Source organism: Flavobacterium sp. TMP13, from assembly GCF_050847115.1.
GTDB lineage: Bacteria > Bacteroidota > Bacteroidia > Flavobacteriales > Flavobacteriaceae > Flavobacterium.
Window position 1 is genome coordinate 692,057 of record NZ_CP193656.1, and the last position, 57,671, is coordinate 749,727.

53 protein-coding genes, 2 tRNA genes, 2 rRNA genes, 1 pseudogene and 1 riboswitch (2 of these 59 running past the window's edge) are annotated in these 57,671 nt (G+C 35.3%); of the genes and pseudogenes, 36 read left to right on the forward strand and 22 right to left on the reverse strand.

All coding sequences use genetic code 11. From position 1 onward, the window contains the following. Positions 1 to 772 carry the 5' portion of a metallophosphoesterase gene (locus tag ACRASX_RS03005; protein ID WP_432222372.1) on the reverse strand. Its footprint begins 464 nt before the window's first position, so 772 of the gene's 1,236 nt are visible here — the first part of the coding sequence; it begins with the start codon at positions 770 to 772; its stop codon lies off the left edge, out of view. A 363-nt stretch (positions 773 to 1,135) separates the two neighbouring features. On the opposite strand from ACRASX_RS03005, the gene polA reads away from it, so the two are divergent. Further along, positions 1,136 to 3,973 carry a DNA polymerase I gene (gene polA / locus ACRASX_RS03010; RefSeq protein WP_432222373.1) on the forward strand — a complete coding sequence of 946 codons (2,838 nt, stop codon included), beginning with the start codon at positions 1,136 to 1,138 and terminating at the stop codon, positions 3,971 to 3,973. A 76-nt stretch (positions 3,974 to 4,049) separates the two neighbouring features. Here polA and ACRASX_RS03015 read toward each other — a convergent pair whose 3' ends face one another. Further along, on the reverse strand, positions 4,050 to 5,084 hold the full coding sequence (locus ACRASX_RS03015) for a LacI family DNA-binding transcriptional regulator (RefSeq protein ID WP_066310954.1): 1,035 nt from the start codon (positions 5,082 to 5,084) through the stop codon (positions 4,050 to 4,052). Between the two features lie 347 nt (positions 5,085 to 5,431). Between ACRASX_RS03015 and rplM the strand changes: the two genes are divergently transcribed. The 14 genes from rplM (at position 5,432) to ACRASX_RS03085 (ending at position 17,002) form a co-directional block, all read left to right on the forward strand. Beyond that, positions 5,432 to 5,887 carry a 50S ribosomal protein L13 gene (rplM, locus tag ACRASX_RS03020; protein WP_066310957.1) on the forward strand — a complete coding sequence of 152 codons (456 nt, stop codon included), beginning with the start codon at positions 5,432 to 5,434 and terminating at the stop codon, positions 5,885 to 5,887. Then, positions 5,887 to 6,273, forward strand: coding sequence for a 30S ribosomal protein S9 (gene rpsI, locus ACRASX_RS03025; protein WP_066310960.1), 387 nt, complete (start codon positions 5,887 to 5,889; stop codon positions 6,271 to 6,273). Before rplM ends, rpsI begins: the two co-directional genes overlap by 1 nt. 247 nt (positions 6,274 to 6,520) lie before the next feature. Next, positions 6,521 to 7,324, forward strand: a complete 804-nt coding sequence (rpsB, locus tag ACRASX_RS03030) for a 30S ribosomal protein S2 (RefSeq protein ID WP_066310963.1) — start codon at positions 6,521 to 6,523, stop codon at positions 7,322 to 7,324. A 114-nt stretch (positions 7,325 to 7,438) separates the two neighbouring features. After that, entirely contained in the window at positions 7,439 to 8,263 is an 825-nt protein-coding gene (gene tsf, locus ACRASX_RS03035; protein WP_066310967.1) for a translation elongation factor Ts, read from the forward strand. A 155-nt stretch (positions 8,264 to 8,418) separates the two neighbouring features. After that, complete coding sequence (locus tag ACRASX_RS03040) at positions 8,419 to 9,072, forward strand: queuosine precursor transporter (protein WP_432222374.1); 654 nt, start codon at positions 8,419 to 8,421, stop codon at positions 9,070 to 9,072. A gap of 61 nt (positions 9,073 to 9,133) precedes the next feature. Then, positions 9,134 to 9,691: a DNA-3-methyladenine glycosylase I gene (locus ACRASX_RS03045; RefSeq protein ID WP_432222375.1), complete on the forward strand. Its 558-nt coding sequence runs from the start codon at positions 9,134 to 9,136 to the stop codon at positions 9,689 to 9,691. A gap of 93 nt (positions 9,692 to 9,784) precedes the next feature. Beyond that, a riboswitch (TPP riboswitch) is annotated at positions 9,785 to 9,881 on the forward strand. Positions 9,882 to 9,945: 64 nt separating this feature from the next. Further along, on the forward strand, positions 9,946 to 10,152 hold the full coding sequence (thiS, locus tag ACRASX_RS03050) for a sulfur carrier protein ThiS (RefSeq protein ID WP_432222376.1): 207 nt from the start codon (positions 9,946 to 9,948) through the stop codon (positions 10,150 to 10,152). Between the two features lie 108 nt (positions 10,153 to 10,260). Continuing rightward, positions 10,261 to 12,084 (forward strand): phosphomethylpyrimidine synthase ThiC, encoded by a 1,824-nt coding sequence (gene thiC / locus ACRASX_RS03055; protein ID WP_432222377.1) that lies wholly within the window; start codon positions 10,261 to 10,263, stop codon positions 12,082 to 12,084. A 77-nt stretch (positions 12,085 to 12,161) separates the two neighbouring features. Then, positions 12,162 to 12,779 (forward strand): thiamine phosphate synthase, encoded by a 618-nt coding sequence (locus ACRASX_RS03060; RefSeq protein ID WP_066310980.1) that lies wholly within the window; start codon positions 12,162 to 12,164, stop codon positions 12,777 to 12,779. Next, positions 12,746 to 13,498: a hydroxymethylpyrimidine/phosphomethylpyrimidine kinase gene (locus tag ACRASX_RS03065; protein WP_432222378.1), complete on the forward strand. Its 753-nt coding sequence runs from the start codon at positions 12,746 to 12,748 to the stop codon at positions 13,496 to 13,498. The genes ACRASX_RS03060 and ACRASX_RS03065 overlap by 34 nt, the downstream gene beginning before the upstream one ends. Continuing rightward, a complete protein-coding gene (locus ACRASX_RS03070) occupies positions 13,491 to 14,129 on the forward strand; it encodes a thiamine phosphate synthase (RefSeq protein ID WP_432222379.1) in 639 nt (212 codons plus the stop codon). The genes ACRASX_RS03065 and ACRASX_RS03070 overlap by 8 nt, the downstream gene beginning before the upstream one ends. Continuing rightward, positions 14,116 to 14,886: a thiazole synthase gene (locus tag ACRASX_RS03075; protein WP_432222380.1), complete on the forward strand. Its 771-nt coding sequence runs from the start codon at positions 14,116 to 14,118 to the stop codon at positions 14,884 to 14,886. Before ACRASX_RS03070 ends, ACRASX_RS03075 begins: the two co-directional genes overlap by 14 nt. Before the next feature lie 64 nt (positions 14,887 to 14,950). Next, a complete protein-coding gene (gene thiH, locus ACRASX_RS03080; RefSeq protein ID WP_432222381.1) occupies positions 14,951 to 16,069 on the forward strand; it encodes a 2-iminoacetate synthase ThiH in 1,119 nt (372 codons plus the stop codon). Between the two features lie 222 nt (positions 16,070 to 16,291). Then, the gene (locus ACRASX_RS03085; RefSeq protein ID WP_432222382.1) at positions 16,292 to 17,002 is read left to right on the forward strand and encodes a HesA/MoeB/ThiF family protein; all 711 of its coding nucleotides are present in this window, start codon (positions 16,292 to 16,294) and stop codon (positions 17,000 to 17,002) included. Positions 17,003 to 17,209: 207 nt separating this feature from the next. Here ACRASX_RS03085 and aat read toward each other — a convergent pair whose 3' ends face one another. After that, positions 17,210 to 17,851 (reverse strand): leucyl/phenylalanyl-tRNA--protein transferase, encoded by a 642-nt coding sequence (gene aat / locus ACRASX_RS03090; protein WP_066310991.1) that lies wholly within the window; start codon positions 17,849 to 17,851, stop codon positions 17,210 to 17,212. An 87-nt stretch (positions 17,852 to 17,938) separates the two neighbouring features. Between aat and ACRASX_RS03095 the strand changes: the two genes are divergently transcribed. Then, positions 17,939 to 18,664, forward strand: coding sequence for a phosphatase PAP2 family protein (locus ACRASX_RS03095; protein ID WP_432222383.1), 726 nt, complete (start codon positions 17,939 to 17,941; stop codon positions 18,662 to 18,664). 52 nt (positions 18,665 to 18,716) lie between these two features. On the opposite strand, the gene ACRASX_RS03100 is transcribed toward ACRASX_RS03095, so the two are convergent. Continuing rightward, positions 18,717 to 19,091, reverse strand: a complete 375-nt coding sequence (locus ACRASX_RS03100) for a DUF3127 domain-containing protein (protein ID WP_432222384.1) — start codon at positions 19,089 to 19,091, stop codon at positions 18,717 to 18,719. Between the two features lie 26 nt (positions 19,092 to 19,117). After that, on the reverse strand, positions 19,118 to 19,993 hold the full coding sequence (locus tag ACRASX_RS03105; protein WP_066310997.1) for a flavin reductase family protein: 876 nt from the start codon (positions 19,991 to 19,993) through the stop codon (positions 19,118 to 19,120). 160 nt (positions 19,994 to 20,153) lie between these two features. Between ACRASX_RS03105 and ACRASX_RS03110 the strand changes: the two genes are divergently transcribed. Next, positions 20,154 to 21,299: a sensor histidine kinase gene (locus tag ACRASX_RS03110; protein WP_066311001.1), complete on the forward strand. Its 1,146-nt coding sequence runs from the start codon at positions 20,154 to 20,156 to the stop codon at positions 21,297 to 21,299. A 60-nt stretch (positions 21,300 to 21,359) separates the two neighbouring features. Here the strand turns inward: ACRASX_RS03110 and ACRASX_RS03115 are convergent, their stop codons facing one another. After that, positions 21,360 to 21,749, reverse strand: a complete 390-nt coding sequence (locus tag ACRASX_RS03115; protein ID WP_432222385.1) for an HIT family protein — start codon at positions 21,747 to 21,749, stop codon at positions 21,360 to 21,362. A 65-nt stretch (positions 21,750 to 21,814) separates the two neighbouring features. Next, positions 21,815 to 22,291: a transcription elongation factor GreA gene (gene greA, locus ACRASX_RS03120; RefSeq protein WP_066311009.1), complete on the reverse strand. Its 477-nt coding sequence runs from the start codon at positions 22,289 to 22,291 to the stop codon at positions 21,815 to 21,817. Between the two features lie 152 nt (positions 22,292 to 22,443). Here greA and ACRASX_RS03125 point away from each other — a divergent pair, with 152 nt between their 5' ends. Further along, positions 22,444 to 22,857 (forward strand): hypothetical protein, encoded by a 414-nt coding sequence (locus tag ACRASX_RS03125; protein ID WP_066311011.1) that lies wholly within the window; start codon positions 22,444 to 22,446, stop codon positions 22,855 to 22,857. 62 nt (positions 22,858 to 22,919) lie between these two features. Here the strand turns inward: ACRASX_RS03125 and ACRASX_RS03130 are convergent, their stop codons facing one another. The 5 genes from ACRASX_RS03130 to ACRASX_RS03150 form a co-directional block, all read right to left on the reverse strand. Beyond that, entirely contained in the window at positions 22,920 to 25,067 is a 2,148-nt protein-coding gene (locus ACRASX_RS03130) for a TonB-dependent receptor (RefSeq protein ID WP_432222386.1), read from the reverse strand. A 371-nt stretch (positions 25,068 to 25,438) separates the two neighbouring features. Next, entirely contained in the window at positions 25,439 to 25,843 is a 405-nt protein-coding gene (gene arfB / locus ACRASX_RS03135; RefSeq protein ID WP_066311016.1) for an alternative ribosome rescue aminoacyl-tRNA hydrolase ArfB, read from the reverse strand. Next, positions 25,843 to 27,954: a DUF4301 family protein gene (locus ACRASX_RS03140; RefSeq protein WP_432222387.1), complete on the reverse strand. Its 2,112-nt coding sequence runs from the start codon at positions 27,952 to 27,954 to the stop codon at positions 25,843 to 25,845. The genes arfB and ACRASX_RS03140 overlap by 1 nt, the downstream gene beginning before the upstream one ends. Continuing rightward, a complete protein-coding gene (gene pnuC / locus ACRASX_RS03145; RefSeq protein ID WP_432222388.1) occupies positions 27,915 to 28,538 on the reverse strand; it encodes a nicotinamide riboside transporter PnuC in 624 nt (207 codons plus the stop codon). The genes ACRASX_RS03140 and pnuC overlap by 40 nt, the downstream gene beginning before the upstream one ends. A gap of 9 nt (positions 28,539 to 28,547) precedes the next feature. Further along, positions 28,548 to 29,291: a geranylgeranylglyceryl/heptaprenylglyceryl phosphate synthase gene (locus ACRASX_RS03150; RefSeq protein ID WP_432222389.1), complete on the reverse strand. Its 744-nt coding sequence runs from the start codon at positions 29,289 to 29,291 to the stop codon at positions 28,548 to 28,550. A 153-nt stretch (positions 29,292 to 29,444) separates the two neighbouring features. Here ACRASX_RS03150 and ACRASX_RS03155 point away from each other — a divergent pair, with 153 nt between their 5' ends. From ACRASX_RS03155 to ACRASX_RS03165, 3 genes are all read left to right on the forward strand, one after another. After that, positions 29,445 to 30,041, forward strand: a complete 597-nt coding sequence (locus ACRASX_RS03155; protein WP_066311031.1) for a Crp/Fnr family transcriptional regulator — start codon at positions 29,445 to 29,447, stop codon at positions 30,039 to 30,041. Positions 30,042 to 30,116: 75 nt separating this feature from the next. Beyond that, positions 30,117 to 30,398: a hypothetical protein gene (locus ACRASX_RS03160; RefSeq protein ID WP_066311037.1), complete on the forward strand. Its 282-nt coding sequence runs from the start codon at positions 30,117 to 30,119 to the stop codon at positions 30,396 to 30,398. A gap of 7 nt (positions 30,399 to 30,405) precedes the next feature. Then, positions 30,406 to 30,801, forward strand: coding sequence for a group III truncated hemoglobin (locus ACRASX_RS03165; RefSeq protein ID WP_066311040.1), 396 nt, complete (start codon positions 30,406 to 30,408; stop codon positions 30,799 to 30,801). 50 nt (positions 30,802 to 30,851) lie between these two features. Here the strand turns inward: ACRASX_RS03165 and ACRASX_RS03170 are convergent, their stop codons facing one another. Further along, positions 30,852 to 31,484, reverse strand: coding sequence for a 4'-phosphopantetheinyl transferase family protein (locus tag ACRASX_RS03170; protein WP_432222390.1), 633 nt, complete (start codon positions 31,482 to 31,484; stop codon positions 30,852 to 30,854). Positions 31,485 to 31,752: 268 nt separating this feature from the next. On the opposite strand from ACRASX_RS03170, the gene ahcY reads away from it, so the two are divergent. The 8 genes and pseudogenes from ahcY (at position 31,753) to ACRASX_RS03210 (ending at position 39,584) form a co-directional block, all read left to right on the forward strand. Beyond that, the gene (gene ahcY, locus ACRASX_RS03175) at positions 31,753 to 33,069 is read left to right on the forward strand and encodes an adenosylhomocysteinase (RefSeq protein ID WP_066311045.1); all 1,317 of its coding nucleotides are present in this window, start codon (positions 31,753 to 31,755) and stop codon (positions 33,067 to 33,069) included. Positions 33,070 to 33,306: 237 nt separating this feature from the next. Beyond that, entirely contained in the window at positions 33,307 to 33,684 is a 378-nt protein-coding gene (locus ACRASX_RS03180) for a hypothetical protein (RefSeq protein ID WP_432222391.1), read from the forward strand. 294 nt (positions 33,685 to 33,978) lie between these two features. After that, positions 33,979 to 34,149 (forward strand): annotated as a pseudogene (locus ACRASX_RS03185) (hypothetical protein); the annotation flags it as partial. 242 nt (positions 34,150 to 34,391) lie between these two features. Then, positions 34,392 to 34,898 (forward strand): Crp/Fnr family transcriptional regulator, encoded by a 507-nt coding sequence (locus ACRASX_RS03190; RefSeq protein WP_432222392.1) that lies wholly within the window; start codon positions 34,392 to 34,394, stop codon positions 34,896 to 34,898. A 57-nt stretch (positions 34,899 to 34,955) separates the two neighbouring features. After that, positions 34,956 to 35,498: a DinB family protein gene (locus tag ACRASX_RS03195; protein WP_432222393.1), complete on the forward strand. Its 543-nt coding sequence runs from the start codon at positions 34,956 to 34,958 to the stop codon at positions 35,496 to 35,498. Positions 35,499 to 35,580: 82 nt separating this feature from the next. Beyond that, positions 35,581 to 36,123 carry a hypothetical protein gene (locus ACRASX_RS03200; protein WP_432222394.1) on the forward strand — a complete coding sequence of 181 codons (543 nt, stop codon included), beginning with the start codon at positions 35,581 to 35,583 and terminating at the stop codon, positions 36,121 to 36,123. Between the two features lie 237 nt (positions 36,124 to 36,360). Then, complete coding sequence (locus ACRASX_RS03205) at positions 36,361 to 36,693, forward strand: DMT family transporter (protein ID WP_432222395.1); 333 nt, start codon at positions 36,361 to 36,363, stop codon at positions 36,691 to 36,693. 113 nt (positions 36,694 to 36,806) lie between these two features. Continuing rightward, positions 36,807 to 39,584, forward strand: a complete 2,778-nt coding sequence (locus tag ACRASX_RS03210; protein ID WP_432222396.1) for an outer membrane beta-barrel protein — start codon at positions 36,807 to 36,809, stop codon at positions 39,582 to 39,584. Positions 39,585 to 39,778: 194 nt separating this feature from the next. Here ACRASX_RS03210 and ACRASX_RS03215 read toward each other — a convergent pair whose 3' ends face one another. Together ACRASX_RS03215 and ACRASX_RS03220 are read right to left on the reverse strand one after the other, a co-directional pair. Next, entirely contained in the window at positions 39,779 to 40,618 is an 840-nt protein-coding gene (locus ACRASX_RS03215) for a glycoside hydrolase family 3 C-terminal domain-containing protein (protein WP_231739651.1), read from the reverse strand. A 35-nt stretch (positions 40,619 to 40,653) separates the two neighbouring features. Continuing rightward, positions 40,654 to 40,815: a hypothetical protein gene (locus ACRASX_RS03220; RefSeq protein ID WP_432222397.1), complete on the reverse strand. Its 162-nt coding sequence runs from the start codon at positions 40,813 to 40,815 to the stop codon at positions 40,654 to 40,656. A gap of 59 nt (positions 40,816 to 40,874) precedes the next feature. Here ACRASX_RS03220 and ACRASX_RS03225 point away from each other — a divergent pair, with 59 nt between their 5' ends. After that, positions 40,875 to 41,555, forward strand: coding sequence for a helix-turn-helix transcriptional regulator (locus ACRASX_RS03225; RefSeq protein ID WP_432222398.1), 681 nt, complete (start codon positions 40,875 to 40,877; stop codon positions 41,553 to 41,555). Between the two features lie 90 nt (positions 41,556 to 41,645). Here ACRASX_RS03225 and ACRASX_RS03230 read toward each other — a convergent pair whose 3' ends face one another. Continuing rightward, entirely contained in the window at positions 41,646 to 42,929 is a 1,284-nt protein-coding gene (locus ACRASX_RS03230) for a UDP-N-acetylmuramoyl-tripeptide--D-alanyl-D-alanine ligase (RefSeq protein WP_432222399.1), read from the reverse strand. 57 nt (positions 42,930 to 42,986) lie between these two features. Continuing rightward, entirely contained in the window at positions 42,987 to 44,678 is a 1,692-nt protein-coding gene (gldJ, locus tag ACRASX_RS03235; RefSeq protein WP_066311067.1) for a gliding motility lipoprotein GldJ, read from the reverse strand. A 213-nt stretch (positions 44,679 to 44,891) separates the two neighbouring features. On the opposite strand from gldJ, the gene porU reads away from it, so the two are divergent. The 5 genes from porU (at position 44,892) to ACRASX_RS03260 (ending at position 53,301) form a co-directional block, all read left to right on the forward strand. Continuing rightward, positions 44,892 to 48,734 carry a type IX secretion system sortase PorU gene (gene porU, locus ACRASX_RS03240; RefSeq protein ID WP_432222400.1) on the forward strand — a complete coding sequence of 1,281 codons (3,843 nt, stop codon included), beginning with the start codon at positions 44,892 to 44,894 and terminating at the stop codon, positions 48,732 to 48,734. 38 nt (positions 48,735 to 48,772) lie between these two features. Next, a complete protein-coding gene (gene porV / locus ACRASX_RS03245; RefSeq protein ID WP_432222401.1) occupies positions 48,773 to 49,942 on the forward strand; it encodes a type IX secretion system outer membrane channel protein PorV in 1,170 nt (389 codons plus the stop codon). A 73-nt stretch (positions 49,943 to 50,015) separates the two neighbouring features. Beyond that, complete coding sequence (locus tag ACRASX_RS03250) at positions 50,016 to 50,498, forward strand: cytidine deaminase (protein ID WP_066311072.1); 483 nt, start codon at positions 50,016 to 50,018, stop codon at positions 50,496 to 50,498. A 145-nt stretch (positions 50,499 to 50,643) separates the two neighbouring features. Then, positions 50,644 to 51,642 carry a pyruvate dehydrogenase (acetyl-transferring) E1 component subunit alpha gene (gene pdhA / locus ACRASX_RS03255; RefSeq protein WP_066311075.1) on the forward strand — a complete coding sequence of 333 codons (999 nt, stop codon included), beginning with the start codon at positions 50,644 to 50,646 and terminating at the stop codon, positions 51,640 to 51,642. Between the two features lie 6 nt (positions 51,643 to 51,648). Continuing rightward, positions 51,649 to 53,301, forward strand: a complete 1,653-nt coding sequence (locus ACRASX_RS03260; RefSeq protein WP_432222402.1) for a 2-oxo acid dehydrogenase subunit E2 — start codon at positions 51,649 to 51,651, stop codon at positions 53,299 to 53,301. Between the two features lie 61 nt (positions 53,302 to 53,362). Here the strand turns inward: ACRASX_RS03260 and ACRASX_RS03265 are convergent, their stop codons facing one another. Continuing rightward, positions 53,363 to 54,601: a glycosyltransferase gene (locus ACRASX_RS03265; protein WP_432222403.1), complete on the reverse strand. Its 1,239-nt coding sequence runs from the start codon at positions 54,599 to 54,601 to the stop codon at positions 53,363 to 53,365. A gap of 110 nt (positions 54,602 to 54,711) precedes the next feature. Between ACRASX_RS03265 and ACRASX_RS03270 the strand changes: the two genes are divergently transcribed. Further along, complete coding sequence (locus ACRASX_RS03270; protein ID WP_066311081.1) at positions 54,712 to 55,293, forward strand: tRNA-(ms[2]io[6]A)-hydroxylase; 582 nt, start codon at positions 54,712 to 54,714, stop codon at positions 55,291 to 55,293. A gap of 599 nt (positions 55,294 to 55,892) precedes the next feature. On the opposite strand, the gene ACRASX_RS03275 is transcribed toward ACRASX_RS03270, so the two are convergent. The 4 genes from ACRASX_RS03275 to ACRASX_RS03290 form a co-directional block, all read right to left on the reverse strand. Further along, positions 55,893 to 55,978, reverse strand: a tRNA-Leu gene (locus ACRASX_RS03275). Positions 55,979 to 55,986: 8 nt separating this feature from the next. Further along, positions 55,987 to 56,059 (reverse strand) — tRNA-Phe (locus ACRASX_RS03280). A gap of 64 nt (positions 56,060 to 56,123) precedes the next feature. Further along, positions 56,124 to 56,233: ribosomal RNA gene (gene rrf, locus ACRASX_RS03285) — 5S ribosomal RNA — on the reverse strand. Positions 56,234 to 56,385: 152 nt separating this feature from the next. Continuing rightward, positions 56,386 to 57,671, reverse strand: a 23S ribosomal RNA gene (locus tag ACRASX_RS03290) (it continues 1,600 nt past the right edge of the window).

Below are 57,671 nucleotides of genomic sequence, written 5' to 3' on the forward strand. Positions count from 1 at the left end.
TTTTAATCCCTTCAAAATTTTCGTTTTTTAGGGTTTGAGTGGGCCACGTAACATATTCCCCGTAATCATGATTTCCTAAAACGGCAAACTTTCCGTATTTGTAGTCTTTTATTCGATTGAATGTTTCCAACCAAGGATGCATTTCAGTAGCATGCGTATTTACAATATCACCAGTAAACAAAATCATGTCGGTATCTTGCTCATTAATCAAGTCAATGGCATAGTTTATTTTTTCAGCATTATCAAAGCTTCCGCTGTGCACATCTGAAATCTGTGTAATCTTAAATCCATCAAAAGCGTCAGGCAAATCAGGAAAAAAGACGGTTTGCTTAACTACTTTAAAATTATATTTTCCCTCAAAGATTCCGTAAATTAAAGATAAAAAAGGCACCGCCGCCAATCCTAAAGCCACCTGACTTATAAATTTACGTCTATTCGGCATCATTTCGTTTCGTGGAGCATTGTACATAAAATAGTTCACAACACTTGCTCCTAGTCTAAAAATGTCTTCTCCTAAAAGAATTATAGTCACTATAATTTTAGGCACATATACCAATAACATCATCGCCATAACAAACATGGTATGCCTGGTTTGTCCTTCAGAACGATCAAATTGTGTGAAAGAATAAACGAGATAGGCAAACAAAAATATACTAACAAAAATATAACTTAAAAGTAGCCATCTGGGCTTGATGAGTGTTTTGAAAGCTTGGTACGCATACGCTTCAATCAATAAAAAAATAACTGCAATAAATATAAAACGGAATCCCATTTAAAAAAATTTTCAACAAAGTAACAAATAATGCTAGTGGATTGGCTTTTTATTATATAAAATTTAACGCCGCAAAAAAAATAAAGGTATTCCAATATAACTCTTATAACTCTGCACCTCGTAAACCAATAAAATTGGTGTACTAGCCATTTACTAAAACTGCTAAACAACAGTACAATCTATAAATTTATATTACTTAAATGAAGATAGTATGAAGAAACGCTGCTCAATTAGATCTCCTATTCACGTGATCATTTTACTAAAGTAACAACAGCCTTGTTTATCCGTTCTTCAATTAATTCTGGTGTTCCAATTCTTTTTTAAAGGGCAATTGCTTATTTTTACCAGCTAATACAATTTTTTATGTCAACTCAAAAACGTCTTTTTCTTCTCGATGCGTATGCCTTAATTTTTAGAGGTTATTATGCTTTTATAAAAAACCCTCGAATCAACTCGAAAGGAATGGACACTTCGGCAATTATGGGCTTTATGAACTCTCTTTTGGATGTCATTCGAAGAGAAAAACCCGATCATTTGGCCGTAGCTTTTGACAAAGGTGGAAGTGAATTGCGTAGCGAACTTTATCCTGAATATAAAGCGCACCGAGACGAAACTCCTGAAGCAATAAAAATTGCAATTCCGTACATACAAGATTTATTGCGCGCCATGCACATTCCGATTATTGAATTGGCGGGTTGCGAAGCCGATGATCTAATTGGAACCATCGCCAAACAAGCCGAAAAACAGAATTACAAAGTTTTTATGGTGACTCCGGACAAGGACTTTGCACAATTAGTTTCCGAAAATATTTTCATGTATAAACCTGCACGAATGGGAAATGGAATTGAGATTTGGGGAGTACCTGAAGTTTTGGCAAAATTTGAAATTGAAAGACCTGAGCAAGTCATTGACTTTTTGGGAATGATGGGTGACTCTGCTGATAATATTCCGGGATTACCAGGTGTTGGCGAAAAAACGGCCAAAAAATTCTTAGCGCAATACGGTTCGATGGAGAATCTTCTAGATAACACACACGAATTGAAAGGTGCCATAAAAACCAAAATTGAAGCCAACAAAGAACTCGGACTACTATCTAAAAGATTAGCAACTATTTTGTTAGATTGCGACGTCACTTTTCATGAAGAAGATTACGAATTGTCTCGTCCTGATATCGAAAAAACGGCAGCGCTTTTCAGTGAATTAGAATTTAGACGAATGGCCGAACAGTTTGATAATTTATTTAATTCTGATGGAAATCCTGCAACCAATACGGTTACTGACGGTAAAATAAACAAAAAATCAGGAGCGAATATTGAAGAGCAATTTGACTTGTTTGGAAGTGGCGCAACAGGCGATACGGCCGAAGATGTAATGGCTTCTTTTTATTCGAATTTAGAAAACACACCCCACTCTTATCAAATCATTCAGGGTGATTTGGGTTTGAAATTATTATTGCAAAATTTACAAAATCAAACACAAGTTTGTTTTGATACCGAAACCACTGGTCTAGATGCTTTGCATGCCGAGTTGGTCGGAATTGCTTTTTCTTATGAAAAAGGAAAAGGGTTTTACGTTCCATTTCCAGAAAGCCAAGAAGAAACAACCGCATTATTACAGAAATTTATTCCGTTTTTCGAGAATGAAACTATTGAAAAAGTAGGCCAGAACTTAAAATACGATTTAAAAATTTTATCAAATTACGGCATTCAAGTCAAAGGCAGGTTGTTTGACACGATGCTTGCGCATTATCTCATCAATCCAGATATGCGTCATAATATGGACATTTTATCTGAAACTTATCTGAAATATGCTCCGAAACCAATTGCAGATTTAATTGGTAAAAAAGGAAAGAATCAGAAATCAATGCGCGATATTCCGCTAGAAGAAGCCAAAGAATATGCCGTTGAAGACGCAGACATTACTATGCAATTGGCACAATTATTTTCTGCTGAATTGGATGCCACTGAAACTCAGAAATTATTTACTGAAATCGAAATTCCGCTTTTGCGTGTTTTGGCAGCCATGGAAACCGAAGGCATCAACTTAGACGTTGACTTCTTAAAAAACATGTCGGTTGACATGCAAAAAGAAATTGACACCTTCGAACAGAAAATTTATGAAACAGCTGGAGAGCAGTTCAATTTGGCGTCACCTAAACAATTGGGTGATATTTTATTTGACAAGTTAAAAATTGGCGGAGCGAAGCAAAAGAAAACCAAAACTGGTCAATATGCTACTGGTGAAGAAGTGTTATCGTATCTGGTAAACGAGCACGAAATTGTAAAAGATATTTTAGAATGGCGCCAGTTAGTTAAACTACAAAGTACGTATGTTAATGCGCTGCCTTTGCAAGTTGATTCGGTTACCAAAAGAGTACATACGGAATACATGCAAGCTGTTGCTGCAACCGGACGTTTGAGTTCTAACAATCCCAATTTACAGAATATCCCAATTCGCACCGAACGAGGCCGACAAATAAGAAAGGCTTTTGTAGCTCGCGACGAAAACTACACTTTGATTTCTGCCGATTATTCGCAAATCGAATTGCGCATAATTGCAGCTTTGAGTGGCGAAGAAAACATGATCCAAGCATTTAAAGACGGAGAAGACATTCACAAATCTACAGCTGCCAAAGTTTTTGATGTTCCTTTGAATGAAGTTACGCGCGAACAGCGTAGTCATGCTAAAACAGTAAACTTCGGAATTATATATGGCGTTTCTGCTTTTGGATTGAGCAGCCAGACCAATTTATCTAGAAGTGAAAGTGCGGCTTTGATTGAGGCCTACTACAAAACTTATCCAAGATTGAAGTCTTACATACAAGAACAAATTGAATTGGCTCGAGAAAACGGCTACGTACAAACTATTCTGGGTAGACGCCGCTATTTAAAAGATATTAATTCGCCTAATGCAGTAGTACGAGGTGCAGCCGAAAGAAATGCGGTCAATGCGCCAATACAAGGAAGTGCTGCCGATGTGATTAAAATTGCAATGATTAACATCTACAAAAAATTAACCGAAGAAAACTGGAAATCAAAAATGCTATTGCAAGTGCATGATGAACTTGTTTTTGACGTGCATAATGATGAACTAGAAAAAATTCAGCCAATGATCAAGCACGAAATGGAAAACGCTTTTATGATGGTCGTTCCGCTGGATGTAGAATTGGGTGTTGGTAAAAACTGGTTGGAAGCACATTAAAATATACATTACAACTCTTAAAAAAAAATCCATTTGTTTTTGAACAAATGGATTTTTTTTTGCTTTAAATTTTTTTCTACTTTTTCTTTTTAGCAGTAGATTCTCTTTCTTTCAATACTGTTTTAATAACTATCGTTTCGTAAGGAGATTCGACTCCTTCTGGTTCTTCAAGCCTATCAATTAAAAGTTTAGCGGCTACTTCTCCAATTTCTGGTCCGTGCTGACTCACAGTTGTCAAACTTGGTGTCAAACGGCGAGACGCTAAAATACCGTCAGCAAAGCCAATAATAGCCAAATCTTCAGGAATGCGAAAACGTCTTTTTAATCCTGTCTTTAATGCAATAACCGAGTCGTTTTCATCCAATGCAAAAACGGCGTCTATTAAATTGTTATCAAAAACGGAATCCACTTTACTTTTTAGTTCCTCTTCTGATTCTGTTCTAAGAATTATTTTTTTATTGATCGGAAAGTTATTCTCCTCTAAGGCTTTCAAATACCCTTCGGCCCGTAATTTTCCAACACTTAAATTATCTACAGAAGAAAGCAACGCAATATTTTTACACCCTAAATTAATTAAATATTGTGTCGAGTTGTAAGCAGAGTCAAAATCATCGACTACTACTTTATCACACTCAACTCCTTCAGCAATTCGATCGAACATGACAATTGGCGTTCCATCATTAATTATTTCAGTAAAATGCTTGTATTCTTGTTTAGATTGTGCCTCTTCAGAAACCGATAAAATAAAACCATCAATCGTTCCATTACTTAGCATATCTAAGGTATGAATCTCTTTTTCTAATGATTCATTGGAAATGCACGTAATAACATTGTATCCTTTTTCTTCGGCCACTTTTTCGATACCACTAAAAACCTTGGCAAAAAAGGAATTCAAAATATTAGGTAAAATAACACCGATCGTTTTGGTCTTTCTGTTTTTAAGATTTAAACCAATAACGTTGGGCTTGTAATTTTTGAGTTTGGCATACTCTTTTATTTTAATTTTTGTTTGTTCGCTAATTTCAGGACTATCGTTGAGTGCTTTTGAAACAGTCGATACAGAAACGTTTAGTTCTTTTGCAATTTGCTTTAAAGTTGCTTTAGCTTTCATAAATGGTATTTATTGTTTTAATTCATGCCAAAAAAAATTGTCAAAATTTTCGAAATAATTCACTAAAAACTGAGTCTAAATTTTATTCTATTTGTCGCATGCCTTTAAGATGAAAAAAGTGTAATATACAATAATTTTCACTTACAAATGTAGTATAAATATTGAAACGTATATTTGTCTGAATTTGAAAAATAGAATATAGTGACTTAAAACACTAAAAACCTAATTGATAATCAACTGATAACCAACAAAAAAAATATATAACTTAAGGTATTTGTATTTAAAATAATTAATTGTACTTTTGCATCCCCTTTATTGGGGATGGAATGTTTAATTAAAATAATATTATGGACGCATTAAGCTACAAGACAGTTTCAGCAAACAAAGCCACAATCACAAAAGAGTGGATTGTTGTAGATGCTGATGGTCATAACTTAGGTCGTCTTGCTTCAAAGGTTGCAATGATCTTAAGAGGTAAGTACAAGCCAAGTTACACACCGCACGTGGACTGTGGAGATAACGTAATTGTTATCAACTCAGAAAAAATTAACCTTACAGGTAAAAAAATGGATGACAAAATTTACATGCGTCATACAGGTTACCCAGGAGGACAAAGAACTTTAACTGCTAAAGTATTGCAATCTAAAAACCCTGCATCTTTAGTAGAAAAAGCGGTAAAAGGAATGTTACCTAAAAACAAATTAGGTGCTGAACTTTTCAGAAATTTAAATGTTGTTGTAGGTTCAGAGCACAAACAAGGGGCTCAAAAACCGAGAACAGTTAACCTTAACGATCTTAAGTAATGGGAGTTATTCACAAAATCGGTAGAAGAAAAACCGCTGTTGCACGTGTTTATGTTTCGGAAGGAACAGGACAAATCACTGTAAACAAAAAAGAATTCGCAACTTACTTTCCAACTGCAACTTTACAGTACAAAGTTTTACAACCAATGTCTATGACAGAAAATGTAAACAACTTTGATGTAAAAGTTAATGTTTACGGAGGTGGTTCAACTGGTCAAGCAGAAGCAGTAAGAATGGCATTGGCACGCGTTATGTGTGAAGTAAATGCTGAGAACAGAGCTATCTTGAAACCAGAAGGTTTATTGACAAGAGATCCAAGAATGGTTGAACGTAAGAAATTCGGTCAGAAGAAAGCTCGTAAGAGATTTCAATTCTCTAAACGTTAATATTACCTGTCTTGTACAACATGTACGAGACAGCATCAATTTATTATTGAATTTAAAAAACACAGTTGTTGTTGCTCTCCTATCGAGGTAGGAAATAGTTTAGCATCTAAATGAAACTGGGATTGAAAGATTAGAAAATTGAATAGTTATAAGATTTCGTTCTGAAATTTTTAAATACTTGAATTTTTTAACTCAAGAACTCCATAACGGGACATTGCTAATCAACAGAACGTAAACTAGTACAAAAATGGCAAACAAAATAGAAGTTAAAGACTTACTAGAAGCAGGTGTTCACTTCGGACACATGACTAGAAAATGGGATCCAAACATGGCTCCTTACATTTATATGGAGCGTAATGGTATTCACATTATCAATCTATACAAAACAGTAGCAAAAATTGAAGAAGCTAATGAAGCTTTGAAAAAAATCGCTGCATCAGGTAGAAAAATATTATTTGTTGCTACCAAAAAACAAGCAAAAGACATCGTTGCTGAAAAAGCAAAAGCTGCAAACATGCCGTACATCACTGAAAGATGGCCTGGTGGAATGTTAACAAACTTTGTTACCATTCGTAAAGCAGTTAAGAAAATGGCTACTATTGATAAAATGAAGAAAGATGGTACTTTCATGACTTTATCAAAAAAAGAGCGTTTGCAAGTTGATCGTCTTCGTGCTAAATTAGAAAAAAACTTAGGTTCAATTGCTGATATGTCTAGACTACCTGCAGCATTGTTCGTAGTAGATATTAAAGCAGAACACATCGCTATAAAAGAAGCTCAAAAATTAAACATTCCAGTTTTTGCAATGGTTGATACTAACTCTGATCCACGTGAAGTAGAGTTTGTAATTCCATCAAATGATGATGCTTCTAAATCAATCGACAAAATTTTAACTTTAGTAACAGCTGCGATCGTTGACGGTCTTTCTGACAGAACTTCTGATAAAGAAACTGAAACTGTAGCTACTGAAAACGCTGCTCCAGCAACTCCAGCTGCTCCGGCAGTAGAAGCTGCTCCAGCTGTTGAGGCTGCTCCAGAAACTAAAGAATAAATCAAACAATTTAAAGATTGGAAGATTTAAAAATTAAAAGAATATTGATTGTCAAATTAGTAAACTTTAAATTTTTAAATTTTTCGATCTTTTAATCTTTAAACTAAAAACATTATGGCAACAATTACTGCTGCAGACGTAAATAAATTAAGAACAATCACTGGTGCAGGAATGATGGACTGCAAAAAAGCATTGGTTGAAGCAGAAGGAGATTTTGATTTAGCAATCGAAAACTTACGTAAAAAAGGACAAAAAGTAGCTGCAAACCGTTCAGATAGAGAATCTACTGAAGGAGCTGCTATCGCTGTTGTTAATGCTGAGAAAACTGCTGGTGTAGTGATCACATTAAACTGTGAGACTGACTTCGTTGGTATGAACGAAAGCTTCGTGAAAATGGCTACTGAAATGGCTAATTTAGCGTTGAACTTTAATACTAAAGAAGAATTTTTAGCTTCAGATTTCAACGGAATCACTGTTGCTGATAAATTAATCGAGCAAACAGGTGTTATTGGTGAAAAATTAGAAATTAGAACTTTTGAGAAATTAGAAGGTGCTTTTGTTGGATCTTACATTCACTCAGGAAACAAAATTGCTACAATAGTTGCTTTATCTGCAAAAGTTGATGGTGCTGAAGAAGCTGCTAGAAACGTTGCAATGCAAGCTGCTGCTATGAACCCAATCGCTTTAGATGCTGATGGTGTTGATGCTGCAATTGTAGAAAAAGAAATTGAAATCGCAAAAGAACAATTGCGTGCTGAAGGAAAACCAGAAGCGATGTTGGAAAACATTTCTAAAGGTAAAATTCAACGTTTTTACAAAGACAACACTTTAGTAAACCAAGATTATATTAAAGATGGTTCAGTAAGCGTTGCTGCTTACGTAAAATCTGTAGATGCTAACCTAACAGTTACAGGTTTCAAAAGAGCTGCTTTAGGATAGTCTATTGCGGTTGAATTTTCAAATTTTACTTATATAAAATCTCATTTGGCCTTAAAACCAAATGAGATTTTTTTTATACAATTAACTTTTGTTGAAGCAGTACTTTTTTAATGGAATCAAATAAATCATTATTTTTGAAATTCTAAAATGAAGTAATGTTTAAAACTAAAAAGGAGCTTGTTTTTGTAATACTTGCTGGTATTTTTATAACCAATGCTGTAGTTGCGGAATTGATTGGTGGCAAACTAATTCAGATCGGACCTTTTGTAATGAGCATCGGAATCTTACCCTGGCCAATTGTGTTTTTAACTACCGATTTAATCAATGAGTATTTTGGTGAAAAGGGAGTTAAAAAACTTTCATTCATCACCGCAGCGCTTATCATCTACGCATTTATACTACTATTTATGGCGATCATCATTCCAGCCGCCAAAGGAATTAGTCCTGTTAACGACGATCAATTTCAGGCTGTGTTTGGTCAAAGTATGTGGATAATCGTCGGCAGTATTATTGCATTTATGATCTCACAACTCATCGATGTATGGGTATTTTGGTTTTTTAAAAACAGGACAGGAAATAAAAAAATATGGCTCAGAACTACGGGATCTACCGTAATTTCGCAGCTTTTTGATTCTTTTATTGTACTTGGAATTGCATTTTGGTTGCCCGGAAAAATAGACTTTGATACCTTTATTTCTTCTGCAACTGTTGGTTACATTTTCAAATTATCGCTTGCTATTATACTGACTCCCTTAATTTATTTGGGACATCATTTAATTAAAAAGTATTTAGAAAACGACACCCATTAGCTTAATTTTAAAAGCACGAAAAGATAGAATAATCTAGATTTTTATATCTTTAAAATAAAAAATGGAAAAAGTGCGCTGCGGCTGGTGTTTGTCTAGTGATCTTTATAAAAAGTACCACGACGAAGAATGGGGAACTCCAGTTTACGATGAAGAAACACTATTCGAATTTCTAATTCTTGAAACTTTTCAAGCTGGTTTAAGCTGGATTACTATACTCAATAAAAGAGAAAACTTCAGAGTCGCTTTTGATCATTTCGACTATCAAAAAATTGCTTTATATGAGGATTCTAAAATTGAAGAACTACTACAAGATGCAGGAATTATTCGAAACAAATTAAAAATTTATTCGGCGGTGACTAATGCACAAGCCTTTATTAAAATTCAAGAAGAATTGGGTAGTTTCTCCAACTACATCTGGCAATTCACGAATGCAAAAACAGTTGACAACCGACCAAAAACCTTAAAAGAGGTTCCTGCGACTACGCTACTTTCAGATGCAATTAGCAAAGATTTAAAAAAACGTGGTTTTAAATTTGTCGGCTCAACAGTCGTTTACGCTTACCTCCAAGCAACTGGAATAATCAACGATCACATCCTAGATTGTTGGACCAGAAGGTAGTCTTCTATTACACTTTTTAATGTTCAAGAAACAACAGCAATTATAAAAACTTAAAATTTATAGCTTATACTTCATAATTTTTGATACATTTGCGTTTCACTTTAGGGGTGTCTGCAATTTGCAGGCTGAGATTTTACCCTCTGAACCTGATCTAGTTCATACTAGCGTAGGGAAAAGTAAGATGACTTCTTGTCGCACAATTGTGCGTTCTTGTAGCCATTCCTAAAGTATAATTGACTCTAAATTATAACGGAATGGAACTAAAAATAAACAATCAAATCAAACAATTTCAAGCAGATGTTCTAAGCATCCAAGCCTTGCTTGATATTGAAATTCCTCAAAAACAAAATGGCATCGCCGTTGCGATTAACAATACTGTAATTCCAAAATCCAAGTGGAATTCTCATTTCCTCCATAAAACAGATACTGTCATTATTATTTCAGCCACGCAAGGCGGATGATATAAATTGAAAAGATTTAAAGATGGAAGGATTTAAAAATCAGAAACTAAACCTCTTCCTTCGTGTAATCTTTCAATAATTTAATTTTTCAATCTTTGAATAAAAATTATGAACAACGAAGAAAAAATCTCCAGAACTCCTTTTCCGAACTCCACGAAAGTATACATTGATGGTGAAATTCATCCGATAAAAGTGGCGATGCGTGAAATTCATTTAGCTGATACTAAACTTTCTAGAGGAGGAATAGAAAAAAACCCACCATTAACTGTTTACGATACTTCAGGTTCTTACACCGATCCTAACATCACAATTGACATTCGAAAAGGATTGCCTCGCATTCGCGAACAATGGATTTTAGATCGAAACGATGTCGAGGAATTAAACGAAATCTCTTCCGAATACGGAAAAACTCGCTTAGAGGATGCCAAATTAAATCATCTTCGTTTTGAATATTTGCATAAACCCATGCGTGCCAAAAAAGGGGCTAATGTCTCTCAATTGTATTATGCCAAGCAAGGAATTATTACACCTGAAATGGAATACATTGCCATTCGTGAAAACCAACGTATCGAACAAATAGCAAATCAAACCCAAGCGATGCAATGCCAACATGCTGGTTATAGCTTTGGAGCAAATACGCCAAAATCAAAGATTACTCCCGAATTTGTTCGTAGTGAAGTGGCACGAGGAAGAGCAATTATACCAAATAACATCAACCATCCCGAAAGCGAACCGATGATTGTGGGTCGTAATTTTCTAGTCAAAATAAATGCAAATATCGGCAACAGCGCCGTCACTTCAAGCATCGAAGAAGAAGTTGAAAAAGCAGTTTGGGCGTGCCGCTGGGGAGCAGACACGATTATGGATTTATCCACAGGAAAGAATATTCACGAAACCAGAGAATGGATTATTCGTAATTCTCCCGTACCCATTGGAACAGTTCCCATTTATCAAGCGTTGGAAAAAGTAAACGGCATAGCCGAAGATCTAACTTGGGAAGTGTTTCGCGATACTTTGATCGAACAAGCAGAGCAAGGTGTTTCGTATTTCACTATTCATGCTGGAGTTTTATTGCGTTACATTCATTTAACCGCCAATCGCGTTACTGGAATTGTTTCTCGTGGTGGCTCAATTATGGCAAAATGGTGTTTATTTCATCATAAAGAAAACTTCTTATACACGCATTTTGAAGAGATTTGCGAAATCATGAAACAATACGATGTAGCGTTTTCTCTTGGAGATGGGTTGCGTCCAGGTTCCATCGCCGATGCCAATGATGCCGCACAATTTGCCGAATTAGAAACGTTGGGCCAACTTACAAAAATTGCTTGGAAACACGATGTTCAGGTATTTATTGAAGGTCCAGGCCACGTACCGATGCACATGATAAAAGAAAACATGGAGAAACAATTAGAACATTGTGATGAAGCGCCATTTTATACTCTCGGACCACTAACTACAGATATTGCTCCCGGTTACGACCACATTACATCGGCAATAGGAGCCGCAATGATTGGCTGGTATGGTTGCGCAATGTTGTGTTACGTAACTCCAAAAGAGCATTTGGGTTTACCCAATAAAAAAGACGTAAAAGACGGCGTGATTACTTACAAAATTGCTGCGCATGCTGCCGATTTGGCCAAAGGGCATCCAGGAGCGCAATACCGCGACAATGCTTTGAGTAAAGCGCGTTTTGAATTCCGTTGGGAAGATCAATTCAATTTGTCACTAGATCCAGATACTGCCAGAGAATTTCACGATGAAACTTTACCGGCCGAAGGCGCCAAAGTTGCCCATTTTTGCTCGATGTGTGGTCCAAAATTCTGTTCTATGAAAATTTCACAAGAGATCCGAGACGTGGCTGCCGCAGAAAAAGGAATGCAAGAAAAATCAGAAGAATTTATAGAAAAAGGGAAAGAGATTTATGTCTAATTAAAAATATTCACGAATCGACCAATTAAAGGATTTGCTTATTAATCAACTTTTGAATCTTTGAATCTAAATAAAAAATGATAGTACTTACCAATCCAACTTCAGTTGCCAAAGAAATTGACATTATTCATGAATTGTTTGATGAAGGTTTGGCGATTTTACACATTCGTAAAAACGAAATTTCTAAAAAATTAATGAAGGATTTTATAAATAGTATTGATCCAAAACATCATGATAAGTTGGTTTTGTGCAGTCATTACATTTTAGCAGATTCTTTTAATATCAAAGGCCTACATCTCAACTCGCAAAAAAGGTTTGATATACAAGGAACACTGGAGCAATCGGCAATCTCGTATTACAAATCGAAAGGGTTAAGCATCTCGACTTCGGTACATTCTATCGAAGAATTTAATACGCTAGAATCGCATTTCGATTATGCTTTTCTTGCTCCAGTTTTTCCAAGTATTTCCAAAGAGAATCATTATTCAAAAATAAATCTTTTAGAAGCTATTCAAAAAAGAACCAATTATAATACTAATCTAGTCGGTTTGGGTGGAATAAATTCTGACACCATCGAAGAGACTCTAGCGAATGGTTTTGATGATTTTGCGCTACTAGGAACTATCTGGACTGCTAAAAACCCAATAAAAAATTTCAAATTATGCCAACAAATCGTCCATTCGTACTCACTGTAGCAGGATTAGATCCTTCGGGAGGTGCCGGCATTTTAGCCGACTGTAAAACATTCGAACAACATCAGGTTTTGGGCTTGGCAGTGGTCACGGCAAACACCATTCAGACTGAAAATAAATTTATTCAAATGCAATGGATCGACCTAGATTTTGTATTGGAATCGATTACGGCCTTATTTAAAAATTATCCAATAGCAGTGGTTAAAATCGGAATTGTTCCATCGCTACTTTTTTTAGATGCAGTAGTATCGACTATTAAAAAAGTCGCGCCGACAACTAAAATTGTTTGGGATCCTGTTTTAAAATCATCTTCTAAATACAATTTTTTGACTTTAGAAGACAGGAGTGAATTGAACTCAATCTTGACAAAAATTGATTTAATAACACCCAATTACGATGAGATACTGCAATTATTCCCGAGTTTTATCAGCGATAAATTATGGTTAAAGAACGAACTTCCAACCACGATTTTATTAAAAGGTGGACATAATTGTGCAGCGTTGGGTACTGATTATTTATTTGTAAAAAACAACATTATCGAATTACCTCCAAACGATGCTGAACACCAACCCAAACATGGTTCTGGCTGCGTACTTTCATCTGCAATTGCGGCAAATCTCGCGTTAGGAAAAAACATGAAAGATGCTTGCATTGACGCCAAACTGTACATCGAAAATTACTTAAGTTCCACCTCCTCTTTAATTGGCTACCATTATGTTTAATAAATTACAATACATTTCGCAAGGAGAAAATTGCGAAAAACAACTGCAAAATATTCGACTAGCTTTAGATAGTGGTTGCGAATGGATTCAACTGCGCTTTAAAAATCAAACGGACACTGACAGCTTTAAAATAGCTAAAGCCGTGAAAATCTTATGTGAAGAACACGAAGCCAAGCTAATTATTAATGACAATGTTGCACTTGCAAAGCAAATTGATGCAGACGGCGTTCATCTGGGTTTAGCCGACATGAGAATTAAAGATGCACGTTTTATTTTAGGTGAATATAAAATTATTGGTGGCACTGCAAATACTATTGAAGATATCAAAAGCCATATTCAAAATGGTTGTGATTATATAGGTTTAGGTCCTTTTAAATTTACCAAAACTAAAGAAAAATTAGCTCCGGTTTTAGGATTAAATGGCTATCATAATATTATTCAGGATATGAAGAATCAAGTTCTTAAAATTCCGATTTACGCCATTGGCGGAATTACATTGGATGATGTGGACGTTTTAATCCAAACCGGAATTCACGGTATTGCCGTCTCAGGTCTGATTACACAAAGTCAAAAACCAAAGGAACTTATTACTCAACTTAACGAAAAATTATACGACAATGTCATTATTTAATATAGGAGATAAAAGTTTCGAATCGCGCTTGTTTTTGGGTACTGGAAAATTTGGCTCGAACCACGAAATGGAAGAGGCGATTTTGGCTTCGAAAAGTGAGTTGGTAACGGTTGCATTAAAGCGAATAGATTTAGAAACAGAAACCGATGCCATTTTAGTACACTTACAACATCCTAAAATCAATTTATTGCCCAATACTTCTGGTGCGCGAGATGCCAAGGAAGCCATTTTTGCCGCACAATTAGCGAGAGAAGCTTTAGAAACAAACTGGATTAAATTGGAAATTCATCCTGATCCAAAATATTTAATGCCTGATCCTATAGAAACGTTAAAAGCAACCGAGGCACTAGCAAAACTAGGCTTCATCGTTTTGCCCTACATTCACGCCGATCCCGTTTTGTGCAAGCATTTAGAAAATGTAGGAACCGCAGCGGTAATGCCATTAGGCTCACCAATTGGTAGCAACAAAGGATTAAAAACGATTGATTTTTTAGAAATTATTATTGAACAGAGTCGCGTTCCTGTAATTATTGATGCCGGAATTGGCGCTCCGTCTGACGCCGCAAAGGCAATGGAAATTGGCGCTGATGCCGTTTTGGTAAATACAGCAATTGCTATAGCGGGAAATCCGAAGTTGATGGCGGAAGCATTTAAAGAAGCGGTTATTGCGGGGAGAAAAGCTTTTGAGGCTAAAGTCGGAAATCAATACAATCATGCGGTTGCTTCGAGCCCATTGACTTCATTTTTATATGAATAATTTATTTCCTCCAGCTAAAGCAGAAGGCAATTGAACACCGAAACTCATTCAATAAAATAAAAAAATGAACACCTTCCAATCCACTTTTTCTCAGTACAACTGGAACGACATACAAAACAAAATACATCAAACTTCTGCACACGAAGTCGAACACGCCTTAGCCAAAACTAAGCGCAATCTGGATGATTTTATTGCTTTGATATCGCCTGCAGCGCAACCTTATTTGGAGCAAATGGCGCAAGAATGCCACGAGTTGACTAAAAAACGCTTTGGGAAAACCATTCAAATGTATGCACCTTTGTATTTGAGTAACGAATGCCAAAACATTTGCACCTATTGCGGTTTCAGCTTAGACAATAAAATTAAACGCAAAACTTTACTAGATTCGGAAATTAAGCAAGAAGTAGCTGTTTTAAAAAGACTAGGCTTTGATCATGTTTTATTAGTTACCGGAGAAGCGAATTATACTGTAAATATTAATTATTTTTTGAATGCGATAGCACTGATAAAAAAAGATTTCTCGATAATTTCGGTCGAAGTGCAACCACTTTCGCAACAAGAATACGAGCGTTTGCATCAAGCTGGCGTGTATTCGGTCTTGGTATATCAAGAAACCTATCATCAAGAAGTGTATAAAAAATACCATACGAAAGGTAAAAAGTCAAATTTCGATTTTCGATTGGAAACTCCTGATCGAATAGGAAAAGCAGGAATTCATAAAATTGGTTTAGGTGTTTTATTAGGGTTAGAAGATTGGCGCACCGACAGTTTTTTTAATGCTTTGCATTTGGATTATTTGCAAAAAACCTATTGGCAAACCAAATATTCAGTCTCTTTTCCGAGATTGCGTCCGGCAGAAGGTATGATTGAACCCAATTTTATTATGGACGATAAAGATTTAACGCAACTCATTTGCGCCTATCGATTGTGGAACGAAGATTTAGAAATTTCGATTTCCACACGCGAGGATGAAAAATTCAGAGATAATATAATTGCGATTGGCACTACAAGCATGAGCGCTGGATCTAAAACCAATCCCGGTGGTTATGCCGTGGATAAGCAATCGCTCGAACAATTTGAAATTAGTGATGAGCGTTCTGTTACTGAAATTGCTGAAATGATCGCAGCAAAAGGTTATGAACCGGTCTGGAAAGATTGGGGAAGTTTTAGTCCGAAGTTTTAAAGCATTTAAAAAAAATTTACAAATTAAAAACTACACCTATAATTTATTCTAAGTGATTTCTACTGTTTAAAATAGGCTCGCTTTTCACTAATTACTAATCACTTTTCACTAATTACTTCTCACTAATTACTTCTCACTAATTACTTTTCACTAATTACTTCTCACTAATTACTTCTCACTAATTACTTTTCACTAATTACTTCTCACTAATCACTTCCAAAAATGAGCATTATCCAAGATTTTTTAAGATACAGCCGGCAGATGAACTTACCGGAAATTGGTGATTTGGGTCAAGAAAAACTAAAAAACGCTAAAGCTCTCGTTATTGGTGCTGGGGGTTTGGGATGCCCAATTTTGCAATATATTGCTACGGCTGGCGTTGGAATAATTGGCATTATAGATTTTGACACCATCGAAATTCACAACTTGCATAGACAGATTTTATATACCGAAGATCAAGTGGGTTTATCTAAAGTTACAACTGCAAAAGCTGTTCTTGAAAAACTAAATCCGCTCATTACGATTACTGCAATTGAGAAAAAATTAATGATTGAAAATGCTACGCAAATTATTGCTGATTACGATATTGTAGTAGACGGTTCGGATAATTTTGCTACCCGATATTTAGTAAATGATACTTGCGTGCTTTTAGGGAAAACATTGATTTACGGAAGTATTTTGGGATTTGAAGGCCAATTGGCGGTTTTTAATCACAATGGAAGTAAAAATTTACGTCATGTTTTTCCCGAACCTCCGAATCCGAAAGAGGTGCCAAGTTGCAATTTGAATGGTGTTTTAGGTACTTTGCCAGGGATGATTGGTATGATGATGGCGCACGAAACCTTAAAAATCATTCTGGGATTGCCAACTTTAAGAAATGAATTGATTTTATTTTCGACTTTGAATTGGAGCTTTACCAAATTGAACTTTTAGTCAAATTTCAAAAAAACAGGCCAATTAAAATGTAGTACAAAAATTATTGAGATCAGCTCCTTTTTGCCCCAGATGAAAGTAGAAAGCCCGGACTGAGAAAGCCTATTTTTTCTTGACAGAAAAGAGCGACCGACAGGAAGCTCCTTTTATGGCTTTATAAAAAAAGGTTTTTGAGGGAGGACTTGTTACAAACAGCTGGATTAGGCCCTACTTATTTTGATTCAATAAGGTTATAAATGCTTCGCGGGAGATTTCTTGACAACCCAAACTTTCTAAATGCGGATTGTAGACTTGGCAATCTAACAACTGATAATTTTCTTTTTTGAGGTGGTTGACCAAGGCTATAAAGGCCACTTTTGATGCATTGGAAACTTTAGAAAACATGCTTTCGCCGCAGAAAATGGTTCCCAAATCGATACCATATAAACCGCCCACCAAAACCTCATCTTGCCAAACCTCAACCGATTTTGCTAATCCCATTTCGTGCAGTTTGCAATAGGAATCGACCATTTCATTGGAAATCCAAGTGCCGTTTTGCCCGTCTCTAGTGATGTTTTTACAATTCGAAATTACGTCTCTAAAGTTTTGATTGAACGTCACTTTGAACAAATTTCGATTCAAGATATTGCGCATGCTTTTGGACACGATTAAATCATCTAAAAACAGTACCATTCTTGGATCTGGCGACCACCATAAAATGGATTCTCCTGGATTAAACCACGGAAAAATGCCGCTTTTGTAAGCCAATTTCAAGCGTTCTGGACTTAAATCGCCGCCAACGGCGATAATTCCTTGCTCATCGGCTTCGTTTACATCAGGAAAAAAAAGGTTTGGAGATAAATAGTGCATTTGTTTCTTAAAAAATTGCAATCATAGGTTTACATTTGACAAATCTAATTCTTTTCTAAACAAAATAAAGAACGTTTATTCTACCTAATGAAAAAAACACTGCTCCTTTTTTTGAGTTTTTATACCATTCTTGGCTTCGGACAAGAATCAGATAGTTTGAAAGTGAGATCCGATTTTAATTATAAATCGCTAATCGCACCTACTGCACTAATTGGTGCAGGAACACTACTCTTACATTCTGATTTAAATAGTCGTCTGCAAACAGATGTCACTTCTTTTTTCGGGAACGATTTTCATGAACCTATGGATAATATTTTTCCGTTAGTACCCATTGCCCAAATTTATGCCGGAAAGTATCTTGGGTTTCAACCAAAAAATAATTTTAGACAGCAAACCATCAATTTAGCTGTTGCCAATACCGCCACTTTGATACTTATTACTGCCTTAAAACATTCGGTAAAAGAAGAACGCCCTGACGCATCTGACGAATTAAGTTTCCCTTCGGGTCACGCAGCTATTGCGTTTACCAATGCTACATTGCTTTTTTACGAATACAAAGAATCGAATATTTGGTATGCCAGTAGCGGCTTTTTATTTGCCGCTGCGACTGGAGTTTTTAGAGTTGCCAACGATCGTCATTTTACTTCGGACGTTTTGACTGGCTCAGGAATTGGATTGGTATCGGGAATTTTAGTTTCTCATTTTAATCCTTTTCAATCTTTACAATTTGGAAAGAATAAAAAATCAACTGCTTTGGTTTTTCCACAAATTGGCTCACAAATTGGATTCGGAATGCTTGTCAATTTAGAATAAAAAAAGCCTCGAATTTCATCAAGGCTTTTGTAAACTATTCGTTTTTAATGGCTTAGAACGGCAAATCGTCTGGCTCTTCTTCATTTAAGTTGGTTGCTGGAGCAAAAGCATCTGCTGCAGGCATTGGAGGCGCTTGACCTGGTGCTGGTGCAGCTGCTACTCTTTCGATTCTCCATCCTTGAATGCTGTTGAAGTATTTGGTTTCGCCTTGTGGACTCACCCATTCTCTACCTCTAATATTAATAGAAACTTTTACAGGCTCACCAATGTTGTAGCTGCTCAATAAATCACATTTATCTTGTGTAAATTCGACTAAAATATGTTGAGGGTATTGCTCATCTGTAGTTACAACAAGTTCTCTTTTTTTGAATGACGCACTAACTTGTTGTTCTGGATTAACAACTTTAATTTTTCCTGTAACTTCCATCTTCGTTATATTTAATTGTTATTTTTTTAATTTTTTGCTAAAAGCACCTTCCAAGCAGAGACCACGTCTCCGTTGTCTAAATATTTCTTCGCTTCTCGATGCTTTTTTTCGACATCATCAGCACTTAAAACACCCTTTACGGCGAAGTTTTCTTTCACAAATATACTAACTTCTTCTTTTGTAGGCAAGGCTTCTACGTTTCCTAATTTTCCTAAATCGTTCCCGTCAAAAACACCACTTTCTGTAACAAACTTTGGGATGGAGTCTACTCCTATTCCTAATGTAGTCAAAGGTTTAGGCACTTCAAAAAGTCCTTGATTGGATCGTGAATACCAGTTGGCTCCCATACGGGAAACCAAGTCTATTTTATGCTGATCAATAGCTCCACTTTCATCTAAAATACTTTCATGAATATGAATCTTAACCACTTCACACAGAATCAAATTACCCGCTCCCCCTTCAGATCCTAACGAAATAATTTGCGTCACTTTACACTCAAATTGCACTGGCGACTCGGCCACTCGCAAAGGTTTTATATTTTCTGAAGCAACGGGCGTAAAACCTGCTTTTAAAAACTCATTTACTCCCTCTGCGTATTCCGTACTTGACAGCGATGTTTGATGCACCATATCATAATTTACGACATTGATAACCACTTCTTTGGTCGCTTCGCAATTCAATAAAGTATGTTTGACCGAATTGTCTCGAACACGGCGCGCTGGCGAAAAAATTAATACGGGCGGATTTGCACTGAAAACATTAAAAAAGCTAAAAGGCGACAAATTCGGCTTTCCTTCGGCATCAACTGTACTTGCAAATGCAATAGGTCTAGGCCCAATTGCGCTCTGCAAATAGCCTTGCACTACGGCTGTTGTGGTCTCTTTTGGATCTATTGTTAGCATTGCTGGTTTTAATGTATTAGGGTAAAATCGCTTAATGACAAAAGTACATAAATCGTTCTAGCTGCAAAAGACATCATTGACTTTTAAAATTTAAATCTTTCGAAACCTTAAAATATTAGTCGTATTAATTTCGTTATATTTATACCTCAATTTGTTATCTATGCATTTTTCTGAAAGACGAAATACAACTCGGTGGATTCTCATTTCTGTTTCTTTTTTGATCATTACCCTAATTCTTTGGAACACCTACAATTTTTTTCAAATTTTTAAAAATGAAGAGCGTTTAAAAATGAATCTCTGGGCAAGTGCGCAAAAAGCATTGCTAAATGCCAATGAAAATACCGATGTTGACTTGCCGTTGCAGATTTTCAGCAACAATACTTCGGTACCCGTTTTGCTAGTTATGTACGATAAAGTTATTAGCTCGGTCAATGTACCACAGGAAATCTTGCAGGACGAAAAGAAGTCAAAATCATATCTGAAAAATTTAAGGAGTGAAAATGAACCCATTACAATTGAATATGCGCCAGGTAAATTTCAAAAATTATATTACGGTAATTCTGAACTACTAAACAAACTAAAATATTATCCAATTGCTTTACTATTGATTATCTTTTTGTGTGCTGCCTTAATTTATAACTTTTACAAAAGCACCAGAATGGCTACTCAAAACAAACTTTGGGCAGGTATGGCAAAAGAAACGGCCCATCAAATTGGCACGCCACTTTCGTCCTTAATTGGTTGGGTTGAAATATTAAAAACCGAAGAAATTGACCAAAATATTACAGTTGAAATTGAAAAAGATGTAGATCGTTTGCAAACCATTACTGATCGATTTTCGAAAATTGGCTCCACTCCCGTTTTGGAAATTAAAGATATTGTGGCTGAAACTGAAGCTACGTATACGTATTTAAAAACTAGATTTTCGTCTCAAGTAGTTTTTTCGATCGAAACGCCTGCTCATCCCATTTTTGTAAATATCAATCCGACGTTGTACAGTTGGACTATCGAAAATCTAGTTAAGAATGCGATTGATGCTATGAAAGGAAAGGGGAATTTAAAAGTCAAAATTAAAACGGACGGTTCTATAGTGAAAATAAATATTTCAGACACTGGCGCTGGAATTCCTAAAAGGCAATTTCGTACTATTTTTGAACCTGGTTTTACCACCAAAAAGAGAGGTTGGGGTTTGGGCCTTTCTTTGACTAAGAGAATTGTGGTTGAATACCATAATGGAACTATAAAGGTTTTACGTTCTGAAATAGGAAAGGGAACCACGATACAACTGACTTACAAAACCGTTTAAAACGAACATAAAAAAAACCACAAATTGCTTTGTGGTTTTTTTATTTATTATCTTTCTGTGTTACAAGTTCGCCTGAATATCTTTGGCTACTTGCTCCATTTCTTCTTTTGTCAGCGATATTTTTTTTTCAAAACGCATATCATCCATTACGTTTAACGGAATTAAATGTACGTGCGCATGTGGCACTTCTAGCCCTACAACGGCCATTCCTACTCGATTGCAAGGGATCGTTTTTTCGATTGCAGCTGCTACTTTTTTAGAAAATGCCATTAAGCCCAAATATAACTCATCTGGAAGATCAAAAAGCTTGTCTACTTCTTGTTTTGGAATGCAAAGCGTGTGTCCTTTTACGTTTGGATTCACATCTAAAAATGCTAAGAAATCAGCATCTTCTGCAATTTTATAACACGGAATTTCGCCGTTTACAATTTTAGTGAATATCGTACTCATCGTTTACTCGTTTACGTGGCCAATCTATTAATCAGTTGCACTACTTATTTTTTCAACTTAAAAAATTACTCTCTCGAGATTTCTAAGATCTCAAATTTCAAAACACCACTAGGTACTGTAATTTCAGCAACTTCGCCTACTTTTTTACCTAATAATCCTTTTCCAATAGGAGAAGTAACTGATATTCTACCCGTTTTTAAATCGGCTTCGCTTTCAGCAACTAATATGTATTTCATCTCCATTCCGTTGGTTTGATTTTTAATCTTAACATGAGATAAAATTAAAACTTTTGATAAATCTAAGTGTGTTTCATCAATCAACCTTGCGTTAGAATGAACTTCTTCTAATTTTGCAATTCTCATTTCAAGCATTCCTTGCGCTTCCTTTGCCGCATCATATTCGGCATTTTCAGACAAATCCCCTTTATCTCTCGCTTCGGCAATATCTGCAGACGCTTTCGGACGCATTACACTTTTCAAATGATCCAACTCTTCTTTCAATTTTTTTAATCCTTCTGCGGTATAATAAGATACTTGACTCATAATTTCATCATTTATATAAATACAAAAAATCCCATCGAGACGGGATCTATTATTACAAATATACTATTATTTTTTATAGTACATAATTAAATGTTAATCATATAGCGATACGTCTCAAATAAATTATTTTTGTTTTTCTAACCCGTACAAAAATGAAAAAAATAGTCCTTATTTCGCTTTTTTCCATGCTTCTATTTTCGTGTAGCGAAAATGAAATTAAAAACAATAATCCGTTTTTACCCAATTACAGTTTTGCGACAGAAATCAACATGAATCTTCCAGCATACTCTGCATTATTGTTTCCAAGTAACGGAGTATTTTATAACGGTGTAGGAATAAAAGGATTACTTATTTTTAATACTGGAAGTGGTTACAATGCATTTGATGCGGCTTGTCCCAATGAAATTCCGAGTGCTTGTGTCCCGATGACCATTAAAGGAATCAATGCTGTTTGTTCTTGCGATGAAGTTGCATATAGTTTGTTTACTGGTTTAGGAAGTAAACAATATCCGCTGAAACAATATCGAGTAGAACAAATGGGAAATGTTTTAAGAGTGTATAATTGATATAAAAAAGGCTGAAAATTTATCGTTTTCAGCCTTTTTTATATAGAACTTACTGCGTGATCTTACAACTTCAAAGTCAATCCTAATAGAAAATTAATTCCCGCTTGCGGATAATACGAAGGATAAATATCCCACATGGCACCGTTCGAAACGTATTTTTTATCTAAAATATTATTTACTAAACCAGTAACCACGATAGATTTAAAAACTGATTTCGTTTTAATCTCATAAGAAGCATTCAAATCATTAACAAAATAATCAGTTAGTTTAGCTGCTGGCAATTCGATATTGTTCATAAATTGCTCGCTCACAAATTTTTGAAGCAAAGCAATATGCAATCCTGGAATTGGTTTATAAACAAGAGCGTTTCCGACTATAACAGCGGGAGAATATGCGATATCTGTGGTTCCGTAATTTTGACCATCTACCGATAAATCTATATTTTTATTACTACTCAAAGTAACGTTAGGACGAATTAAAAACTGCTCTGAAATAGAAATTGTAGCATCAACTTCTAGACCTAAACGGTAACTGTTGTCGCTATTGGAACGAATTGGGTTTCCAACATCATCTAATCTTCCGGTCAAGATTAATTGGTCTTTGTACGCCATATAATAAAGGTTCGAACTTACCTGTACTTTCTCTGAATTAAATCTCCATCCCAATTCAAAATCATTTAATTTTTCTGGCTTCGGAGATCTTCCTTCGTAATCGGTTCGGTTGGGTTCACGATTGGCTCTAGCGTAAGAAAAGTAAAAGGTGTTTTTGTCGTTCAGTTCAAAATTCAAACCTGCTTTTGGATTGAAAAAATTAAACGTATCATCGACCAAACCGGTATCCCAACTGTCGGCTTGATACCCCACGCGGCGGTATTGCAAATCGCCATACAAACTCCATTGTTCGGTTAATTGATAATTGGCTTTTGCAAAAATATTACCATCGGTTTTGGTTGCAAAATCTTCGTAATAGCGATCGCCTAATTCTGACTGCGAGGCATAACGTGCCCAAATTACTTTTCCAAAATGAGCGCCTTCATATTTATTTAAACCTCCTCCTAAAATTACATCTAAATTTTCATCTCTGTATTTTAACGAAAAAGTTGTTCCGTAAAAGTCATTTTCTAACCATTTCTGACGTACTAAATCGGTGGTTGTAACCAAGTCAACAGCAGTCAAATTGTAATCGGCCATGTCGGCATCTTCTTTATAATTTTCGTAATAGCCTTTTCCTTTAGTATAATGCAACGCAAAGTTAGAACTCCATTTACTCGTCCAGCTTTCACTCCAATGCAATTGGTAATGATCTTGTTGGTAGTTGTCGGTTTCATTCTCGTAAAAACGAGTAGTCCCGTTTTCATCTGTGTACTTTCCAGCCGAATTGTATTTTCTATTTTCTTTCAACGTTTCACCGTCAATTCCGTTCCAAGCTTGGTCGGTTTTCTCGGTTCCTCCAAAAGCTAGTGCTTTTATCAAAGTAGTTTTGCCCAAATACGTTCCTTGCAAAAAGTATGATTTTAAATCGGTAGCAGAGCGGTCGATATAGCCATCGGATTGTAAAGCTGACAATCGCCCTGCCAGTTCAAAATGATCGTTTAATAAACCTGTACTGAACTTTACCGTATGTTTACGCGTATTGAAACTTCCGAAAGAATTTGAAATTTCCCCATTGGCTTTACTAGCATAACTATCTGTCAACATGTTTAAACTGGCACCAAAAGCACCAGAACCGTTTGTTGATGTTCCTACGCCACGTTGCAATTGTAAACTTTCGACAGACGAAGCAAAATCAGGCATATTAACCCAAAAAGTACCTTGACTCTCTCCGTCATTGTACGGGATTCCATTTATGGTTACATTGACACGAGTTGCATCGCTGCCACGAACACGAATTCCAGAATAACCTATTCCGTTTCCTGCATCAGAAGTTGTGACCACAGAAGGTAAATAATTCATAAGTAATGGAATGTCTTGCGCTAAGTTTCTATAGCTCAATTCTTTTTTACCTAAATTACTAAAAGAAACGGGAGTTTTGGTGGTTGCACGAACAGCAGAAACCAATACCTCATCGAGAGAATTGACTTGAGTAGAATCTTTAACTTGTGCAAAAGAATTAAAAGAGAAGAAAATAGAAACGAGAAGAACCGAGAAGGTCTGTTTTGAACCTTTGCAACTTTGCAACTTTGCAACTTTGCGACTTGAAAAATTTTCCATCCGTAAAATAATTACGAATAAAAGGGGGAATTATTCTTTTTGTTTAAATTAATAAATGATTGTTCCGCTGACAAATAGGTAGTTTTCACTACAAAATCTGTCATATTTCCCTTAGCAACATTACTTGCTCAGGTTCGTTGGGTATGATCTCAGCTCGTTATTTAGAGCACCCCTTTGAGACGGTGCAAAGGTAGGTTTAAAAACTACATGAATCAATTGCAAAAATAAAAATTCAATGCATTTTATTTGAATGCGAAAATTCATCCAGCCTACAGTATAAATTGAAGAAGAACGTGTAAACAGAAATTTACACTAACTAATTGGTGCTAATTTTGTATTACAATATTATTCCTATAACTCGTTTAAAAACATTAATCTAAATCTGGTTTTTTTCGATTCTTTTTTACTTCTGAAATAATCTTTTTATTTTTTATTCGTTTTCGGATAACCGACTTTGGAATCTTAGTTTCTTTACGAATTTTAGGAATTATTAGTCCGTTTGTAATTAAAGTAATAAAACGCTTAATTACAATTTCTTTATTTTTGAATTGACTTCGATCTTCATCACAAGTAAGAATTAGAATATTTTCAGAAGTCAATCGGTTTGCTACTTTTGTTTCTAAAAGTAATTTCTCTTCTGAAGTTAATGCGCTCGAAGCATTCAAGTCAAAAGTCAAAACTACTTTTGAAGATACTTTGTTCACATTTTGCCCACCAGCACCACTGCTGCGGACGGCTTTAAACTGCAATTCTGATATGATTTTATGCACTTCCATTATTGCGGCTGATGTGTTGCTTTTAATAAATCGTTTACGGTTTTTACCGGATTAAAAGTAATTAGTGGAACCGCTACAAAAACAGTCAACCAATCGGCCATCGCACCGTTCCAAAGGCCGGGCAATTCATAACTTTTAACACCCTTTCCATTCACACTTTTACGAACTACAAATCCCGTATTGACATCGACAAATTGTGCTAAATCAAACTTTTTACCTTTGTAATTCTTGATTCCGCAAACCAAATCAACAGGATTAAAATGAGTGGACTTTTTGACAATTCCGACCTGCTCTTCGTTTGATAAATCTACTTGAGACGTTTCTATAATTTGCAACGCTATTTTTCCATTGCTATTTTCCACCCAAAAAGGACCGCCTCCAGGTTCTCCTTCATTTTTAACCATTCCGCACACTCGAATCGGACGATTAAGTATTTTTTGTAATTCTTGAATCTGCTCTTTTATCGAAGTGTTTTCAAGACTGATGTTCTCATTTAGATTCTCTTTTAAAAACTTTGTAATTTCGTTGATTTCTGGCGTAGCAATCTCAGTACCATCTTCAAGTAAAGCAAGATATTCAAATACTTTTTCTTGTAATTTTATCAGTATTCCTGCCAGTGCCTTTTTGTATAAAGCAGTAGTTTCTAAATGATTTTGAATGATATTATCAATGTTTTTCACAAAAACAATATCGGCATCCAAGTTATTCATATTTTCAATTAGTGCTCCATGGCCACCTGGTCTAAACACTAATTCGTTTTTCTCGTTTTTAAATGGATTGTTTTGTAAATCAAGGGTTAGTGCGTCTGTTTTTCGATCTTGATACGAGTAGGAAACAGCAATAGTACAATTTGTTTTTTGTACTACCTTGGCTCGCAATTCACGTACTGCTTCTTCAAAAAGTGACTGGTGATTTGCAGACACCGTAAAGTGCAATTCTGATTGATCGTTAGCGTTTGCATAAGCACTGCACTCGAACAAATGCTCTTCGATAGGCATTGCAATATGATCTTTATATTCGTGAAATGGCACTACTGCTTTGGGCTTGTTAGCAAATTCAAATCCACATGAAGAAAGTAACATTTTTATAAAATAAAAGTTCTTGTAATCGCTAGATAGCGAATCAAAATCACGATATTTTTTTCTTAACTTTTTATCGACCGCCTTAAAAAAAGGAAACTTTTCCATTCCCATAATAAAAATAGGCAACTGCATGTCTTTTGTACGATTGATATAAGCATTTATGCTTTCCTTTTCGATTTTAAAATCATTTACAAATGCAGTTAAAAACGTAAACATACGAGTAGCCGCTCCTGAAGCAGGAACAAATTTCATCAATTTTAAATCTGCTTTTTTGCTGTCGAAATACGTTGCTTTTTTTACAAAGTTAGCTTCAGACAATGCGATTATTCCGTTTCCTAGAGTAGCCGCTTTCTTTAAATTGATGGCGGGTATTCCCTCTTTTAAAATCTTTAATTGCTTTTTAATTTTTGAAAACGGAATTCCGTGTTTGTAAATCTGTACAAAATCATTTGAAGAGAACCCCATCTCTTTAGCCTCTGTTAAATCAGAAATAATTCGTGTGGCCTTTTTGAGTCGCTCTTCTTTATTGCTCGAAATAGTAATAAACGGCTTGTTAAATTGGATCAGCGTATCTTTAAAAACAGAAAAAACAGTTTCTCTGCCTTCATCGGTATCCCGAATGTCGTCTTTCTCCCAAGGCACATCAATATTGGTTAAAAAAAACAAATCGTACTCATGCTCTACTGCAGCCTCATTTAAAGCAGGATCGCAAAAACCGTAATAAATTTCAGAAAACACTTTGGTCACCATTAAGTTGGTATCACAAAATAAGTATTGATGAGCTGATTGTAATCTCTCGTTTTCTAATTGCATCTGACCGTAAGCAATAGGCAATAAATCATCGGATACGCAAATGTGCCCATTCTCTTCCCATTTTTCTTGCAAATAATCGCGTGCAAACTCGGGTACCCATTCTGTTTTATAAAATGCAGCCAATTGTTTTGCCAACGTGGTTTTGCCAGTACTCTCTGGCCCGAACAAAGCAATTTTTAAGATTGTGGTACTGTCTTGTCTAAGGTTTTTTTCCATTCTAAATAAGCAGAAATAGCTAATATTGTAAAAATTAAATACTGTAACGATATCATTCCTAAACCTCTATAAGCATACAGAGGCACTACTATAATATCACCTATAATCCATAACGTCCAATTTTCGATTTTCTTTTTGGCCATCAACCACATTCCTGCAAAAAATATTCCTGACGAAAAAATATCGATGTAATTATCTGTATGAATTGGATAATCAAAAAATTTATAAATTCCGAAAACCACTAATATGGTCACCACAAATAATGCAAAAGCAATTATTTTTTCTTTATTATTAGTTCGTGTAATAGGTAAATTATCTTCGAAAATAGTTCCTTGAGACCATAAATACCAGCCGTAAATGCTCATTATAGAGAAGTAGGCATTGATCATCATATCGCCCAAATATCCCGCCGTATAAAACAGGTAGATTGAAATTACAGTTGCAATCAATCCCGTTGGATACACCCAAATGTTTTCTTTTTTAGCAAACCAAACACTTAATATCCCAAACACAAATGCAATAAATTCAAGCGCAATATGCCATAAGGGAACATTTTTATAAGCTTCAATAAAAAAATCAATCATTCTGGTTGGTTATTTGGTTGGTTTTATAGTTTCAAAAAATCCATTGTCATTTTCAAAAGCAGTTCCAATTACTACTAAATCGGCTCCCGCTTGATGTGCTTCTTGAATTTGGCGCAAAGTTACAATTCCTCCACCCACAATTACAGGAATACTAACATTTTTGGCGATTAAAGAAATCATTTGTAATGATATAGCCTGTTTAGCACCACTTCCCGCTTCGAGATAAATTAATTTTGTGCCTAACATTTCACCGGCTTGTGCAGTTGCTAAAACCAAATCTAAGTTTTCTCTTTGCAAAGGAGTTGTTTTACTCACGCGAGCGACAGCCGTTTCGCTTCCACTTTCTATTAAAATATACCCTGTAGAAATAATTTCGAGATTTGTTTTTTTAAGAATTGGCGCTGCCTGCACCTGGTATTCAATTAAATAATCAGAATTTCGGCCCGACAACAACGACAAAAACAAGATAGCATCTGCTTTGTCTGAAATTTGAGTAGGATCGCCAGGAAACAAAACGATGGGCAAATCGATACTATTTCGCAACTCGGTTAACAACTCTTCTAAAATAAAATTAGTTACGATGCTGCCTCCTACAAAAATATGAGTCGCTGGCGAAAGTTGTATTTTTTGGACAAGTGCTGGTATACTTTTTACCTCAATTTTATCAGGATCTAATAAAATGGCAAGTAGTTTTTTATGGGCTTCTTTGGCTTTTAAAATTTCGTGGTAAATGATCTTGGTTTGATTTTGCATAATGGCTGCAAAAGTAAATTTTTTTTGATGGCTGTTTACTATTTATAATGAATTATCTTTGAGCAACTGCGGTAAAGCAGAATTCATGTCTATCGAAATTGATTTGCTTCAAACTAAATTTTGTACCAAACAAACAACCTTAAAAAACCAATAATGATTGCTAGTTCACTGCTTCAAAAATATGGAGTTCAAATTAAATCCTATTCTAAAAATGAGTTGATATTTGAAGAAGGCAAAAGTCCCTCTCATTATTTTCAAATTCTTTCGGGAGAAGTAAAAATGAATAACTTTAATGATGATGGCCGCGAATTTATTCAAGGTTTTTTTAATGAAAATCAATGTTTTGGAGAACCGCCTTTGTTTTTAAATCGCGATTATCCTGCCAATGCGGTTGCAGTTGAAGATGTGCAATTGTACGTACTGCCTAAAAGCAGTTTTATGGAACTTTTGCATGACAATCCAGATGTGAGTTTAAAGGTCATTGAAAATTTAGCGCAACGGCTATACTACAAATCGGTTATGGCCGCCGAAATATCTAACCATGAACCCGAACATCGTGTATTGCGCTTGTTTGATTATTCGATCACTTTTTTCAATTTCAAAAAAGACGAAAATGGCTACCTCATCAATCTAACGAGACAGCAAATTGGAGACTTAACGGGATTGCGAGTAGAAACGGTAATTCGTGCCATAAAATCGTTAGAAAAAAAAGGCGAAGTAAAAATTATAAGCCGAAAAGTGTATCGATAAAACAGTGTTTATGATTTGAGTCATAAACTACTGCGTGGCTGTGGCTGTATCTTTGTAGTATAAAAACTATGTACTATGACACTATATAACAATATATTCGAAAAATTCAATCAAACTTATATTAGTTCTGCAACATTAGCCTTGTTAGCACAAAGTTGCTTAGGCGGCGCTGCAGCAATGACCATTTTAGCAAATGGTACGTCATTGTGGCAAATGGCTCAATTAGGAGTTATTGTACTGCTTTGTATGGGTGTGAATACCGGTATTTTGGCACAGTTGGGCCATAAAATGATCTTCAACTTTGTACTTGCTAGTGCTTTTTTTAGTACCTTATTTATTATTTTAAATTCTAACTAAATTCTAAATGAAAAAAGAAATAGAAAACCGTGAGGATGTTGCACTTTTAGTCCATACTTTTTACGACACGATTCGTGAGAATGACGAAATTGGTTTCTATTTTAATGAAACAATTAAAGATTGGCCTGCTCATCTAGAAAAGTTGACCGATTTTTGGGAGATGAATTTATTTGGCGGACGTAATTTTCACGGCAATCCGATTGTGGCACACAATCAGGTAGACGAGAAATACCAAGGAGCAATTACTCCTGAATTATTTGGCGTTTGGCTGAACAATTGGTTTGCCACAATTGACCTTCTTTTTGAAGGGGAAAATGCGGATATCTTAAAAAGAAGAGCTCGTAAAATGAGTACTTTTTTATATTTAAATATCTTTCAAAACCGAGAAAGAAAACCTGCATAAAAAAATAAAATCTGCTTTCCCATCTAACCTACTAGTATATTTCTGTTTTTTTAATACTGAGAAGCGTACACTAAAATACAATTTTCTATTTCGGTAAATTCTACCCCAAATTTAACTGAAAGACCCGAAAATTGTAAATACGCGCTTGTCGAATTTTTATTTCCCTTAAAGGAATCAACTTCTATATGATCTTTGAAGCTGATTCCTTTTTCATTTCTTATTTTGAAAATGGCTTCTTTGGCTCCCCAAATCACGGTGAGTTGTTTGATGTATTCTGCTGTGTTTTCAGGATTTAGATAAGTAAATTCTTTATCGGCAAATTTAGTAGCAATACGCTGAATCTTATCGCGCTGCAATTCGATATCTATTCCTGTAGGTTGATCACTGACGATAATGCCAGCGAATTGATTGGAATGGGTGATTGAAATGTGTTTGCCGTTGTCTAAATGTGGTTTTCCCGAAGCATCATAATACAAATTAAAATCGGTCAAGCCTAGTTTTTTTAATAACATACGAACGCTCAAAAAAGCTCTTTGGTGCAACTCAGATTTCATGCCATCCAAGCGCAATTGCATGTTTGGCTTTAGCGCTACTTGCGCTTTTAGTTCGTTTAAGGATTCGGTGATCTTCCAAACTAATAATTGAGTGTTTTCGTTTGGAGCAATTGTTTTGTATAGAGGCATTTGCTTGAATTCTGAATATTAAATGGTTGGTTGGTAAAACAATGTTAGCATCTAGCACTTTTTAGCCCCGGTAGTAGCGGCATCCTTTTGTGGCATTGTTTGCCACAAAAGATACAGCGGATGACGGGATTGGCTCCTTATTAATAAAATTAGCTATTATTCTAAAGATTAAGTTATTAAACAATTCATAAATCTAGAATAAAATAGCCGACTTCAAAAAAGTATTCCCTAAATTTGCAAAAATTTTACACTTACAAATATACTATAAATGAGTACTACAACTATGCCTTTTGTGGCTTTCAAAGTAAAAGACATTTCTCTAGCAGCGTGGGGAAGAAAAGAAATTGAATTGGCTGAAGCTGAAATGCCAGGTCTTATGGCGCTTCGTTCAGAGTACAAAGACGAGCAACCGCTAAAAGGTTCTCGTATCGCTGGATGCTTGCACATGACGATTCAAACGGCTGTTTTAATTGAAACTTTAATTGCTCTTGGTGCTGAGGTTACTTGGAGTTCTTGTAATATTTTCTCTACTCAAGATCAAGCTGCTGCTGCTATTGCTGCTGCTGGAATTCAGGTTTATGCTTGGAAAGGCCTAAACGAAGAAGATTTTGACTGGTGTATTGAGCAAACTTTGTTCTTTGGCGAAGACAGAAAACCATTGAATATGATTTTGGACGATGGTGGAGATTTAACCAACATGGTTATTGACCGTTACCCAGAATTAGTAGCTGGAATTAAAGGATTGTCTGAAGAGACGACTACTGGAGTGCACAGATTGTACGAAAGAGTAAAAGCAGGAACATTGCCAATGCCTGCAATTAATGTAAATGACTCGGTAACTAAATCTAAATTTGACAACAAATACGGTTGTAAAGAATCGGCTGTTGATGCGGTTCGTCGTGCAACAGATTTAATGTTGGCTGGAAAAAGAGTGGTTGTTTGCGGATACGGTGACGTAGGAAAAGGAACTGCTGCTTCTTTTAGAGGTGCTGGATCTATTGTTACAGTTACTGAAATTGATCCTATTTGTGCTTTACAAGCAGCAATGGACGGTTTTGAAGTTAAAAAACTAAATAGTGTTGTTGGAAATGCTGATATCATCATTACTACAACTGGAAATAAAGACATCGTTCTTGGAAGTCATTTTGAACAAATGAAAGACAAAACGGTTGTTTGTAACATTGGACATTTTGACAACGAAATTGATATGGCTTGGTTGAACACAAACCACGGTGCATCAAAAATCGAAATCAAACCACAAGTTGACAAATATACAATTGCTGGAAATGACATCATCATTTTGGCTGAAGGTCGTTTGGTAAACCTTGGTTGTGCTACAGGTCACCCAAGTTTTGTAATGAGTAACTCATTTACAAACCAAACTTTGGCTCAAATCGAATTGTGGAAAAACAGTGCTTCGTACAAAAACGACGTATACATGTTGCCTAAAATTTTAGATGAAAAAGTGGCTGCTTTACACCTTGCAAAATTAGGCGTTGAGTTAGAAACTTTGCGTGACGATCAAGCCGCATACATTGGCGTTGAAGTTGCTGGACCATACAAACCAGAATACTACAGATACTAGAACATTTTAGATTGCTACGCCTGTTCTCCTTTTAGGCTCGGGTGCTGTAGCGAGTTGTGATTTAAGAATTAAACCCTGATTTCGATAGAAATTGGGGTTTTTTTGTTTAATTATATTTTATGCAAAGTTATCCTTAGCTTTTCATAGACGATTATTATACAATTAATATGTAAAATATTGTAATTTCTTAGTTCGAATTTAATTGATATTTATATTATAACTTAAATAATTAAGAAAATGTCAAACAATAATAAAAAACAATTCGGAGTTTGGATGGATTCTCAACATGCCACAATAATAGGTAGAGATGAAAACAATGAAGGTGAATTTAAAGTACTTGGTCACGAAAAATACAGCGGAGTTCCTGGAAATTCAAATGAAAATGCAGAACATAATCACGAGGTAACGTTGAGAACAAAATTCTTTAAAGAAATTCTTTCTCATATGCAGAATGTTGATGAATTGCATGTAACGGGAACTGGTGTCGTTCAAGAACAATTTATTAATTATCTTGCTGAAACTTCACAATACAAGAATGTGAAAACTTCTGAATGTACTAGCAACAAAATGACCGATGAAGACACAATTGCTCATATTTCAAACAAATTTAATTAATTTTAAATTTATCAGATTTAAAAAGACCTCAATTTTTACAAATTGAGGTTTTTTGATTTCTACAACATATCATTCAATTTTTGATGAAATTTATTTTTCCAAACCGCGACGCTTTTTTGGGTTTCTCAAAATTATCTTTCTCTAAAATAGATGTGATCTTCACTTTTAAATCTGGCAAATTAATTTTACATCAGCATAGTTAGACATTTCGACTATTAGTTATTTTATCGAAATAACTCCTAAAAATAGTAGTAAAATTTAGTAGTATTTTGATTTGCTAATTTTAGCAAATCATTCACCAACAAAATTTTGACTCAAGTAGAATTATGGAAAAACAACACGGCATTAGACAATGACGATTATATTTTACCAACCATCGATGAAAAAGTAGTTTTCTTACCCTTAGCTATATTAGGCGTTTTATTAGAGGTTTTCGTGACAACCAAGCGGCTTACATTGGCATAGAGATTTCAGTCCCTTACAGTCCCGAACACTACAGACACTAGATTAATGAATAATCATTAGGAACTAAAAACACAAAACTCTCGCAAAAACGTGCGGTTTTTTGTTTATGGGCCAGTACTTGCTGTCCATTTCATTCTGCACGAGCTACAAAATCCCTTTATCTTATTAAACCGTATTTTCTTCTCAACAATCTCATTTTTTATATCTTTAATTTTTCATACAGCAAATAATTTAAAACAATAATGAAAGAAATTGTAGCACTTTCAAAGCAGACAATCACCATCGAAAGAAACGAATTTTTAAAAACTAAAGGCACTATTGATACGAATGTGTATTATATTGAAAGCGGAAGTTTACGGGTTTTCGTTTTAGATGATGACCAAGAACAAACCATTCGATTTGGATACCAATCTAATATCGTCACTTCACTAGATTCTTTTCTTACTGGCAAGCCATCTAACTTTTACATTCAAGCGATTAAAAAGACCGTTATAAAGGTAATCACTAAACCAGAAATTGACCAGCTTTTAAAAACTGAAACCCATCTAAAGCTCTGGACCACCATTTTAGAAGAACTCGTTATACAACAAATGGAACGTGAAATTGACATTCTTACCAGTTCTCCAAAAGAACGTTATCTGAGGGTTTTGAAAAGAAGTCCGCAACTTTTTCAGGAAATTCCAAATAAACACATTGCTAATTACTTGCGTATGAGTCCTGAAACTTTATCCCGTTTAAAAAAATCTTGATTTCAGTCAACAATCAAAGAAATTATTTTTAAGATCTTTGATTAAAGAAACCAAATTATGCAATCAGAAAAATTAATAACCCAACTAATCGAGCAAACAAAGCAAATAATAGCGCAAGCTAAAATCCTGAAAGGTTGCGAATTGGACGTTTTGACTTTTAGAGAAAACCAAAAGTCCTGGAACATTTTGGAATGCTTGCAACATTTAAATTTATACGGAGATTTTTACTTGCCAGAAATTGAGAGTAAAATTGCAAAAAGCATAACTACAACTGAGATAGAATTTAAAAGTGGGCTTTTAGGAAACTACTTTGCGAAAAGCATGTTGCCCAAAGAAAACTTGAACAAGATGAAAACTTTCAAAAATAAAAATCCTTTAAATAATCAAATTGATCGAACAGTTATTGATACATTTATCAATCAACAAATGAAACTCTTAGAACTACTAAATCAATCTCGAACAGTTAGTTTAAGCCAAACTAAAATAAATATTTCAATTTCAAGTTTTATTAGGCTCCAACTAGGAGATGCATTTCAGTTTTACCTCAACCACATTATGAGACACTTGCAACAAATAGAAAAGATAAAATCATCATTTTAACAGGTTTAAAAATTAAGTATGTCTATAATTTTAAAACTATAGATTTATATTTGGTTGCAATTTCTAATTATAAAACCTACTCATGAAAAAACGTCTTATCGTACTCTTTGTACTTGTTTTGCCTTTCGCTACCAATGCACAATTTTCTAGTGCACAACGACAAATGCAAACTTCCAATTATATGTTTGCCAATCAAAACCGAATGTTTATGCAGATGCAACAGCAACAGCGCACTATGGCTCGCATGCAAAGCAATGTTCAATCGGTAGAAAATAAATTAGCTAAGGAAGAGCGAAAACGCATGAAGTTGGAGGAAAAGTCCTTGCGCCAACAAGCTGCTTTAAGAGTAAAACAAGAGCAACTGAATACTTATGGAAAAGATTTTGATAAAAATACAGAAAAAGCAAAGAAGCAAATCATAAAGGCAGTAGAGCAGAAAAACAAAATACAATCGAAAATAGGCGCTAGTAACGCAAAAATTGAAAATTTTAAAAAAGAAATTGAAACTTCGAAATTAAAGAAAGAAGAATTCGCTAAAAAGCAAGAAGAAGAGAAACGAGCAAAAGAACTGGAAAAATCGGGAAACGCAGAGAAAAAAGAAAAGAAAAAAGAGCCTAATAAATAACTCTTTTTTAAACCCTGCAATTATTAAAGCCGCTCAGGATTTCTTTAAAAAAATCAGATAAAAATCAGAAACGTAGAGTACGAACCACTACTTCAAAGTATTTTTAAGGAAATTATAATGTCTTCTTCATAGCCTTATGTTCTTTGTTAGAATTAAAACGACTTTGTTAGAACTTTAAAATGATGCTATTATGTGTTGAAAAACACAATAAAGAGTAAATTTGTACAAATCAAAAACATGAAAAACTTTTTATTTTTAGGTATTGCAATTATCTGCGAAATTATTGCCACAACAGCATTAAAAAAATCGGCCGAATTTACCAAGTTACTTCCTACTGTCATTACAATTATTGGTTATTTCGGTGCTTTTTACTTTTTGAGTTTTGCGATTAGAACTATTCCCGTCGGAATTGCGTATGCCATCTGGTCTGGAGTCGGAATTGTTTTAATTACTATAGTAGGTGCCATTTTTTTTAAACAAATTCCCGATTTACCTGCAATTATAGGGCTAGCATTTATTATTGTTGGCGTCTTAATACTGAATCTTTTTTCTAAAACTACAGTGCATTAATGATAATTGCAGCAGTTTACTGCAGTGCATTAATTTTAATTGCAGCAGTTTACTGCAGTGTCGTTAAACCTTTTTCCTTTTTAAGTGTCCAATTAGCACTTAATTAACCAAACATGTCGAAAAGATACTTATTACTGTTATTTATATTTTGCAGTTTTCTTGCGCAAGCACAAAACGAATTCGTTGTAAAAGGAAGAGTTTTAAACTTTAGCAGCCAGCAACCTCTAGAGGGAGCGGAAATCTTTCTTGGATTTTCGAAAGACTCTTTAAAAATAAATTATTCAACCACTGATAAGAACGGCTATTTTAGAATTACTGCTAAAAAAACAGACAATCCAGTTTATTTAAAAGTCAGCTTTATAGGTTTTCAGTCTACTATTGAAGTTTTTAAAAATATTTCGTCAGATAGCGATTTTGATTCCATTTTATTAATGGAAAATGCAAATGCTTTGAAAGAAGTAATCATCAAAAACGAAGTGGCTGGCATTAAAATTAAGGATGATACCGTTGAGTTTAACGCTGCAAGTTTTAAGGTGAGACCAGATGCCAATGTCGAAACTTTACTGAAAGAATTGCCTGGTTTTGAAATCAATGCCGACGGCAAAATGCTAGTAAATGGAAAAGAAGTAAATCAATTTTTAGTGAACGGAAAACCATTTTTTGACCGAGATGGCGCCATATTATTGAAAAATCTACCTGCAGAAATTATAAACAAAGTTCAGGTTTCAGATTATAAGACTAAAAAAGAAGAATACTCCAAACAAGAAGCCGCTTCTGATTTGACTAGCGTAAATTTTACTATAGACGAAAAGAAGAACAAAGGTTTTTTTGGTCAATTTTTAGGTGGCTACGGAACGGATGACCGCTATGAAAGCAGTTTTGTACTGAATTACTTTGAGGGAGACCGAAAAATAAGCGCGATTGGAACTTCTAATAATATAAATTCTACAGGACTTTCCAATGATGAGGTTTTTGACAACATGGGTGGCGGACGAAATAATGCCAATAATAAAATTGCTTTGAGTGGCAAAGGAATTACCACAACCAATTTATTTGGTATAAATTATTCAGATAAACTTTTAGAAAATTTAGACGGTCTTGGAAATTATAATTTTTCGAACAGCGTCAACGAAAATGACAGTAAATCTAAACAAGCGAATCTACTTCCAACGGGGGCTTTTACAACTGAATCTGAATCGAAATCTAGAAATGAATCCACGGGAAATAAAGCTAATTTTGAATTAGAATATAATGCAACTCCAACTATTAAAATATTTGTTGCGCCCAAATACAGTACTACCAGAAGCAACAGTACTAATTCTTCAAGTAGTTTTTCTCGCAATGAAAACGACGAATTATTAAACGACGCCAATTCTGACTCGTACAAAGAAACCGACGCAACCAATTTTGCCAATTCGATAAACTTTAATAAAAGTTTCAAGAAGCCTACGCGAAACTTGAGTTTGGTTTTAAACAACAATAATTCGGTATCCGATTCGGAGCAATTGAATCAATCAGAAACCACATTCTACCAAACAGGAGAGCAAACCGATAGTAGAAATCAGAATAAAATTAACAAAAGAAGCAGCGACTCCTATTCGGCAGATTTTGAATATACGGAACCTATTACTGACAAAATCCGTTTTAGAATTGGTGCTGATTATGAATGGAAGAATTCTGTAGATAATGTAAAAACGTATGACTTTGATGCTTTGACACAATCCTATTCTGATGTAAATGCTTCCTTGACAAATTATACCGCATCGACTCAAAATACAATACGCCCGAAAGCAGGATTTACGTATCAGGATGAAAAATTAAGGTTAAATTTTAATTCAGAAACTGCCCTTACACAGTACGACAACCATTCAGATTACGTAGGAATTCGTACTGATTTAAATAAAAAATATCTTTTGCCCAATGCTTCGGCACAAATCAGATACAAATTTGAACGTTCTAAATTTATCACTGCACGATACAATTACTCAGTTGCTTTGCCATCTGCCGATGCCTTACTCCCTGTTATTGATTTGTCTAATCCCTTAAATACCGTTGTTGGAAACCCTGACTTGAATCCGACAGAATCGCAGAATGTTAATTTAAATTATAGAAATTTTGATTTTAAAACCCGTTCTGGTTATAGTTTGTACGTGAGAGGAGAATTTTTTGACAATGAAGTTATCTCGGCTTCTATTTACGATGCAGACAGTAAAAGACAGACAACCTATAAAAATGTATCTGGAACATACGCGACAGCTGTTGGCGCAAATTGGAGTCAATCTATCAAAAAGGAGGGCTACAGTTACCGATACGGAGCTGCATTTAATGCTAGTCTGGGAAAGTCAAAAGGATTTACAAACGCCGTATTATACGATGCCCAGTCGTTTGGTTTGAGTCCTAGAATTTATTTTAATTATGAATTAAAAGATTTGTTAGTAATCGCACCGAGCTACGGCTTAACCTATAATGAAACGCACTTTACAAATTATACCGTTAACTCTACTTCTAACTTTGTGCATAGAGCTAATTTGCAAATAACCAACTACTGGCCAAAAAACTGGATTTTCGGAAACGATTTTGGGTATACGTACAACTCAAATCTTTCGTCCGAATTTAAAAAAGATTTTTTCTTGTGGAATACGAGCTTATCGTATAACTTTTATAAAGAGCAATTGGTTGCCAAAGTAAAGGTGTACGACATATTGAACCAAAATTTAAGCAGTACCCGCACTATTTCTGCAACTGCTATTCGTGACGAAGAAAACACGATTTTAAAACGTTATGTTATGTTCTCACTTATATATAAAATAAAAAGCTTTGCAGGGAGTAATAGCAAGCAAAGTGGCCGTGGAGATCGAGGTGGACAAAGCAGAAGAATGGAAATGGAGTAAATAAAATATCGAAATTTATTGTAAATTTCTAAAAGCCTGGCTTTTTTTTAAATTGATTTGAGCTATTTTTATTTAGACCATTTACTTGAAAATCTAAAGGACTATCAGTTATCCTAAAAAATTTTAACAAAAAACACCTCTCTAAAGTAGAAAGGTGTTTTTTATTATATTTTAATTTTGATTTGTACTTGAGTTTATTTCAATAAAAAATCTTGTTTTAAATCCCCTACTTGTATCGTAAAGGTTCCTTTTTCCGAAATCCATTTTAAATCATTATTTACAAATTGCAAGTCTTTTTGATTTAAAGTAAAAGTGAGCGTTTGCGTTTCCTTTGGAGCTAAATCAATTTTTTGAAAACGCTTCAACGTTTTATATTCAGGAGTAATAGTTGCATAATTGTCTGATAAATATAATAAAACAGCTTCTTTTCCGGCTTTTTGCCCCGTGTTGCTCACTGTAACGGAAACGGTAATAACGTCGCTATTTGTAACTTCTTTTTTATCAATATTTAAATTAGAATATTTAAAAGTGGTATAAGACAATCCTGTTCCAAATTCAAATTGTGGCAAATAACTTTTCTCGTATTTCGCATCGTCATTCTGTTCCAGTTCAGAAATACTTTCAGTGTGTTTCCTGTTGTACTTTTCTAATGAATTTGGAAATCTTGGATAGTTGTATGGCAATCTCCCACTTGGATTTATATCTCCATATAAAATATCAACCAAGGCTCTTCCTCCTTCATTTCCGGGTAAATAACATTGTACCACTGCACTCATTTTATCGGCAAAATCACTAATTAATCTCGGTCTTCCTTCGTTTAAAACCAAAACAATAGGTTTATTTAATTTTGCCAAAGCCAACGCTAACTTAATTTGAGAAGTACTTATGTACAAACTACTAATATCTCCGGGAGTTTCTGTATAATTTTTCTCTCCTAAACACAACACAATTTTTGAGGCATTTTTGGCTAAATCAACAGCCTTTTGAATTTCAGCTTCATCCTCAATTTCTAAATCTGCACCAGCGGTATACAAGACATTTTCTTTTCCTAATTTATCTTGAAAAGCCTCTAAATAGTAAATTTATCAGCAGCATATAAATCTGAATTTTCACCTTGCCAAGTATACGACCAGCCTCGATTTAAATATTTCATGCTGTTGGCAGTAGGACCTGTTACTACTATTTTTTCATTTTTATTTAAGAGTAAAACTGAATTGTTATTTTTTAACAATGTAGTAGATTCGGCTGCAGTTTTGTAAGCTTCATCGATGTGTTCCGCGACATTTCACGGTGAGTTTTACAATTTCTCCACCATGGTACAGACATTGGCTCGCAGTTATGGGTTATTTCGTACTACTTGCAATCGCTGTTTATGGCGTTTCCAACAGAATAAAGTTAAAAATTAGGAAAAACAAATATTACGAAACTATTGAGCAGCGCCGACTTTATTTGGAACGCGAAAACAAAATACGACAAGAACAATACGATTTAGAAAAAGAAATTGAAAAATTGAAAAGCGATAAGTTACAAATTCAAATACTATCGAAAGACAAAGAGCTCGTCACAAATTCATTACAAGTAGTAAAGAAAAACAAAATACTTAATGGAATTTTACAAAAAGTAAAAGAAATCGAAGTAAAGGATTTAGATGAAACCACTAAATTTCAGGTCACAAAATTAAATAAAAGTATCGTAAAGGAAGTAAACAATGACAAGAGTTGGAAGGACTTAGAAAAACACATTAAAAATGTTCATTTTGACTTTTTAAAAAGACTAAAAGAAAAATATCCGACCGTCTCGCCTCGAGAAATGGACTTAGCTACCTATTTATTGATGAATATGTCTACCAAAGAAATTGCAGAAATTATGAACATTTCCAATGGTGGCGTCGAATTAGCACGTTATCGATTTAGAAAAAAATTAGAACTCACTAAAAAAGAAAACTTAACCGGCTTTTTAATGAGTGTCTAAATCCACTATATTGCAATGTTTAGTAACCAGCATATAAAACGTCGAAACTACTACCGTAATTTATGATTAAAATTTGCAAAGAGCGTTATTTTAGAGTAAGTCCAATGTACGTTCTAAAGCCATTCCGCGCGATCCTTTTATAAGTATAGTACGATTGGAAATTGTAATACTTTTTATGAATTCCGAAAAAGAATCGAAAGTCTCAAAGAATGAAATTTGATCAGAATCAAAACGATGCTCATAAAACGCTTTTCCGACAAAGTAACAAGTTGCTTTTTTTCCCTTTTGTACTTCCTCTACTAATTTAAAATGTTCTGCCCTACTCTCGTTTCCTAATTCAAACATATCCCCTAATATCATTATTTTATTCTGAAAATCTAGCTGCTCAAAATTAGTAATAGCAACAGCCATACTACTCGGATTGGCATTGTAGGCATCTAAAATAATTTGATTTGTGTCAACGTGAAGCAGTTGCGAACGATTGTTATCAGGAATATAACTTTCTAAAGCTTCTTTAATATCGTTATTTTCTACACCAAAGTAGACTCCAATAGCAATTGCAGCGCTTATATTATTAGCGTTATATATTCCAATCAAATGCGACTGTATTTGAAGATTGTCATACGAAACTCGTACAAAAGGATTTGCAACAACTCCATCAATTTTCACATTAGCTTGATCTGCATTTAACCCAAAAGTAAACGATTCTATACCTTTAGATTTCTCATTCTGTATCGCATCATTCAAATTGATAAAAGCAATTTTATCGTTACTTTTCAGAAAAGTATACATTTCACTTTTCCCTTTTATAACGCCTTCAATTCCGCCAAAACCTTCAAGGTGTGCTTTGCCAAAATTGGTAATGTAGCCAAAGTCAGGCTGAGCATTGTCACATAAAAATTCAATTTCTTTTTGATGATTGGCGCCCATTTCTACAATACCGATTTCAGTAGAAGTATTAAACGACAATAACGTTAAAGGAACTCCGATATGATTGTTTAAATTTCCACTAGTTGCTTTTGTATTGTATTTCTTAGATAATACGACCTGAATTAATTCTTTAGTAGTCGTCTTGCCATTACTTCCCGTTAAAGCAACAATCGGGATATTCAAATACTTTCTATGAAATCTAGACAGCTCTTGAAGTGTCTTTAAACTGTCTTCTACCAAGATAGTGCGTTGATCTATAAAGTAATCCGAATTATCAATTACGACATACGATGCGCCTTTCGCTAAAGCCTCTGCAGCAAAAGTATTGGCGTCAAAATTGTCTCCTTTAATTGCAAAAAACATCGAATTCGATGTTATTTTGCGGGTATCGGTAGAAAGCGAATCTACGCTTAAAAATAATTGATGTAAAGAATCTAATTTCATAAAATGCTCTTATAAAACAAAAGCCCTAATAAAGGGCTTTTGGTATGGAATAAAATATTAATTTCTAGGTGACTTTCTTTTTTCCGTTTTAGGACCTACTCTGGACATTGCACATCTAAATCCGATGTAATCTGTTGCCATGTCTTGTGGAAAATATCTTCTTTGTGCTGGATCTAACCAATACGCTCTATCTCTCCAAGAACCTCCTTTAAAGACTCTAACTTGGTCGTTTATCAAAGTTGTTCTTTTACTAGACTTATCGTATTTTCTAACCATATTACCCAAACTGTCTGTAGTAACATTGTGCTCAGGTGAGTTGTACATGCCTTCTCCCTTTTTTAGCTCGTTACTTTCAGAACTGCCAAAATCATAATATCTTGATGATTGTTTGTCTCCATCTCTATAGTTGATGTTGTCACTTTTCGAGAAGTTTTGTCTCAAGTACGTTTCTTGCTCATCAACTGGAACTTCAACAATTTGACCTGGTAAGTTTCTAGCCATTACTTTTCCATTACTTAAAGTATCATACTTTATTGTACTTGAAGTAACAATTTCTACTTTACCATCTTTTCCAATTTTATTTTTTGTGTAAAGGTTACCTCTAAAATAGTTAAAGTCATTGGCTTCGTTATCAACAATAGGACGATATACATCGGCAACCCATTCTGCAACGTTTCCAGCCATATCATATAAACCGAAATCATTTGCTGGATATTTTTTAACCTCATTAGTAATATCTGCACCGTCATCAGACCATCCAGCTATACCACCGTAATCTCCATTTCCTTGTTTGAAATTCGCCAATTGATCCCCTCTATTTTTTCTTTTTGACGAACGAGTATAATTACCAGCCCAAGGATATTTCTTTTGTCCCTTGTATATATTGTATTCTCTTTGTCCTACATCAGCCGCAGCAGCGTATTCCCATTCTGCTTCTGTTGGCAAACGATATTCTGGCAAAATGATTCCAGATGAACGTTGTGCATATACATTTTTAGCCTCTGGCGCAACACCATCTTTTCCAGCTTTTGGTTGCTTTTTAGCGCCCTTTCCACCTTTAAGAACAATCTCTTCGTTTCCACCGTATGTTAATGTCGGTGCGTTAAGATAAGTATCAGTACTAAATGAACTTTCTGCAGTAACGTCTAAAGTCTTAGCATCTTTTTTCAAGAAACCATTTTTCTCTAAAACTGCCTCATTTACGCGGTCTGTTCTCCATTTACTAAATTCAACTGCTTGAATCCAGTTTACACCAACTACTGGGTAGTTTGCATAAGCGGGGTGTCTCAAATAGTTATTAGTCATGGTTTCGTTATATCCTAAACGGTTTCTCCAAACCAAAGTATCAGGAGATGCTCCTGCATATATATGTTTGTAATTTTCTTCTGTTGGAGGAAAAACTTTCTTTAACCACTCTAAGTATTCTAAATACATCATGTTGGTTACCTCAGTTTCATCCATGTAAAAGGATTGTACGTGTTGTTGTGTTGCAGTATTATTCCAGTCATGCATTACGTCATCCTGAACTTTACCCATCGTAAAAGTCCCTCCTTCTACAAATACTAGTCCTGGTCCTGCTTGTTGCTTTTTGTTTGCTACATTTTGTGCAGATCCATTAATGTCATTCACATTCCATCCTGTCGCTCTTGAAGAATTGTTCGAACTGGATTTCTTACTACAGCTAGTCATTCCTAAGATTAATGTCATAGACAACATTAACTTTAATGCCATAATTTTGTTTGCTTTCATACTCTTTAGTAGGTAATAATTTAGGTGTTGCAATATAATAATTAACAATTAATTAGCAACATCAATCATATTTTTTTTATTTACTTGGATTTTAATCGAAATAACAACACTCGTTATAAAACGCAAAAATATAGTTTTTATTATAACAATTGACCTAAAAACCATATTTTTACTCGATATATTTTAAATTTAAAATTTCCGTTTCCTATTATTATGAGAAAAAATATTTTAACACTTTTTATCATAATTCCTTTCGCTCTTTTTAGTCAAACTAATACTACTATTTCATTGGATTGGAAGACTAAAAAGGAGATGTTCTTCGGAAGTGAGGCGTTTATAATCCCTAATTTTACTGACCACTCCTTTGGTTTTGATGCCAATCAGCGAAAACTCAACTACACCTTAAAGTTAGAAGAAGGCAATTACAACCAAAATTCTAAAATAATTCTTAGTAACGTAATTTACACCGCAATTAGTGAGTCAGAATTAGGCGAATTATCTGTCGAAAACATTTCAGAATCGCTGGACGAACTTTTAATTGTAAGTAAAGCTCAAGAAATTACGTCTGCGTTCTTAACTTTAAACCCTATTATCAAGTCCGGAAGTAGCTTTCAAAAAATTACATCCTTCAACTATGCTATAATTGCCCAGACAAACAATAAGTCAACTTTAAAAACACCAAGTACGCTAAAAACGAACGGCGTTAAAAACTCTGTTCTAGCTTCGGGAAGTTGGTATCGTTTTTACATCGAAAAATCAGGCGTATACAAAATCAGTAAATCATTTTTGCAAGAAATTGGTTTTGATGTAAACAAAATAAATCCTAAGCAAATTCAATTGTTTGGAAATGGTGGAAGAATGTTGCCTTTATCTAATGCCATTTATTACCCTGATGACTTAACCGAAAATGCTATTACTATTATAGGAGAAGAAGACGGCAAATTTGATAATGAAGATTACATTTTATTTTACGGAGAAGGAGTCGACCAATACAATACCGAAAGCAATACTAATAGTAACTTATACGATACTAAATCCTATTATTATATAACCACGCAAGGTGGCATTGGCAAACGAATGGCTAAGCTTCAGCAGCCTTACGGCAATGCAACGATCAATCTAAATACTTTTGACGACCATCAGAACCACGAATTAGACCTTATTAATATCGCGCACGTTGGCAGGCAATGGTTTGGTGAGTCGTTCGAAATTAAAAACGAACAAGAATTTCAATTTAATTTTCCAAATCTTGAAACTACGGTTCCCATAAAAATTAATGTGGTAGCAGCTGCCGCTGCTTTTAGTCCAACTTCATTTAAAATTACTTCCAATAACCAACCTATCGGAACTTTAAATTTTCAGTCATTATCTGCAGATTCAGAGACAAAATTTTCTACGAATCAACTTCCATCCAATACTACTTTTACAGGGACAGAGAACACTGCCATAAAAATTAGTTATAACAATAATGGTGTTCCAGGATCAAAAGGATATCTCGATCAAATAAATGTTGTAGCCAAACGAAAACTAGTTGGCTATGGCAAACAATTTCTATTTCAATACGACTTAGCGCTAACCACTAGCGGAATAGTTAATTATTCCATTACTAACGCACAAAACATAAATCAAGTTTGGGACATTTCTGATATTTATTATATCTCAAAAATCGACAACTTAGGCCAAACTGATATAGATTTTAAAGCAAATCTAGGCGAATCACGAAAATACCTTGCAGTCGACAATCGCGATTACTACACTCCAATTAAAGAATCAAAATCTAGAATCGCCAACCAAAATATAAAAGGAACTGTTTTTAAGAGTGCAACTGCTGATTTTCAAGATATCGATTACGTTATAATAACGCCAAGATTCTTGGCTAATCAAGCCGAAAAATTAGCTAATTTTCATCGAATAAACGCTGACTTAAATGTAAAAGTACTGACAACTGAAGCTATTTACCAAGAATTTTCGTCAGGTAAACAAGATATTGCAGCCATCAGAAATTGTATTAAATACATTTATCAAAATGCATCTTCAGTAGACAAACGCATTAAGTATGTCAACTTATTTGGCGACGCTTCTTTTGATTACAAAGATCGAATTAATAACAATGGTAATATTGTCCCTATCTTTCATTCTAAATTCAGCAATAGTACAGGCGAATCGTCCTTTGCTTCCGATGACTTTTATGGCTTGATGGATGAGAACGAAGGCAACATTACGTCGTTTTTTGGAGGAATAGATATTGCTGTAGGAAGAATGCTGGTAAACACAACTCAGCAAGCAGACGAAATGGTGAATAAAGTTATTGAATACCACGATCAGAAATCGCAAGGAATTTGGCGGAACAATTTTGTTTTAATAAGTGATGATTCTGATAAAAGTTCTGATGCATCTCTGCAAAGCAGGCAAAACCAATTGGCAGATAAAATCACTACTGAAAAACCATTTTTTAATGTTGATAAAATTTTCACAGATTCTTACTCCCAAGAAGCTTCTGCAGGTGGATCGCGATATCCCAAAGCAAGAACCGATTTATTTAATGCTTTTGAAAAAGGCGCTTTGGTTTTTAATTATCTAGGGCATGGTGGCGAAGACGGATTGGCTAGTGAACGCATTTGGGAAAAATCAGATGGACAAAATTTAAAAAATCAATTCAAGTATCCACTCTTTATCACCATCACCTGCGAGTTTTCTCGTTTCGACGATCCAACACACCCAACAGCGGGAGAATATACCTATTGGAATCCGAAAGGAGGCGCAATTGCCATGTTAACGACTATCAGATCCATTGGTCAATACAGCGCAGAAAACTTTAATGACTTATTAATACAAAATTTACTGTCTTACAACTCCAATCAATATACTTCGATTGCCGAAGTTTTACGAATGTCCAAAAACAGCAATCCAAGTTCTTCTAGTAATGTTATCGTTTGCCTTGGTGATCCTGCTATACGATTGGCAATTCCTAAACCTAAAATTAGTTTAATGAAAATTAATGACGTTGCAATAACGGGCATTTTTGAAGATTTAAAATCCCTTTCAAAAATTAAAATAACCGGAATAATTACAGATGAGAATGACAATTTACTATCCAATTACAACGGAGAACTAGCAACCGCAATTTTTGATAAAAACATTACAGCAACCACACTTAATAATGATGGATACAGCCCTGCTATGAGTTTTACGCAAATGGGTGAAACTATTTTTAGAGGAAATGCATCAGTCAACGACGGACAATTTGAATTTAGTTTTGTAGTTCCACGGGACATACGAATACCTGTTGGAAATGGAAAAATTAGTTTTTACAGCCAAAAGAAAGAAAAACTTGAAAATAAAACTGGTTTTAACACCCAAATTAAAGTTGGAGGCATCAACGAAAATGCGCCTCAAGACAATATTAGTCCGAAAGTGCAGTTATATATGAATGACGAAACTTTTGTTTCGGGTGGAATTACAAATGAATCTCCGTTTCTGATCGCGAACCTAGAAGATGAAAATGGTATTAATACTGCAAGCGGAATCGGACATGATATTGTAGCTGTTTTAGATGGCGACAGCAGTAATCCTTATATTTTAAACGATTATTATCAAACTAAATTAGATGACTTTACCAACGGAACGCTTCGATTTCCATTAAGAAATTTAGCAGCTGGTTTACATACTATTGCGGTCACAGCGTGGGATGTCTATAATAATCCTGTTACCACCGAAATACAATTTATTGTAACAAGCGACGAAGGAATTACGTTGAAAAATGTTTTAAATTATCCGAATCCTTTCGTCAATTATACCGAGTTTTGGTTTACGCACAACAGACCTTACGAACCCTTAGAAGTACAAGTTCAAATTATGACGATAACAGGTAAAGTTATATGGACAAAAAATCAGATCGTTACTACCGATGGTTTTTTATCTAGAGATCTTACTTGGAATGGACGAGATGATTTTGGAGATAAAGTCGGAAAAGGAGTGTATATTTATAAGCTAACCGTAAAGTCTACCCTAACAAATCAGAAAGCACACAAGATCGAAAAACTTGTAATCCTTTAATAAAATAGTACATTTGTCCCTTAATTTTTTACAACCTAATGAAAAAAATTTCATTTTTAATCACTTGTTTATTTTTAATAAACTACTCCAAAGCACAGGACAGGCAAATTACAACTGCTGTCCCGTTTCTGCTTGTGGCTGCAGATGCTAGAGCTGCAGGTATGGCAGACCAAGGAGTTGCCACCTCTGCAGATGCTTTTTCACAACAGTGGAATCCTTCAAAATATGCCTTTGCAGTAGAACAGCAAGGACTATCTATTAGTTATACTCCGTATCTAACTGATCTCGCAAATGATATTTCGCTTGGTCAAATTACATATTACAATAAAATAAACGAGCGAAGTGCCTTTGCTGGTAGTTTTCGTTATTTTGGTTTGGGAGATATTGAACTGCGACAAACGGGAGACCCGAACGAACAATTTCCAGTGGTAAGTCCGAATGAATTTGCGCTTGACGGATCTTATGCTTTAAAACTGAGTGAGAAATTCTCGATGGCAGTTGCAGGACGGTATATTCGCTCCGATTTAAAAATTGCTTCTACAGATACTGATGCTTCTGCAGCAAGTTCATTTGGAGTAGACATTTCGGGTTTTTATCAATCTGAAGAAATTGCATACAGCGATTTTAACGGTCGTTGGAGAGCGGGGTTTAACATTCAAAACATTGGACCAAAAATCAATTACGACAACGACGATCTAAATGCCAATTTTTTACCCACTAACCTTAGACTTGGAGGTGGATTTGATCTAATATTTGATGAGTATAATAAATTAGCACTTACTTTAGAAGTTAGTAAATTAATGGTTCCAACTCCTCAAACTCCAGATTTAAATAATGATGGAACAATAACAAATGAAGAACGAATTCAGAATAACGACAATTACCGAGCAACAGGTTGGTTTTCGGGAATGTTTAAATCATTTGGAGATGCGCCTGATGGCTTTGGAGAAGAGTTCAAAGAAATAACCTACAGTGCGGGAGCCGAATATGTGTACCAAGATGCGTTTGCGATGCGTTTGGGATATTTTCATGAAAGTCCCGAAAAAGGAGCTCGGAAATTTTTCTCTCTAGGAGCTGGTTTCAAATATAATGTCGTAAAAGTAGACGTCTCTTATTTATTCTCTGCTTCAAACGTCAAAAATCCACTAGAGAATACCTTACGTTTTTCACTAACTTTTAATTTTGGTGACAAATATGAAGTATATTAGTGGTTAAAAATAATCCAATACAAAATCCAAATTTCAACCTATTGAAATTTGGATTTTTTTTCCTACAATAATTATGAAAGAAATTACAATAACAACAAAGTTCAATGTATTCGATGGTCTTGGAGAATTACCAAATGACATTCAAGATTTAATGAATCAAGCGGTTCAAGTTCGCAAAAATGCTTACGCACCTTATTCGAAATTTAGAGTTGGTGTAGCCATAGCTTTAGACAATGGAAAAATTGTTTTGGGATCGAACCAAGAAAATGCTGCTTATCCTTCTGGTCTCTGTGCTGAACGCGTTGCTATTTTTCATGCAGGTGCCATTTATCCTGATGCCAAAATAATAAAAATGGCAATCACGGCAGCTTCAGACACGAATCAAACCGTTGCTCCAATTCCACCTTGCGGATCTTGCAGACAATCTATTGCAGAATATGAAATCCGTCAAGAATCACCAATTGAAATTTATTTCATGGGAGAAATAGGAGCCATTCATAAATCGGACTCATTAAAAAACTTACTCCCTTTTATGTTTGATAAAAAATTCTTGTAAAAATTCCAAAATTTGCGTATTAAATTTTACTTCTAAGATGGAATGTCTTATTTTTGCACCTCGCAAATTTGTTTACATCCTAACTATTTTGCGAGATAGTTATAAATTGATAAAAACAATAAAACTTTAGCAAAAGAAAATTGAGATGAAAGAAGTTACAAAAGAAGTCTACTTAAAGTGGTACGAAGACATGCTCCTTTGGAGAAAGTTTGAAGATAAACTTGCGGCATTATATATTCAACAAAAAGTTAGAGGTTTTTTACACCTTTATAATGGTCAAGAAGCTGTTTTAGCTGGAGCATTGCATGCAATGGATTTGACTAAAGACAAAATGATTACTGCTTATAGAAATCATGTACAGCCAATCGGTATGGGAGTTGATCCAAGAAGAGTAATGGCTGAACTTTTAGGAAAAGTGACGGGAACTTCAAAGGGAATGGGAGGCTCGATGCATATCTTTTCTAAAGAACACGGTTTTTATGGTGGACACGGAATTGTAGGTGCACAAATACCTGTAGGAGCAGGAATTGCTTTTGCTGACAAATATTTTGAAACAGGCGGTGTAACTATGACTTATTTTGGTGATGGAGCTGCGCGTCAAGGATCACTACACGAATCTTTTAACATGGCAATGCTATGGAAACTGCCTGTAGTTTTTATTGTTGAAAATAATGGATATGCAATGGGAACTTCTGTTGAAAGAAGTGCCAATCATACTGACATATGGAAATTAGGTTTAGGATATGAAATGCCTTGTGGACCAGTTGACGGAATGAATCCTGTGAAGGTAGCTGAAGCAATGACGGAAGCTATTGACAGAGCAAGACGTGGCGACGGACCAACTTTCCTAGAAATGAAAACGTACCGCTACAGAGGACACTCTATGTCTGATGCACAATTGTATCGTTCTAAAGAAGAGGTAGAAGAGTATAAAAAAATAGATCCTATTACGCAAGTTCTTGATGTAATTAAAGATCAAAATTATGCAAGTGAAGAAGAAATCGAAGCAATTGAAAAACGCGTAAAAGATTTAGTTGAAGAATGCGTAAAATTTGCTGAAGAATCAGATTATCCGCCAATTCAACAATTATACGACGTTGTTTACGAACAAGAAGACTATCCATTTACACCTCATAAATTATAAAAAATTATGGCAATTAAAGTAACAATGCCTCGCTTGAGTGATACTATGACGGAAGGAACGGTAGCAACTTGGCTTAAAAAAGTAGGTGACAAAATAAGCGAAGGTGACATCTTAGCTGAAATTGAAACGGACAAAGCAACAATGGAGTTCGAATCTTTTAACGAAGGAACGCTTTTGCATATTGGAATTCAAGAAGGAGAAACTGCTCTTGTTGATTCTCTATTAGCTATTATTGGTGACGAAGGTGAAGACATTTCAGCTTTACTAACTGGAGGAACTTCAGTAGAACAACCAAAAGTAGAAAGTGAATCCGCCGACAATTCTAAAGAAAAGAAAGAGGAAGTAACAGAAACAAAATCAGAAGCTCCAAAAGAAGCTGCTGAATTGCCAGAAGGAGTGATTGTAGTAACAATGCCACGTTTGAGCGACACTATGACCGAAGGTACTGTTGCAACATGGTTAAAAAAAGTTGGAGACAAAGTAAGTGAAGGTGATATCTTAGCAGAAATTGAAACAGACAAAGCTACTATGGAATTTGAGTCTTTCAATGAAGGAACTCTATTATATATTGGAATTGAAGAAGGAAGTACGGCGCCTGTTGATAGTTTATTGGCTATTATAGGACCCGCTGGAACAGATGTTTCAGGTTTGACGAGTTATACTCCTGGTCAAGCTGCACCTGCTGCTGAGCAAAAAAGTGATGAAAAACCAGCTGCTGATTTTGACAAAGAAACAGTTACTGTTACAACGCAAGACGCTTCGACCGACGGAAAAAGAATTTTGGCTTCGCCATTAGCAAAGAAAATTGCTTCTGACAAAGGAATTCAATTGAGCCAAGTGAAAGGTTCGGGAGAAAACGGACGTATTGTAAAAAGCGATATCGAAAACTTTACACCTGCTACTACTGCATCTGAAACTGCTTTACCTGCGAAAACAGAAACTGCTGCACCTGCAAAATTATTTATTCCTGCTGGTGAAGTAGTAACCGAAGAAATTAAAAATTCGCAAATGCGTAAAATCATCGCGAAACGTTTAGCTGAATCTTTATTCACTGCTCCGCATTACAACCTAGTAATCGAAGTGACTATGGATGACGCAATGCAATCAAGAACAACTATCAATAGCATGCCAGATACCAAAGTATCTTTCAACGATATGATAATTAAAGCTTGTGCTTTAGCATTGAAAAAACATCCAAAAATAAACTCTCAATGGTCTGCAGATGCTATTACAATTAATCACCATGTGAACATTGGTGTGGCTGTTGCTGTTGAAGATGGATTAGTCGTTCCTGTACTTAAATTTACAGATGCAATGAGTTTATCGCAAATTGGCGCAAATGTGCGTGACTTAGCAGGAAGAGCTAAAAATAAAAAACTAGGACCTCAAGAAATGGAAGGAAGTACATTTACAGTTTCTAATCTTGGAATGTTTGGTATTACTGAATTCAATTCAATTATCAATCAACCAAACTCTGCGATTTTATCTGTAGGTGCAATTGTTGAAAAACCAGTAGTTAAAAGCGGCCAAATTGTCGTTGGAAATACAATGATGTTATCCTTAGCCTGTGACCACAGAACAATTGACGGAGCAACTGGAGCACAGTTCTTACAGACACTAAAACAATACATCGAAAACCCAGTTACGATGTTAGCTTAACGTAGTTCTATTTTTATAAAATTTAAAAGCCGTTTTGAAATTTTCAAAACGGCTTTTACAATTACTTGTTTTTTGCTTCAATCCACTTCGACATGTACTTGGTACTTCTTAAAGTATGAAATTGCAATAAATTACCCAAGAAGTTCTGTTGTCGATGTACATCTAAATTCTGAACTAAATTCTCAATAACCACTTTCAATCTTGATTCTAAAACGACTGAATCATATCGTTCCTTAATAATAGTAATTCCATTCTTCTGCGATTGAATCCAGAGTTCTTTGTTCTGATACAATTCAATTGCTTTTAAAGCTATGTCAAGAGCATTGTCTTCAATAAAGCCATTCCACAATAAATCACCATTCATTGACTCAGCGCCTATAGAAGTAGTAACACTAGGCGTTCCATTTTGCATTGCTTCTACTAATTTCCCCTTCAATCCTGCACCAAAGCGTATGGGAGCCAAAACTACTTTTGCGTCACGAACTACTTCATTGGCCTCAGCGGCTCTTCCTAAAATTAAAAAGCCCTCTTTTGCATTATGCAATTGTAAAACCTTTTGAGAAGCATATCCACCATAAATTTTCAAACTCGCATCTGGAAGCTCTTTACGAATCAAAGGCCAAATAGCTTCCTTTAAATACTGAACCGTATTCCAATTGGGTTCATGCAAAAAGTTTCCAATAAAAAGAAAATGGTTCCGGCTTTCAAAAGAAGGAAGTACTTCCAAATCTATTTCAGAAATTTCATTCAACATAAACGGTAGATAATGTAGAATTGTAGTATCGACTTTAAATACTTCTTTCAGCAATTTCACTTCATATTCTGAAATAATAAAAGACAAATCACAACGCAAAATACTAGCAATCTCACGTTTAGCAACTTCCTCCTGTAATAAATCAGAAAGCTGAAAGTCTCTATTTTCTTTAAATGCTTTTTGTCTGCTTGTTCGCAAGCAATGCAAATCTTCGGTATCTAATAAACGAATAGCTTTAGGACAATTCTCTGCCACCCTCCAACCAAATTGCTCTTCAATCATAAAACGATCAAATAACACCACATCTGGATTTAATGCTATTACAAAGTCATCAAAACTTGCATTATTCAATTCAATCGATTTTTTTTCGACACCAAAGCTTTCTAAATTAACCATAAAAGAACTGTCCTGCGCAGCCGACGCGAAAGTTATTGTATAGTTATTATTTTTAAAAAATGAAATTAGCTGCATCATTCTGCTCCCTGCCGCCGAAGAGTTGGGCTCTGGCCAAACAAATCCAATAATTAATAAACTCTTAATTGACATACCTATTTCATTTTTTATAGAACACTGCTAAATTAATGGTAATCTGTAGATAATCCTTCTTAATTCACCAATTAAAGAGTAATTTTGTACCTCACAAAAACACCACAATAATGTTAGGACTGCAATTAGCGACAGACCCAAGATGGGTAACAATAGTTGAATCGAATATTGAAGAAATATTGACCGACCACGCTTGGTGTGAACAAAAAGCAGCTTCCAATGCGATTAGTTTGATCACTCAAAATCCTGAAAAAGAAGAACTCGTTACCGAACTATTAGTTATTGCAAGAGAAGAATTAGAGCATTTGCAAATGGTTCATGACATTATTAAACAAAAAGGACTTCAGTTAGGTCGTGAAAATAAAGACCATTATGTGAATGAACTTTTTAAATTCATGAAAAAAGACGGCAGCAGAAATGATGCTTTAATCGATCGATTATTATTTTCCGCAATGATCGAAGCCAGAAGTTGCGAACGTTTTAAAGTATTATCTGAAAATATAGAGGATAAAGAACTAGCAAAATTTTATCGCGATTTAATGATTTCCGAAGCAGGACATTACAGCACATTTTTGAACTTTGCCAGAAAATATACCGAAAAGGTAGACGTGGACAAACGCTGGAAAGAATGGATAGTTTTTGAGACATCAATAATTACGAACTACGGTAAAAAAGAAACCGTTCATGGTTAACTCAAACCATAATTTAAAGTCAGCAAATATTTAAAGTAACGCTACGTCAACTTTGAATTATTATCCATTAATGCGAAGTGTTGTTTAAATATAATTTAATTGAAATAGATTTTTTCTAATTTATAACAAAGTCAATACTCTTATTAGACGCAGCATCCCACTTCTACGACAAGATTACACTACTAATGTCAGCAAGCAACTATAGAGATTATGACTGCCGTAGACAAACGAACAGCAGTAATTAAGCTATCCTAAATACACAGCGGTATTCTTATATTGAAAGAAGTTCTCACACCGAATAATAAGCATTCTAAATCAATTTACATAGTGCACAACTATCAAATAATAAAAAACTATTTTCACAACAGAGGCATTAAATGCTTCAGCGAAATCTTTTGATCCAAAACAAGTTATTTGATTTTTTAGACTAAATAATGTACCATGTTTTTAAATATTCCACACGTTTTCGTTATGATCATCTTGATTCGCCTATACAATCAAATTTTAATCTTAAAATAACGAAGTAACTATAGGCAGCTACATTTAAAGTTATATCATAAAAAAAAACTTCAACTGGCATAGCCAATTGAAGTTTTTAGTACTCAGAGCGGGACTTGAACCCGCACGAACATTGCTGTTCACTGGATTTTAAGTCCAGCGTGTCTACCAATTTCACCATCCGAGCGTTTTTTGTGGTACCTCCAGGGTTCGAACCAGGGACACATGGATTTTCAGTCCATTGCTCTACCAACTGAGCTAAGGTACCAATGTAATACAATCTATATATTGTAATAAAAAACCCTAATTCGTTAGAATTAGGGTTTTAAAAAGAAAGGCGACGACATACTCTCCCACATAACTGCAGTACCATCTGCGCAGGCGGGCTTAACTACTCTGTTCGGGAAGGGAAGAGGTGAGCCCCGCCGCAATAACCACCTTAAGGAGTTATAATTGCTTTGGGCAATAACTTAATTATTAATTATCAATTATAAATTGTTAATTATCAATTAAACAATATCTTAACATACTGAGATAAAGAAACTTAAATAGTATTAGAAAGGTTCCTCCCCCGACTTGCATCGGGGGAAAAGTGTACATAAGCTTACGGATTATTAGTACTACTCGACTATGACATTACTGCCTTTACATCTATAGCCTATCAACGTGGTCATCTCCCACGATCCTTAAAAGAAATCTCATCTTGTGGTGGGTTTCGCGCTTATATGCTTTCAGCGCTTATCCCTTCCAAACGTAGCTACTCTGCGATGCTCCTGGCGGAACAACAGATACACTAGAGGTTTGTCCAATTCGGTCCTCTCGTACTAGAATCAGATCCACTCAAATTTCTTGCGCCCACAGTAGATAGAGACCGAACTGTCTCACGACGTTCTGAACCCAGCTCGCGTGCCACTTTAATGGGCGAACAGCCCAACCCTTGGGACCTTCTCCAGCCCCAGGATGTGACGAGCCGACATCGAGGTGCCAAACCCCCCCGTCGATATGAGCTCTTGGGGGAGATCAGCCTGTTATCCCCGGCGTACCTTTTATCCTTTGAGCGATGGCCCTTCCATGCGGAACCACCGGATCACTATGCTCTACTTTCGTACCTGATCGACCTGTATGTCTCTCAGTCAAGCTCCCTTATGCCATTGCACTCTACGCACGGTTACCAAGCGTACTGAGGGAACCTTTAGAAGCCTCCGTTACTCTTTTGGAGGCGACCACCCCAGTCAAACTACCCACCAAGCAATGTCCCCCGTATTACGGGGTTAGGCCTCAGACAAACAAAGGGTTGTATTTCAACAATGACTCCACAACGCCTAGCGACGCCACTTCACAGTCTCCAACCTATCCTACACATCATTTGTCCAAGGTCAATACTAAGCTATAGTAAAGGTGCACAGGGTCTTTTCGTCCCACTGCGGGTAAACGGCATCTTCACCGTTACTACAATTTCACCGAGCTCATGGCTGAGACAGTGTCCAGATCGTTACACCATTCGTGCAGGTCGGAACTTACCCGACAAGGAATTTCGCTACCTTAGGACCGTTATAGTTACGGCCGCCGTTTACTGGGGCTTCATTTCAATGCTTCTTCTTGCGAATAACATCTCCACTTAACCTTCCAGCACCGGGCAGGTGTCAGGCCCTATACTTCATCTTACGATTTTGCAGAGCCCTGTGTTTTTGATAAACAGTCGCCTGGACCTCTTCACTGCGGCCAGCATTGCTGCTGGCGACCTTTCTCCCGAAGTTACAGGTCTATTTTGCCTAATTCCTTAGCCATGAATCTCTCGAGCACCTTAGGATTCTCTCCTCGACTACCTGTGTCGGTTTGCGGTACGGGTACTAATTACCTGAAGTTTAGAGGTTTTTCTT

What these genes read in the sequence shown, in the direction of transcription:
- tsf (WP_066310967.1), top strand. Translation starts at nt 7,439, where the DNA reads ATGGCAACAATTACTGCTGCAGACGTAAATAAATTAAGAACAATCACT.
- ACRASX_RS03200 (WP_432222394.1), top strand. Translation starts at nt 35,581, where the DNA reads ATGAAAAAACGTCTTATCGTACTCTTTGTACTTGTTTTGCCTTTCGCT.
- ACRASX_RS03045 (WP_432222375.1), top strand. Translation starts at nt 9,134, where the DNA reads ATGGAAAAAGTGCGCTGCGGCTGGTGTTTGTCTAGTGATCTTTATAAA.
- ACRASX_RS03210 (WP_432222396.1), top strand. Translation starts at nt 36,807, where the DNA reads ATGTCGAAAAGATACTTATTACTGTTATTTATATTTTGCAGTTTTCTT.
- ACRASX_RS03125 (WP_066311011.1), top strand. Translation starts at nt 22,444, where the DNA reads ATGAAAAAAATAGTCCTTATTTCGCTTTTTTCCATGCTTCTATTTTCG.
- ACRASX_RS03115 (WP_432222385.1), bottom strand. Translation starts at nt 21,749, where the DNA reads ATGAGTACGATATTCACTAAAATTGTAAACGGCGAAATTCCGTGTTAT.
- aat (WP_066310991.1), bottom strand. Translation starts at nt 17,851, where the DNA reads ATGCACTATTTATCTCCAAACCTTTTTTTTCCTGATGTAAACGAAGCC.
- ACRASX_RS03165 (WP_066311040.1), top strand. Translation starts at nt 30,406, where the DNA reads ATGAAAAAAGAAATAGAAAACCGTGAGGATGTTGCACTTTTAGTCCAT.
- ACRASX_RS03015 (WP_066310954.1), bottom strand. Translation starts at nt 5,084, where the DNA reads ATGAAAGCTAAAGCAACTTTAAAGCAAATTGCAAAAGAACTAAACGTT.
- ACRASX_RS03230 (WP_432222399.1), bottom strand. Translation starts at nt 42,929, where the DNA reads ATGAAATTAGATTCTTTACATCAATTATTTTTAAGCGTAGATTCGCTT.
- ACRASX_RS03140 (WP_432222387.1), bottom strand. Translation starts at nt 27,954, where the DNA reads ATGGAAAAAAACCTTAGACAAGACAGTACCACAATCTTAAAAATTGCT.
- thiC (WP_432222377.1), top strand. Translation starts at nt 10,261, where the DNA reads ATGAACAACGAAGAAAAAATCTCCAGAACTCCTTTTCCGAACTCCACG.
- rplM (WP_066310957.1), top strand. Translation starts at nt 5,432, where the DNA reads ATGGACGCATTAAGCTACAAGACAGTTTCAGCAAACAAAGCCACAATC.
- ACRASX_RS03065 (WP_432222378.1), top strand. Translation starts at nt 12,746, where the DNA reads ATGCCAACAAATCGTCCATTCGTACTCACTGTAGCAGGATTAGATCCT.
- rpsB (WP_066310963.1), top strand. Translation starts at nt 6,521, where the DNA reads ATGGCAAACAAAATAGAAGTTAAAGACTTACTAGAAGCAGGTGTTCAC.
- ACRASX_RS03180 (WP_432222391.1), top strand. Translation starts at nt 33,307, where the DNA reads ATGTCAAACAATAATAAAAAACAATTCGGAGTTTGGATGGATTCTCAA.
- ACRASX_RS03060 (WP_066310980.1), top strand. Translation starts at nt 12,162, where the DNA reads ATGATAGTACTTACCAATCCAACTTCAGTTGCCAAAGAAATTGACATT.
- ACRASX_RS03205 (WP_432222395.1), top strand. Translation starts at nt 36,361, where the DNA reads ATGAAAAACTTTTTATTTTTAGGTATTGCAATTATCTGCGAAATTATT.
- greA (WP_066311009.1), bottom strand. Translation starts at nt 22,291, where the DNA reads ATGAGTCAAGTATCTTATTATACCGCAGAAGGATTAAAAAAATTGAAA.
- ACRASX_RS03070 (WP_432222379.1), top strand. Translation starts at nt 13,491, where the DNA reads ATGTTTAATAAATTACAATACATTTCGCAAGGAGAAAATTGCGAAAAA.
- ACRASX_RS03250 (WP_066311072.1), top strand. Translation starts at nt 50,016, where the DNA reads ATGAAAGAAATTACAATAACAACAAAGTTCAATGTATTCGATGGTCTT.
- porU (WP_432222400.1), top strand. Translation starts at nt 44,892, where the DNA reads ATGAGAAAAAATATTTTAACACTTTTTATCATAATTCCTTTCGCTCTT.
- ACRASX_RS03075 (WP_432222380.1), top strand. Translation starts at nt 14,116, where the DNA reads ATGTCATTATTTAATATAGGAGATAAAAGTTTCGAATCGCGCTTGTTT.
- pnuC (WP_432222388.1), bottom strand. Translation starts at nt 28,538, where the DNA reads ATGATTGATTTTTTTATTGAAGCTTATAAAAATGTTCCCTTATGGCAT.
- porV (WP_432222401.1), top strand. Translation starts at nt 48,773, where the DNA reads ATGAAAAAAATTTCATTTTTAATCACTTGTTTATTTTTAATAAACTAC.
- ACRASX_RS03265 (WP_432222403.1), bottom strand. Translation starts at nt 54,601, where the DNA reads ATGTCAATTAAGAGTTTATTAATTATTGGATTTGTTTGGCCAGAGCCC.
- thiH (WP_432222381.1), top strand. Translation starts at nt 14,951, where the DNA reads ATGAACACCTTCCAATCCACTTTTTCTCAGTACAACTGGAACGACATA.
- pdhA (WP_066311075.1), top strand. Translation starts at nt 50,644, where the DNA reads ATGAAAGAAGTTACAAAAGAAGTCTACTTAAAGTGGTACGAAGACATG.
- ACRASX_RS03040 (WP_432222374.1), top strand. Translation starts at nt 8,419, where the DNA reads ATGTTTAAAACTAAAAAGGAGCTTGTTTTTGTAATACTTGCTGGTATT.
- thiS (WP_432222376.1), top strand. Translation starts at nt 9,946, where the DNA reads ATGGAACTAAAAATAAACAATCAAATCAAACAATTTCAAGCAGATGTT.
- polA (WP_432222373.1), top strand. Translation starts at nt 1,136, where the DNA reads ATGTCAACTCAAAAACGTCTTTTTCTTCTCGATGCGTATGCCTTAATT.
- ACRASX_RS03130 (WP_432222386.1), bottom strand. Translation starts at nt 25,067, where the DNA reads ATGGAAAATTTTTCAAGTCGCAAAGTTGCAAAGTTGCAAAGTTGCAAA.
- ACRASX_RS03105 (WP_066310997.1), bottom strand. Translation starts at nt 19,993, where the DNA reads ATGCTAACAATAGATCCAAAAGAGACCACAACAGCCGTAGTGCAAGGC.
- ACRASX_RS03190 (WP_432222392.1), top strand. Translation starts at nt 34,392, where the DNA reads ATGAAAGAAATTGTAGCACTTTCAAAGCAGACAATCACCATCGAAAGA.
- ACRASX_RS03110 (WP_066311001.1), top strand. Translation starts at nt 20,154, where the DNA reads ATGCATTTTTCTGAAAGACGAAATACAACTCGGTGGATTCTCATTTCT.
- ACRASX_RS03085 (WP_432222382.1), top strand. Translation starts at nt 16,292, where the DNA reads ATGAGCATTATCCAAGATTTTTTAAGATACAGCCGGCAGATGAACTTA.
- ACRASX_RS03095 (WP_432222383.1), top strand. Translation starts at nt 17,939, where the DNA reads ATGAAAAAAACACTGCTCCTTTTTTTGAGTTTTTATACCATTCTTGGC.
- ACRASX_RS03100 (WP_432222384.1), bottom strand. Translation starts at nt 19,091, where the DNA reads ATGGAAGTTACAGGAAAAATTAAAGTTGTTAATCCAGAACAACAAGTT.
- ACRASX_RS03270 (WP_066311081.1), top strand. Translation starts at nt 54,712, where the DNA reads ATGTTAGGACTGCAATTAGCGACAGACCCAAGATGGGTAACAATAGTT.
- ACRASX_RS03195 (WP_432222393.1), top strand. Translation starts at nt 34,956, where the DNA reads ATGCAATCAGAAAAATTAATAACCCAACTAATCGAGCAAACAAAGCAA.
- ACRASX_RS03170 (WP_432222390.1), bottom strand. Translation starts at nt 31,484, where the DNA reads ATGCCTCTATACAAAACAATTGCTCCAAACGAAAACACTCAATTATTA.
- rpsI (WP_066310960.1), top strand. Translation starts at nt 5,887, where the DNA reads ATGGGAGTTATTCACAAAATCGGTAGAAGAAAAACCGCTGTTGCACGT.
- arfB (WP_066311016.1), bottom strand. Translation starts at nt 25,843, where the DNA reads ATGGAAGTGCATAAAATCATATCAGAATTGCAGTTTAAAGCCGTCCGC.
- gldJ (WP_066311067.1), bottom strand. Translation starts at nt 44,678, where the DNA reads ATGAAAGCAAACAAAATTATGGCATTAAAGTTAATGTTGTCTATGACA.
- ACRASX_RS03150 (WP_432222389.1), bottom strand. Translation starts at nt 29,291, where the DNA reads ATGCAAAATCAAACCAAGATCATTTACCACGAAATTTTAAAAGCCAAA.
- ACRASX_RS03260 (WP_432222402.1), top strand. Translation starts at nt 51,649, where the DNA reads ATGGCAATTAAAGTAACAATGCCTCGCTTGAGTGATACTATGACGGAA.
- ACRASX_RS03160 (WP_066311037.1), top strand. Translation starts at nt 30,117, where the DNA reads ATGACACTATATAACAATATATTCGAAAAATTCAATCAAACTTATATT.
- ahcY (WP_066311045.1), top strand. Translation starts at nt 31,753, where the DNA reads ATGAGTACTACAACTATGCCTTTTGTGGCTTTCAAAGTAAAAGACATT.
- ACRASX_RS03155 (WP_066311031.1), top strand. Translation starts at nt 29,445, where the DNA reads ATGATTGCTAGTTCACTGCTTCAAAAATATGGAGTTCAAATTAAATCC.